39 protein-coding genes and 1 pseudogene are annotated in these 43,221 nt (G+C 66.1%); 17 read left to right on the plus strand and 23 right to left on the minus strand.

Going from position 1 to position 43,221, the window contains the following annotated elements; all coding sequences use genetic code 11:
- Positions 1-928: 928 nt before the first annotated feature.
- The 3 genes and pseudogenes from AC5Y46_RS23520 to istB all read right to left on the minus strand — a co-directional run bounded on the left by AC5Y46_RS23520 (position 929) and on the right by istB (position 2,631).
- Positions 929-1,203: pseudogene (locus AC5Y46_RS23520) on the minus strand (DUF3024 domain-containing protein).
- Between the two features lie 6 nt (positions 1,204-1,209).
- Positions 1,210-1,788, minus strand: coding sequence for a hypothetical protein (locus tag AC5Y46_RS23525; protein WP_499946498.1), 579 nt, complete (start codon positions 1,786-1,788; stop codon positions 1,210-1,212).
- 42 nt (positions 1,789-1,830) lie between these two features.
- Positions 1,831-2,631 carry an IS21-like element helper ATPase IstB gene (gene istB / locus AC5Y46_RS23530; RefSeq protein ID WP_499993385.1) on the minus strand — a complete coding sequence of 267 codons (801 nt, stop codon included), beginning with the start codon at positions 2,629-2,631 and terminating at the stop codon, positions 1,831-1,833.
- A gap of 157 nt (positions 2,632-2,788) precedes the next feature.
- Between istB and AC5Y46_RS23535 the strand changes: the two genes are divergently transcribed.
- The 4 genes from AC5Y46_RS23535 (at position 2,789) to AC5Y46_RS23550 (ending at position 5,715) form a co-directional block, all read left to right on the plus strand.
- Positions 2,789-3,202 carry a hypothetical protein gene (locus AC5Y46_RS23535; protein ID WP_499946496.1) on the plus strand — a complete coding sequence of 138 codons (414 nt, stop codon included), beginning with the start codon at positions 2,789-2,791 and terminating at the stop codon, positions 3,200-3,202.
- An 18-nt stretch (positions 3,203-3,220) separates the two neighbouring features.
- Positions 3,221-3,586 carry a hypothetical protein gene (locus AC5Y46_RS23540; RefSeq protein WP_499946495.1) on the plus strand — a complete coding sequence of 122 codons (366 nt, stop codon included), beginning with the start codon at positions 3,221-3,223 and terminating at the stop codon, positions 3,584-3,586.
- A gap of 413 nt (positions 3,587-3,999) precedes the next feature.
- A complete protein-coding gene (locus AC5Y46_RS23545; RefSeq protein ID WP_499993386.1) occupies positions 4,000-4,326 on the plus strand; it encodes a GlsB/YeaQ/YmgE family stress response membrane protein in 327 nt (108 codons plus the stop codon).
- 738 nt (positions 4,327-5,064) lie between these two features.
- A complete protein-coding gene (locus AC5Y46_RS23550) occupies positions 5,065-5,715 on the plus strand; it encodes a DUF732 domain-containing protein (RefSeq protein ID WP_499993388.1) in 651 nt (216 codons plus the stop codon).
- 41 nt (positions 5,716-5,756) lie between these two features.
- Here AC5Y46_RS23550 and AC5Y46_RS23555 read toward each other — a convergent pair whose 3' ends face one another.
- The 4 genes from AC5Y46_RS23555 to AC5Y46_RS23570 form a co-directional block, all read right to left on the minus strand.
- On the minus strand, positions 5,757-6,641 hold the full coding sequence (locus AC5Y46_RS23555) for an NmrA family NAD(P)-binding protein (protein ID WP_499993392.1): 885 nt from the start codon (positions 6,639-6,641) through the stop codon (positions 5,757-5,759).
- 49 nt (positions 6,642-6,690) lie between these two features.
- A complete protein-coding gene (locus tag AC5Y46_RS23560) occupies positions 6,691-7,494 on the minus strand; it encodes a DUF1906 domain-containing protein (protein WP_499993394.1) in 804 nt (267 codons plus the stop codon).
- 73 nt (positions 7,495-7,567) lie between these two features.
- On the minus strand, positions 7,568-8,032 hold the full coding sequence (gene rnhA, locus AC5Y46_RS23565) for a ribonuclease HI (RefSeq protein WP_499993396.1): 465 nt from the start codon (positions 8,030-8,032) through the stop codon (positions 7,568-7,570).
- Positions 8,033-8,036: 4 nt separating this feature from the next.
- Positions 8,037-8,225 carry a helix-hairpin-helix domain-containing protein gene (locus tag AC5Y46_RS23570; RefSeq protein WP_499993397.1) on the minus strand — a complete coding sequence of 63 codons (189 nt, stop codon included), beginning with the start codon at positions 8,223-8,225 and terminating at the stop codon, positions 8,037-8,039.
- A 113-nt stretch (positions 8,226-8,338) separates the two neighbouring features.
- On the opposite strand from AC5Y46_RS23570, the gene AC5Y46_RS23575 reads away from it, so the two are divergent.
- The gene (locus tag AC5Y46_RS23575; protein WP_499993399.1) at positions 8,339-10,312 is read left to right on the plus strand and encodes a flavin-containing monooxygenase; all 1,974 of its coding nucleotides are present in this window, start codon (positions 8,339-8,341) and stop codon (positions 10,310-10,312) included.
- Between the two features lie 22 nt (positions 10,313-10,334).
- On the opposite strand, the gene AC5Y46_RS23580 is transcribed toward AC5Y46_RS23575, so the two are convergent.
- Positions 10,335-10,928, minus strand: a complete 594-nt coding sequence (locus tag AC5Y46_RS23580) for a TetR/AcrR family transcriptional regulator (RefSeq protein WP_499993400.1) — start codon at positions 10,926-10,928, stop codon at positions 10,335-10,337.
- Positions 10,929-11,123: 195 nt separating this feature from the next.
- Between AC5Y46_RS23580 and AC5Y46_RS23585 the strand changes: the two genes are divergently transcribed.
- The gene (locus AC5Y46_RS23585; protein ID WP_499993401.1) at positions 11,124-12,338 is read left to right on the plus strand and encodes a cytochrome P450; all 1,215 of its coding nucleotides are present in this window, start codon (positions 11,124-11,126) and stop codon (positions 12,336-12,338) included.
- 2 nt (positions 12,339-12,340) lie between these two features.
- Here AC5Y46_RS23585 and AC5Y46_RS23590 read toward each other — a convergent pair whose 3' ends face one another.
- Both AC5Y46_RS23590 and AC5Y46_RS23595 read right to left on the minus strand, forming a co-directional pair.
- Positions 12,341-12,745: a DUF4377 domain-containing protein gene (locus AC5Y46_RS23590; protein WP_499993404.1), complete on the minus strand. Its 405-nt coding sequence runs from the start codon at positions 12,743-12,745 to the stop codon at positions 12,341-12,343.
- Positions 12,746-12,791: 46 nt separating this feature from the next.
- Positions 12,792-13,712, minus strand: a complete 921-nt coding sequence (locus tag AC5Y46_RS23595; protein WP_499993406.1) for an amidohydrolase family protein — start codon at positions 13,710-13,712, stop codon at positions 12,792-12,794.
- Between the two features lie 32 nt (positions 13,713-13,744).
- Here AC5Y46_RS23595 and AC5Y46_RS23600 point away from each other — a divergent pair, with 32 nt between their 5' ends.
- Both AC5Y46_RS23600 and AC5Y46_RS23605 read left to right on the plus strand, forming a co-directional pair.
- A complete protein-coding gene (locus AC5Y46_RS23600; RefSeq protein WP_499993407.1) occupies positions 13,745-15,694 on the plus strand; it encodes an aldehyde dehydrogenase family protein in 1,950 nt (649 codons plus the stop codon).
- Positions 15,691-16,299 (plus strand): TerD family protein, encoded by a 609-nt coding sequence (locus AC5Y46_RS23605; RefSeq protein WP_499993409.1) that lies wholly within the window; start codon positions 15,691-15,693, stop codon positions 16,297-16,299. Before AC5Y46_RS23600 ends, AC5Y46_RS23605 begins: the two co-directional genes overlap by 4 nt.
- 188 nt (positions 16,300-16,487) lie before the next feature.
- Here AC5Y46_RS23605 and grpE read toward each other — a convergent pair whose 3' ends face one another.
- The gene (gene grpE, locus AC5Y46_RS23610; protein ID WP_499946101.1) at positions 16,488-16,952 is read right to left on the minus strand and encodes a nucleotide exchange factor GrpE; all 465 of its coding nucleotides are present in this window, start codon (positions 16,950-16,952) and stop codon (positions 16,488-16,490) included.
- Between the two features lie 45 nt (positions 16,953-16,997).
- Between grpE and AC5Y46_RS23615 the strand changes: the two genes are divergently transcribed.
- Entirely contained in the window at positions 16,998-18,689 is a 1,692-nt protein-coding gene (locus tag AC5Y46_RS23615) for an Hsp70 family protein (protein WP_499946102.1), read from the plus strand.
- A gap of 5 nt (positions 18,690-18,694) precedes the next feature.
- The gene (locus AC5Y46_RS23620; RefSeq protein WP_499993412.1) at positions 18,695-20,785 is read left to right on the plus strand and encodes an Ig-like domain repeat protein; all 2,091 of its coding nucleotides are present in this window, start codon (positions 18,695-18,697) and stop codon (positions 20,783-20,785) included.
- 1 nt (position 20,786) lies between these two features.
- On the opposite strand, the gene AC5Y46_RS23625 is transcribed toward AC5Y46_RS23620, so the two are convergent.
- The gene (locus AC5Y46_RS23625) at positions 20,787-21,533 is read right to left on the minus strand and encodes an alpha/beta fold hydrolase (protein WP_499946104.1); all 747 of its coding nucleotides are present in this window, start codon (positions 21,531-21,533) and stop codon (positions 20,787-20,789) included.
- Positions 21,534-21,625: 92 nt separating this feature from the next.
- Between AC5Y46_RS23625 and AC5Y46_RS23630 the strand changes: the two genes are divergently transcribed.
- Both AC5Y46_RS23630 and AC5Y46_RS23635 read left to right on the plus strand, forming a co-directional pair.
- A complete protein-coding gene (locus tag AC5Y46_RS23630) occupies positions 21,626-22,510 on the plus strand; it encodes an HpcH/HpaI aldolase/citrate lyase family protein (protein ID WP_499946105.1) in 885 nt (294 codons plus the stop codon).
- A 111-nt stretch (positions 22,511-22,621) separates the two neighbouring features.
- Positions 22,622-22,852, plus strand: coding sequence for a long chain fatty acid-CoA synthetase Faa4p (locus AC5Y46_RS23635; protein ID WP_499946150.1), 231 nt, complete (start codon positions 22,622-22,624; stop codon positions 22,850-22,852).
- A 35-nt stretch (positions 22,853-22,887) separates the two neighbouring features.
- Here AC5Y46_RS23635 and AC5Y46_RS23640 read toward each other — a convergent pair whose 3' ends face one another.
- From AC5Y46_RS23640 to AC5Y46_RS23650, 3 genes are all read right to left on the minus strand, one after another.
- The gene (locus AC5Y46_RS23640) at positions 22,888-25,401 is read right to left on the minus strand and encodes a glycogen/starch/alpha-glucan phosphorylase (RefSeq protein ID WP_499946106.1); all 2,514 of its coding nucleotides are present in this window, start codon (positions 25,399-25,401) and stop codon (positions 22,888-22,890) included.
- A 129-nt stretch (positions 25,402-25,530) separates the two neighbouring features.
- The gene (helR, locus tag AC5Y46_RS23645) at positions 25,531-27,744 is read right to left on the minus strand and encodes an RNA polymerase recycling motor ATPase HelR (RefSeq protein ID WP_499946107.1); all 2,214 of its coding nucleotides are present in this window, start codon (positions 27,742-27,744) and stop codon (positions 25,531-25,533) included.
- A 209-nt stretch (positions 27,745-27,953) separates the two neighbouring features.
- Complete coding sequence (locus tag AC5Y46_RS23650; protein ID WP_499946108.1) at positions 27,954-28,280, minus strand: DMT family transporter; 327 nt, start codon at positions 28,278-28,280, stop codon at positions 27,954-27,956.
- Positions 28,281-28,318: 38 nt separating this feature from the next.
- Between AC5Y46_RS23650 and AC5Y46_RS23655 the strand changes: the two genes are divergently transcribed.
- Positions 28,319-28,753 (plus strand): DoxX family protein, encoded by a 435-nt coding sequence (locus tag AC5Y46_RS23655; protein ID WP_499946109.1) that lies wholly within the window; start codon positions 28,319-28,321, stop codon positions 28,751-28,753.
- Between the two features lie 9 nt (positions 28,754-28,762).
- Here AC5Y46_RS23655 and AC5Y46_RS23660 read toward each other — a convergent pair whose 3' ends face one another.
- Positions 28,763-29,593: an oxidoreductase gene (locus tag AC5Y46_RS23660; RefSeq protein WP_499946110.1), complete on the minus strand. Its 831-nt coding sequence runs from the start codon at positions 29,591-29,593 to the stop codon at positions 28,763-28,765.
- A 61-nt stretch (positions 29,594-29,654) separates the two neighbouring features.
- Positions 29,655-29,927: a hypothetical protein gene (locus AC5Y46_RS23665; protein WP_499946111.1), complete on the minus strand. Its 273-nt coding sequence runs from the start codon at positions 29,925-29,927 to the stop codon at positions 29,655-29,657.
- 189 nt (positions 29,928-30,116) lie between these two features.
- Here AC5Y46_RS23665 and AC5Y46_RS23670 point away from each other — a divergent pair, with 189 nt between their 5' ends.
- Positions 30,117-30,806: an MspA family porin gene (locus tag AC5Y46_RS23670; RefSeq protein ID WP_499946151.1), complete on the plus strand. Its 690-nt coding sequence runs from the start codon at positions 30,117-30,119 to the stop codon at positions 30,804-30,806.
- A gap of 1 nt (position 30,807) precedes the next feature.
- On the opposite strand, the gene lipL is transcribed toward AC5Y46_RS23670, so the two are convergent.
- The 6 genes from lipL to AC5Y46_RS23700 all read right to left on the minus strand — a co-directional run bounded on the left by lipL (position 30,808) and on the right by AC5Y46_RS23700 (position 39,330).
- Complete coding sequence (lipL, locus tag AC5Y46_RS23675) at positions 30,808-32,055, minus strand: esterase/beta-lactamase LipL (RefSeq protein WP_499946112.1); 1,248 nt, start codon at positions 32,053-32,055, stop codon at positions 30,808-30,810.
- A 171-nt stretch (positions 32,056-32,226) separates the two neighbouring features.
- Positions 32,227-33,105, minus strand: coding sequence for a polyphosphate kinase 2 (gene ppk2, locus AC5Y46_RS23680; protein ID WP_499946113.1), 879 nt, complete (start codon positions 33,103-33,105; stop codon positions 32,227-32,229).
- 43 nt (positions 33,106-33,148) lie between these two features.
- Positions 33,149-34,675: an Hsp70 family protein gene (locus AC5Y46_RS23685; RefSeq protein WP_499946114.1), complete on the minus strand. Its 1,527-nt coding sequence runs from the start codon at positions 34,673-34,675 to the stop codon at positions 33,149-33,151.
- A 36-nt stretch (positions 34,676-34,711) separates the two neighbouring features.
- Positions 34,712-36,964: a carbon starvation CstA family protein gene (locus AC5Y46_RS23690; protein WP_499946115.1), complete on the minus strand. Its 2,253-nt coding sequence runs from the start codon at positions 36,962-36,964 to the stop codon at positions 34,712-34,714.
- Positions 36,965-37,049: 85 nt separating this feature from the next.
- Entirely contained in the window at positions 37,050-38,573 is a 1,524-nt protein-coding gene (locus tag AC5Y46_RS23695; RefSeq protein ID WP_499946116.1) for an ATP-dependent DNA ligase, read from the minus strand.
- A gap of 49 nt (positions 38,574-38,622) precedes the next feature.
- On the minus strand, positions 38,623-39,330 hold the full coding sequence (locus AC5Y46_RS23700; protein ID WP_499946117.1) for a Crp/Fnr family transcriptional regulator: 708 nt from the start codon (positions 39,328-39,330) through the stop codon (positions 38,623-38,625).
- Between the two features lie 94 nt (positions 39,331-39,424).
- Here AC5Y46_RS23700 and AC5Y46_RS23705 point away from each other — a divergent pair, with 94 nt between their 5' ends.
- The 3 genes from AC5Y46_RS23705 (at position 39,425) to AC5Y46_RS23715 (ending at position 43,206) form a co-directional block, all read left to right on the plus strand.
- A complete protein-coding gene (locus AC5Y46_RS23705; protein ID WP_499946118.1) occupies positions 39,425-40,054 on the plus strand; it encodes a chemotaxis protein CheB in 630 nt (209 codons plus the stop codon).
- A 129-nt stretch (positions 40,055-40,183) separates the two neighbouring features.
- A complete protein-coding gene (locus tag AC5Y46_RS23710; protein WP_499946119.1) occupies positions 40,184-40,942 on the plus strand; it encodes an SDR family NAD(P)-dependent oxidoreductase in 759 nt (252 codons plus the stop codon).
- Positions 40,943-41,040: 98 nt separating this feature from the next.
- Entirely contained in the window at positions 41,041-43,206 is a 2,166-nt protein-coding gene (locus tag AC5Y46_RS23715; RefSeq protein ID WP_499946120.1) for an acyl-CoA dehydrogenase family protein, read from the plus strand.
- The last annotated feature ends 15 nt before the right edge of the window (positions 43,207-43,221 follow it).

Below are 43,221 nucleotides of genomic sequence, written 5' to 3' on the forward strand. Positions count from 1 at the left end.
GGAGGTCGCCTGAAACAAGCCGATCCACAGGTATTGACAATTCCTCGGTGTTGTGGGTCGCCTCGGCGTGGACATTTCTGGCGGATAGTCAAGCGGCTGTAGATCTAGGGAATGAGCGCCGCCCTGGTTGATCGCTGACACGCCGGGATACGGTTCGGACGCATTGCCATTAGAACGGTCTACTGCTGGTTGATTAGGGGAGTTCCCGTGTCATCGATGCCAAGCCCGGGGAATGGGGCCCATTCCCGAATTGCAGGGCCCAGCCGCCGGCGAAGGTAACCCCGAAGTTCGTCAGGCGTCCGCGGTGGGACGACGCCCTCGATACGCCTCGGTCGGGTCGTCAAAGACGGTGAGACGCTGGCTGAGTTTTCTCACGAAATGACGCATGCCAACAGCTGCCGCGGCGCGTAGTAGCGCCACGGTGCGCGAAAAGTATCGGTGAATGCTCGTGCTACTGAGCCGAGTTCGGAGGCGACATGACCGAAGGTCGTTCGCGCACCGCGCCGCTCAACGCACCGGTGGGTCGCCGCGAGCGTCCGCGCGACTGCTCGTCCGCGTATTCGGCGGGGCATTCTTGATTGTCCTTGGACTGCTGTGGGTCAATGCTCTGCCCGACTATCTCGGCGGGTCCGGCGGAAAGTCGGCGTCTGGCACGCCGGCTGGGAATCTCGCCTATGCCTTCCTGTGCTTTGTCATAGCTGCGTGGATGACCTTTTCGGTTTCGATTGGAAACAAGCAGGACGCTGCAACGTCTGAATCCGCCCGGGAAGGGTTCGTAGGCAACGCAAGTGAGAAGGATGACAATGTCAACTTGTACTGGCCCCGGTATGACGGTCGGATTTGGCCCCGGCCCGGTCCGGGTGGTTCAGCCCCAGAAGATGCCGGTGGGGTCTTTGTCGATTTCGGTGAGCAGGTCGGCGATGTGGGCTCAGGGGTTGAGTAGGTCGTAGCGGTGGAATCGCTGGTGGCGGTCGCGCCAGTAGAGAGTCCAGGTTTCGGTGGTGGCGGTGTAGCGCAGTCCGGCGATCGGGAAGCTAATCCAGTCTGGGCCGAAGTCTTCACGCCAGGTGGGCGGTGCTCGGTGATGGTCAGATGCCTGGATGTGACGTCGCATTCGACGCGCACTTCGTGGCGTGCCTCTTCGGGAACTCTTGCCGCGCACCAGCGTTGCACGCGTGCGACGTCGAGTTCAGGAACAGTCACGGCTGGTCACCAGCGGGGTTGGCCGGCGGCGGTGGTGAGGTGGTCGTAGGCGGTGTCGAGTTGTCGTTGGCGGCGCCGGCTGGGTTCGTGGTTGGCTGCGGCGGCCAGCGAGTCGATCAGGTCGTCGAGTTCGGTGTCGGTGACCGCGAGGTGAAGTTCATTGCCGCGGGCGCGGATCGCGAAAACTGCTCGGTGGCAGTCATGGTCGAGGAACGGCAGAGTGCGCAGCGCTGCGGCGGTGTCAGTATCGACAACAACGTCTCGGACGGGCTCTGCCGCGGTCAGCTGCTGGCGACGTAGGTCGTAGATCGAGGTTGCCCAGTTGCTGATGGTGCCGGCGTCATCGCAGTGACTGCAGCACCAGTTGATGGGGTGCTCGGGTTGGGTCCAGCTCACCACGATGCGGCCAGGGCAGGCGCGGTGGACCGGCCGGCGCCGGCACGGCAGGGCGGTTTCCCATCGGGTATGGGCGTCTCCGGCTGATGCGGCGGCGACGATGGCGCTCAGGTGCTCGGCGAGCTTGCGGGCCGGCCCCGGGGTGTCGGGTCCAACGTCGAGGAAGTGCTGCAGATCGGCGACCAACATGACTTGGTCACTGTAGCGGTCACGAGGTGGTGGTGGCGTGGGTCAGCTGCCGGCCAGTTCGGCCGCGGTGCTGTGTCGTGTGCGGGCATGGGCCAGCCGGTAGGAGGTGGTGCCGGTCTCGATGATCTGTCCGGCGAAGGTCAACCGGTCGACGATCGCCGCACACAACCGCGGGTCGGTGAATGTCTTGGTCCAGGCCGAGAACGGTTCGTTGGAGGCGATCGCCACCGCGGAGCGTTCTTCGCGTTCGGTGAGCACCTGGAACAACAACTCCGCACCACGGCGATCCAGCTGCAGGTAGCCCAGTTCATCGATCAGCAGCAGATCGACCTGGCCGTAGCGGTTGATCAGCTTGCTCAGCTGGGCGTCGTCGGCGGCTTCGATGAGTTCGTTGACCAGCTTGCTGGCCAGGGTGTAGCGGACCCGGTAGCCGGATTCGGCGGCTAGGGTCCCCAGGCCGATCAGCAGATGACTCTTGCCGGTTCCGGAGTCCCCGATCAAGCACAGTGGTTCACCGGCCCTGACCGATGCGCAGGTGCGCAAGGCGCCGATGAGCGCGGGGTTGATCGCCAGGTTGACCTCAAAGTTGAAATCCTCGAGCCTTTTTGGGCGGGGAAAGCTTGCGTCGTGCACGCGACGGGCGGCCCGGCGCCGATCCCGGTCGTCGCACTCGGCGATCACCAACTCCGATAAGAATCCCAGATAGGACTGCTGCTCGCGTTCGGCGGCTGCGGCGATCTCGGCGACGCGGTCACGCATCGTGGGCAGTCGCAGCATGCGGCAACCCTGCTCGATGGCCGCGACCGCGGCTTGCTCGGTGACGTTGCGCCGTGCACTACTCATGAGGTTTCCCGGCCCAGCAAGGTGTCGTACTGGTCGAGCGAGCTACACCCAGCATACGCCCGGCGCGATTGATTACAGTCTTCAAGACCGGATGCCGTTGCGGCTACAGGATGAAAGGGAACCAGAGTGTGACGATAGTTCGTCCGCAGGGGACCCGGTGACAACCGCCGTCGGCACGCTATGGGTTCGGAAATCTCGATGGTGGTTTGCCGTCTTTGCGATCTTGCTCAGCGTCGCGGCGGTGCCGCTAGGTATTGGCTGGTGGCGCAATCACGTGTGGGAACGAGAGGTTTTGCGACGGGATTGCATGCCGCCGCTGCCGCCGCACCCCGACACGGACATGCTTGGGGAGGCAGGCTTCGCCCTCGTTGCCATCGCGATGGGTTTCCTACTCGTCGGCCTAATACTTGTACTTTTCAGCCGTCACCGATGGTGGACCAAAGTCAGTGCCGCAGTGATCATCGCAGTCGTCTTGATATTGGAACTATGGCTTGTCCTGCTGCTCATCTTCGTGAAGGATTCATCGCACCCGAACGGGGAGACCTTGCCGTGCCAATGGCTGGTCGGTTGATCCCGGGAAGATTCGCAAATGACCGGTGACTTGGTTCAAATCGCGCCCGCCGAAGTCAAGAACGCTGGAAGCACCATCGAGACCGAGGCAGCTTCCGCGCGCGCCGCACTCGTCCCGCTATTTGACTCGGCGCAACCTGCGGCAAGCGGGAACCCTGGCTTCGTCACAGGGCCGAAGTTAGTGGTCTTGGCGGACGGACTCAAGCGCGAAATGGACTCCGTGATCACCAGATTGGCCGGAACGGGCAACGCCATAGTTTCGTCCGCGCAAGCCATGTACAACGCCGACAACACTCACGGCATGGACATCGACGCCGACAACGCGACCGGTCTCAGCCGTGTTGCCACCGCACTCAACGGTCTTGGACAGCCGCCAGCGCCATAATTCGCGGTAATGACGCGCACCAGCTACTCCTGCGACATCAGCGGACCCCACCCATTGTGTCCGGACGGAAAGCCTCTGCGCCGACGCGCTCCGTGTTAACAGCACCATGTGCTCACGTGAACGGCTTCGTGCCGGATGCCCGGACTCTGAACCGTTGGCGTGGTGGGTGCCTACGATGCCGCCGCCGCTATAGCTGAACGGGTGCGTTGGGTTCGGGGCGTGACGGTGTTCAAATACACCCCTAGGGGTGTAGTCGGACATCCCGAGGGAGGTGTTGCATGAAGTTAACGCCGTACGGGCCGACGCCACCATACATCCACTGATCTTCATTCAAATCTGTTGTCGCGCAGTGGATCACGCGTCCACTCGCGGATCGAGACTAACCGAGACCGTCATCAAAAGGGAGTACGCAAATGACTAGTACGTTTGCTGAGGAATTTCTGGCTCGCTCAAGCACCCTGACCAGCGTTGGCTGGATCGGGTACATAATTATCGGTGCACTTGCAGGCTGGATCGCCAGCCTCATCATGAAGACCAGAGAAGGCCTGTTACTCGATATCGTCATCGGCGTCGTAGGGGCACTCCTTGGCGGCTTCTTGCTCAGCTTCGTGGTTGACACCGCCAGCGGCGGATGGTGGTTCACGCTATTCACTGCAATCTTTGGCGCAGTCCTGCTGCTGGGTTTACTGCGGGTAGTGCGCGGGCGATCAGCCCAACCACACGGTCGACTGCACCGCTAACGCCGTTGTACGTGGTCCGAGCGACCAAATCTCCTGTGGCGCAGTCCCGATGGATTTTTGGGCGCGAAACCGACCTCAATTCGGTTCGGGCTAACGGGTTGCCGGTCGGGCATTCCTTTCCGGGTAGGTGAAGACGGAGCCCTCGATGTCGGGCGTGACGGTGCTGGGTGCTCAACACCGTTCACCTTCGAGGGTTCTGTCGATCCGGTAGCGACTGTGAGATATGAGTGCAGCACAGCGCCGAACCGCTCGCGGACGACGAGCTTTGGCCGAACATCAGTATCCGATTCTTGGCCGCGATCTCCGCGGCGTAGGGTTCTCAAGGCTGGCCACCAGAGACAGCGCCGGCAGTCCGACTCGACGACTCACCCACGGATTGCCGGCGAAGGCAACCCTCCGGTTCAACTCGAGTTCGCCACCGACACCCGAGTAGTGAACGCCATTCCGGCAGTCTGCGAGGCCAGCCCCGGTGACAGGATCTATTGGCCTGTAGCTGACCAGCCAAGCTCCAGCCCTCGACAATGGGGATGCTGTGCGGCCAAAGTTATGCGATTCGACTGATTCATCTAATGCTATTTGACCGATTCGCTCCACCAAAACCACCCGCGACATTTTCGTGCAGGCTGATTTTAAGGGTTAACTTCAGGTAAACTTCCGGCTAACTCCCGGTGCCCCGGGGGACCCGACGGCCGCGATATCGACATCCCGTCGGGGGGCCTAGCAGAACGGAGCCCTGCCATGTCCATTCGTGTCACCGCTTCTGCCGGATCCCTGTTAGCCGCGATTCTTGCGCTCACCGGTGCCGCAATCGTGGGTGCTGGTCCAGCATCGGCCGACCCGAGCCAAGACGACCACTTCCTGGCACTGCTCGACGAGAAAGGTGTCGCTGCCCTTTCGGGCGTGCCGAGCCTGATCGCCACAGCGCATGAGATCTGCGGCAAACTCGGTGCCGGGGTGCCGGCGGACACCTTGGTAGATGCATTGGTGGACAATGCAAATGCCATCACCCCCGGTGCCGATCCTGGCCGACTCGCGCGTACCGAATCTCGATTCCTGGCTGCCGCAGTCGAGGCTTACTGTCCGAACGAGCGGGGACGGGTAGCTTTCATCAATCCTGCGGGATGGAACACGCCCAAACTCCGGGTGGCGCTCGCTTCGTCGATGAAAGAGACAAACCCGGAGAACCCGACTCCGCCAGCGCCGGGAGGGGACGCCCAGAATCTGATGCCGCCGCAGGCAGTGGCCCCACCTCCGCCGACCAGGGTGGCACCTCCTGTGGTCGGTCCCCCGCCCGGGGGCGGCGGGGGAGCGGGGGGCACTGGCGGTGGTACCGGCGGAGGGGCGCCTTTACCGCCCATGGAACCAGGTATCATCACGTTGGCCCCGTAAGTTATCCGGTTGTCTGACAACATTTTTCGAGGTCGACCGGTTCACGTCCAGGCTTGCTCGCGCCAGCGCCAGGCGTTGTCGCGCAAGAACCGCTCGAGGGTGTGCGGCGGACGGTTCAACAACTGCTGCACCTCGTCAGTGAGCGGCTGATTGCGCCCGAGTTTCGTCAAGGTGTAGACCGCGGACATGAATCCGATTGTGTCCCAGCCGACCCCGCGACGGTGCAGCCGTGCGGCAAAGCGCACCAGACTCGGATTGGTGTAGCGCACCGGATATCCCAGCGCCGCGGACAACGCGACAGCGACCTCGTCCATGGTCAGCGCGGCCGGCCCGGTGAGGTGATAGACGGCGTTGCGATGATTGTCCGGTTGCAGCAATGCCATAGCGGCAACCTCGGCCGCATCGCGCGCATCGATGAAGCTGGTGAGACCGTGTCCGGCCGGAATGAACAATTCGCGGCGCTCGACAATGTCGGTGCCGTGCGTGGAGATAGCCCGGTGCAGGTTCTGCATGAAAAAGCTGCACCGCAAGAGCGACCAACTCATGGAACTGGTACGCAGCGCCGCCTCGACCTTGTAGTGCGGGATGAACCGGGCCCGGTCAGCACCGAATACCGACACGTACACCACATGGCGACATCCCACCTGCTGAGCCGCATTCACGAACGGAATCACCGCATGCCGCGCCGCACGATTGCCCGGCAACGGAAAGAGCAGAAACAGCACTTCGATCCCGTCCAACGCGGCAGACCAGGTGGACCGGTCGAAGAAATCGAATTTCAGCACCTGCGCCTGGTCTCCGACCCGGTCGCGGAGTAGGTCGGGATGGCGGCCGACGACGCGCCAACCGCTCGCCGGTGGGTTGGCGCGCAGCACTTCCACCAACTGCTCGCCCACATTGCCCGAGGGACCCGTGATCAGCAGCACGGCCGATGTTTACCACAGCACGGACGGACAAAGCGCCGGTGCCGCGGGTTCAGGGATGCAGGCTCCACTGCCCGTAATCCTGGGCAAGGACATCGTTGACGTCGACTTCTTGACCCCCGACCTTCGGGCCTGGATTCGACGCCGTACTGACCACCCGCTGGTAGAGAACCGCAGCGGGGTCGATTTTGCTGCCGGACCAGGCCTTGGTCTGCCAGGCCCACCGGTGACCGGGGGTACGCGAAGCACCGATCACGCCGTCGGCGGCGGCCCATTGGCACACATCGATACCGCCGTAGACGCCGGTGCGCTGCACGCCGAGCACCGAATTGATTCCGCGAAACCACTTCAGCGCCACGGTGTTCCAGGTGTCGCGGTTGATGTCCTCGTCGATGGTGAAGAAGATCGGGGCACTCTGCGCGCCACCGGCCGCGGTGTGCAGCTTCCAGGCGGTGCGGGCGTCGTCGACACCGCCGGCGAACCCGCGCTTGAAGTCCGATGGTGCCGACCCGCCCGGCTTGCCGTACTGGTAGTTGCTGACGATCATCAGTCCGGCTGCGGCCAGCTGCTCGGCGTAGGGCCGGGTGATCGGCTTGGCGCCGAAAGACGAGCCGGGGCGCGATAGCGAGACGTAATTGATGACCCCGGCATAGCCGGCCGCCCGGATCTGCTCCGCCGGAATCTGGTGCATGGCGAAGTCGATCAGTTTGGGCGGGGCGGCGGCTGCCGCGGGGACGGCGGCACCTGCCGCATACAACCCCGGCAGTGCGGACAAGGCTAGGGCGCAACGCAATACGTCACGCCGGGCGATAGGGCGCGATCGCCGAAGGTCTGAATTGACCGACAAGTCGGGCATCGCGCGATGTTAACAATGTGACCATTGCTAAAACGTGTCGTGAGCTAACCGATATCAAATCGGTCTGCGCGGTTCACAACCCGTCGCGGGTGGCGGAGATCGCCTCGCGCATACCTCTGGTCGCCAGTCGGTCGGCGAGCTCATTGTCGGCGACGCCGGCGTGCCCCTTCACCCAGAACCACTCGACCCGGTGCCGTGCACAGGCCGCTTGCAGCCGTTGCCAGAGGTCGACGTTCTTCACCGGTTGCTTCGCGGCCGTCTGCCAGCCGTTGCGCTCCCACCCCAGAACCCATTTGGTGATGCCGTTCCGGACGTAGGTGCTGTCGGTGTAGAGATGCACTGTCACGGCCCGGGTCAGTGCCTCCAGCGCCATGATCGGCGCCATCAGTTCCATCCGGTTGTTGCTGGTCTTGTGAGACTCGCCGCCGCACATCTCGCGGACGTGCTGACGTTGGCGCAGCACCGCTCCCCAGCCGCCGGGCCCGGGATTGGGTCGGCACCCACCGTCGGTGTGGATGACCACCACGTCGTCGTCCATCCGCTCAGTCCGCCCGTGCCTCGCGGAGTAGCCGCACGGCCTTGGGGCCGACGCCGTGGAGGGCGAGCAGATCGTCGAGATTTGTTGGCAGGGAGCCGATGGTGCGGAAGCCGGCATCCCGGAGCGCGCCGGTCGCCGGGCGACCGATCCGGACACCGTCGAAGAGGGGACCGCGATCCTCGGTGTCAGCCATGCGCCGAGGATAGGCATGCATGCCCGCAGTTGGCGTCGCGACGCGCTATCTGCTCGCGGATTTGGCAACGCCGATCTTGACCATACGTCCAAGAGCGATTGTATGGTGAGTGGATGAGTCGCTCGACCGTAGGCGCTCGAAGCGCGACCACCCGTGACGCCGATCCGCTACTCGGTCTGCCGTTCGATGATTCCGACGACGTGATCCGTGCCGCCGTCGCGGAAGCCAGTGTGCCCGCATTGTTGATGTCGATGGTGCACATGACCGGTGACCTCGGACTGCTCGACGAGCTGCCACGGCCGTTCATGCTCATCGCGATGGATCTGCAAGGCGGGATGAGCGAACCCGACAAACAGATCGTGCGCGAGCGTGCCTTGGATGTGATCCGCTTGTACCGCGACCGCGGCTGCCCGCCGCCGTTCGTCCCGAACGACGAACAAATGCGGGTGATGCTCGACGTGATGTCCGCCGGCACGGTCACCGAACAATTCGTCGACTACGTCGCGGCGGACCTGCGGTTCAGCGACGCCGATCAGTGCGGCCCGGTGCTGGCCTCGAGTGAGGAACAGCGCGCCGAGTTCCCCGTCGTGGTCATCGGATGCGGCGAAGCCGGCCTGCTGGCCGGCATCAAACTCAAAGCGGCGGGCCTGCCGTTCACGATCGTGGAAAAGCAATCTGCGGTCGGCGGAACATGGCTGGCGAACCGGTATCCCGGGTGCCGCGTCGACATCGCCAACCAGTACTACGCCTACTCGTTCGAGCCGACGGACCACTGGACGCACTACTACTCCGAGCAGCCCGAGATCCTGCAATACCTGCAAGACGTCGCTGCCCGGCACGGCATCGAGCCGCACGTGCGTTTCAACACCGCCGTGACCAGCGCGGTCTGGGACGACGCGACGGCGACGTGGCAAGTAACCATCCGGTCCGCCGAGGGTGGCACCGAGACGCTGACCTCCCGGGCCCTGATCTGTGCCGTCGGCCAGTTCAGCAACCCCGTCATCCCGGACATCAAAGGCGCCAACGACTTTCGTGGCCCGTCATTCCACACCGCAGACTGGCGTGACGACGTCGAATTGACGGGCAAGCGGGTGGCGGTGATCGGCGCCGGCGCCAGCGGATTCCAGCTCGTGCCCGCGATCGCGGACAGGACCGAACAGGTGGACGTCTACCAGCGCACCCCACAGTGGATGGCACCCAATCCGCTGTATCACGACGCCATCCCCGACGGTGCCAGGTGGGTGATCCGTCATCTGCCCTATTACGGGAGATGGTTGCGGTTCGTGTCGTGGTGGCCCATTGCGGACGCGCTCGACGAGCAAGTGATGATCGACCCGCAGTGGAACAACGACGGGTTGTCCTGCAACGCATCGAACCACGCGATTCGGGAGATGTTCATCGCGTGGATGCGGGTCTTCTGCAAGGACGAAGAGCTACTCGAGAAAGTGACGCCGAAGTATCCCCCGATGGGCAAGCGGACGTTGCAGGACAACGGAACCTGGCTCACGACGCTGCAGCGCGACGATGTCGAACTCGTCACCGATCCCATCGCCGAAATCACCGCCGACGGGGTGAGGACGGTCGATGGCAGGCACCGTCCGGCCGATGTGCTGGTCTGGGCTACCGGATTCGACGTCAACCACCAGCTCGGCCCCATCAACGTCCGCGGCCTCGACGGGATCGAACTCAATTCGGTGTGGGGCGACTCCGCCTACGCCTACCTCGGGGTCACCGTGCCGGGTTTCCCGAATTTCTTCTGCATGTACGGACCCGGCACCAACGCCGTCAACGGTGCCAGCATCATCTACAACTCCGAGTGCCAAATGCGTTACGTCATGGGGTGTATCGACATGGTGATCGCCGGCGGTCAGGGTTCGGCGACGGTCCGAAAAGACGTCTGCGACGACTACAACCGGCGCGCGCAGGCGCGGTTGAAGGAGATGGTGTACAGCCATCCGGCGGTGACCAGCAGCTACTACAAGAACGCCGCGGGTGGCCTGCCCACTCTCTACGGTTTCCGCATCTTCGACTATTGGCGGTGGACGAACCGGGTGAACCCGCAAGACTACGAACTGCGCTCCAGGTAATCGCGACCTGGCCATACAGGTTTCAGCAGGATGTACCGCGGCCCGGATGGCTGTGACGTTCCGCAACGTTAGAGCTGAACGACGTGGCGAAAAACCGCCTCAACAAATCTGATTCGGCTTTGGAGTCTTTCAGCGGCCAAACCCAGAGGGCCAAAAACACGCGGATGAGCCACTGCTCGGCCAGTGGGTCCCGAACTTCGTCGCCCAACATCTCCGCAGCGAACTCTCGGACGGCGGGCGAATCGGTGAGCCAGTCGCTGCTCGAGTTCATGTCCACTGACCGGAAGAGTTGCGTCAACGGGTGCGACTGCACATGCTGGAGCGCGACGAGGGTCGCGGTCAGGACTCGCTCGGAACCGCGGAGGCCTTTGATGCTTTCCCTGAGATCGTCGATGATTTGCGTTGCCTGGATCTTGACGACCGCGTCGCGAATCGTTGCTTTGCCGCCGGCATGTCGATAAATCGTGGCGGGTGAGCAATGGACCCTGGCGGCCAATGCCTCGATGGAGAAGCCTTCGTAGCCCACGTCGGAAATCAGCTCGACGGCCGCCGCGTAGATCCGATCCGCAGCCTCGCTGTGACGATCTCGTCCCACCAGCCAGTCAGAGGACGACATAGGTCGATGTTCTACCCTGCCTGACCCCGGTTGCAAGTTGTTTCGCACGCTGAGACAGATTGACCACCATTTCTCATGTCGGTGCGCAGGTCAAGCCGTGCAACCGATTTCGGGGAAGGCTCCGAAGTGTATGGCAGGTTATCAACTTCGTCCGCAACCGTTGACGTGACTGGACAACGCGCTCAACCTGATTGGGTGGCGGTATTGGATGACCCGGCAAACTTCTTCGGCACCGCCGCATTGCAGGATCCATATCCGCTCTACGAGCGCATGCGTGCGGAGGCCCCCGTGCACCGCATCGGCGATTCGGTGTTTTACGCGGTCTGCGGCTGGGATGCGGTGATCGACGCGGTCAATCGGGTCGACGACTTTTCGTCGAATTTGAGTGCGACCATGGTCTACCGCGAGGACGGAACCGTTGTCCCGTTCGAGATGATGGAGGCAGGCAGCCCCAGCCACGCACTGGCCACCGCCGACGATCCGATCCACGCCGTGCACCGCAAAATCCTCCTGCCACACCTGTCTGCCAAGCGTGTCCGGGTCATCGAAGAATTCGCCGGGCAAGTCGCCGAACGGCTCTGGACGGAGAACCTGCACAGCGGCCGCATCGAGTGGATGGGTGCGCTGGCCAATCGTCTGCCGATGATGGTGGTCGCCAAGTTGCTCGGGCTGCCCGAGACCGACGTCGACAGGCTCATCCGGCTCGGCTTCGCGACCACCACCCTGCTCGACGGCGTGGTCACCCAGGCTCAACTTGAGGCTGCGGGTCGTGCCGCATTCGAGCTGTCGAGCTACGTCATGGAGCATTTCGAAAAGGCAACTCACTCAGCTGAATCCGGCCTGATCTCGGACCTGGCCTCCCGTTTCGCGTCAGGAGAAGTCGATCAGACTGTCGCGATGGGCATCATGCTGACACTTTTCAGCGCTGCGGGTGAATCGACGGCATCGCTGCTGGGTAGCGCGGCCTGGATCCTCGCCGAACGCCCGGACATCCAACGGCGGTTGCGGGATTCGCCCGAACTGCTCAATGCGTTCATCGAAGAGGCCCTCCGATACGAGCCACCGTTCCGCGGCCATTACCGCCACGTGTGGCGCGACACGACCCTGGGCGGGGTGGCGGTGCCGGCCAACGCGCATCTATTGCTGATGTGGGGCGCCGCTAATCGCGATCCGGGACACTTCGAGGCGCCCGACGAGTTCCGACTCGACCGCACCTCCGCGAGAGGCCATGTGTCGTTCGGCAAGGGCGTGCACTTCTGCATCGGCGCCGCACTGGCACGGTTGGAGGCCCAGATCGTCTTTCGGATGCTGCTGGAACGCACCACGTGGATCGACGCGGTCGACGTCGGAGAATGGTTGCCCAGCATCCTCGTTCGCCGCTTGAGCCGACTCGAGTTGGCCGTCCGGTAGTCCTAATCAACCGGTTTCTGCTCAACGACTTCGACGAGCCGCAACTTGTATTGCGGCGCATCCGGGGGAGGGTACGGCAACGGCGTCTTCTCGACACGTAAGTGATAGATATAGCCCGGTCGGTACTGAAAGCCCGCAATCGAGGACGTGTCGTTCCAGCTGAGTTCCCACGGTTTGTTCGGATCCCAGCGCAGTTGCAGGCAGTCTCGCGGTTTGGGGCCGACGCGGCAGGGCTGTGTCTGATCGGCGACGTAGAGGTCGAGCACTTGTGGTTCGGCGGGTCTGTTCGACGGCGTGGTTGCCGCGCTCGAGCTTGTCGTCGTGGCCGGTTGCTCGCTGTGGCCGCACCCTGCCGCCGTCAACGCCAGCAGTGCGGTCGCAAGAGATATGTAGATCGGTGAGGGCACAGTCAAGACCTTAAGCGCGGGCAGCGATCAGCGCGCACTGCCGAGGTCAGGATTCGAACAAGCGCGCCGCATTGTCGTTGGTTGCCGACCCTAACGGCCCGCGGCAATTCTCCCGATTCCGGTCGATGAAACCCGCTGGCGCGAAAGGGAAATCACTGCCATACAGCAGCCGGTTGGACCCGATGACATCGGCGGCCAGACGCAGGGCGGCAGGGTCGGCGGACAACGCGATGTCGTAATAGCACCGCCGCAACTGATCCCGTACCTGCTCTCGGCGACCCCCGCCGGCCGACGGAAACTCGTCGAGCATGGACAGCCGCCAGGCCACCCACGGCAGCGTGCCGCCCAGATGCGACAACACCAGCTTCATTCGTGGATAGCGTTGCAGCGATTCGGCGAGGATCATTTCGGCGACCATCCGCGTGGTGTCGAAGGTGAACTCCAATACCGGTGCGGGCAAGAACAATTGGGCACCCGTCATCGGTGGCGGCAGATTCGGATGCACATGCACTACCGCGCCGTACCGGTCGAGTTCCTCCAGCACCGGCGCGAACGACGGGTCGCCGAGATAGCGGCCGCCGTAATTGGTCAGCACCGCAACGCCGTTCAGCTTCAGCTCGTCCAGGGCGCGCCGAACTTCCTTCACCGACGCCGTCACATCGGGCATCGGCAGGACCGCGAAGCCGCCAACCACATCAGGATTGCGCGCCGCGAGATCGGCGATGGTGTCGTTGCATTGACGGGCCAGCGCGTGACGTTCACCGTCGGGAATCGGGTCAAGCGCGGGGGCCGAGATCGACACGATCGCGCGACCCAGGCGGAGGCTGTCGATGCGGTCGAGCATCCCTTGTTCGGACCACGCCGGTTGCGGTATGCCGCCGACGGTGCCGTCGGTGACGGCGTCGATCGCAGCGCGGTAGCAGTCCGGGACCACATGGTGATGTACGTCGACCAAGCCGCTGCCCATCGGCCAACCATACCTCTTGGTATGTTCGTGGCATGGCGGAAGTGGCCGACGCTTTCATCGGTGGCGAAGCAGTGCAGACCGATCGGCGCCCCGTCTACAACCCGGCTCATTCCGACCAGATCGTGGGTCTTGCCGGACACAGTGATGCCGCTGTCGTAGATCGTGCCGTGCGGTCGGCGCACGCTGCGGCAGCAGAGTGGGCGGCAAGCGCGCCGCGGGAGCGAAAGCGCTTGATGAGAGCGGCCGCCGTGGCTGCCACGGTTGACTTCGAATCGCTTACGACTTTGCTGACCCGCGAGCAGGGCAAGGTGTTGTGGGAGTCCGTCATCGACCTCGCGGGTGCGCCCTACCTGTTACACGAATGTTCGAAATTGATCGATCGGGTCGTCGCCGAAGACGTCACCGACGACGAGCGCGGCCGGTTCGTCGTCCGGCGACGACCGGTGGGCGTCGTGGGCGTCATCGTCCCGTGGAACTATCCGGTGTTGTTGGCCTTCAACGGGATTGCGGCGGCATTGGCGGCGGGAAACACGGTGGTGGTGAAACCCCCGGAGTTGGCGCCGCTGGCCTTGACCAAGATTGTCGCGGCGGTTGCGGCCGCCCTGCCGACGGGTGTGCTCAATGTGGTGCCGGGCGACGGAGTCCAGACCGGCGGCGCACTGGCCGCCGATCCGCTGGTCCGTCGAATCCTGTTCACCGGCGGCATCACCAGCGGTCGCGAGGTCATGCGTTCGGCGGCGCAGAACATCACCGGCGTCGGGTTGGAACTCGGCGGCAACGATCCCGCCCTCGTCCTGGCGTCGGCGGTGGTCGACGACGAACTGGTGAAAGCGTTGCGTCACTCGGCGTTCACCTGCTCAGGACAGATTTGCTTTGCAATCAAACGAATTTACGTGCACCGCAGTCACTATGCCGCTCTGGTCGATGCGCTGGCCGACGCAGTAAACGAGATCGCCGTCGGGGACGGGCTCGATCCGCAAAGCACGATCGGGCCTTTGATCACCCGGGCCGCCCGCAGCAGAGTGCAGGGTCTGATCGAGGCCGCGACTTGCTCAGGTGCGACCGTTCGTCGGCTGGGCCGCAAAGTCGACCCCGCGACCTGGGACGGGGGTCATTTCCTGTTGCCCCACTTGGTGACTGACATCGCGCACGACAGCGGGCTGGTCGCCGCGGAGCAGTTCGGGCCGGCGCTACCCGTCGTCGCGTTCGATTCCGAAGACGAGGCGATCCGGATGGCCAATGACTCCGAGTTCGGTCTGGCGGCCTCGGTGTGGGCCCGGGATGACGACCACGCATTCGAGGTGGCCCGAAAGATCGATGCGGGAACGGTATTCGTCAACGTGCATCGCGCCGGGGCATCGGATCACACCACGCCGTTCGGTGGCGTCAAGCAAAGTGGGATCGGCCGGATCAACGGGTGGGCGTCGATCGAAGAAGTCACCGATGTCCAGACCCTCATCCGTCGCGACGATGCGGAATCGCTGCCGGGCGCACTGAACACGTCGCCGGAACGAGTCAGGTCCCGTCGACATGGGATTTTTCGACTCGAGTGGTGGTCGGCTGCACCGGCTCGCTATAGCCTCGGGGAGGGGGCTTGCTACCGGCGACCCCTACGCGACGTGCACGGTCGACAGTGGAGGGATCATCCGGCATGGCCATTGACTACAACAAGCCGAAGAAACAACCGCCGCCATCCTCGCCGCCACCCCCACCTCCGCCGCAGCCCTATCAGTCGCCACAGCCGTATCAATCGCCGCCACCGCCTTACCAGCCGCCGCCACCGCCTTACCAGCCGCCGCCACCGCCGCCGTCGTACCCGCCGCCTCCGGCGCCGCCGTCGTCGTACCCGCCGCCGCCGTCGTCGTACCCGCCGCCTCCGCCGCCGCCGTCGTCGTACCCGCCACCCCCGCCGCCGCCACCGCAACACCCGCCCTACCAGCAGGCACCGCCGAGTCAACCCGGCGTCAGTCTGTCCAAAGTGACCCTCACCAAGCAGGCGCCGACGGTCTCGTTGAGCAAGGGCGGCGGCGCGTCCGGCGTCATCCGGGCCAACCTGAACTGGACCCAAAGGCAAAGTGGCGGTGGGTTTTTCAAGCGCCTGGCGGCAAGCGGGGGAGACGTCGACCTGGACCTGGGCTGCCTGTTCGAGTTCGTCGACGGCGACAAAGGTGTGGTGCAGGCGCTCGGCAACCAGTTCGAGGTGAGCCCGCTCTCGGGTGGCCGGAAGATCATCTGGCTGTCCGGTGACGACCGCTCCGGCGCCAGCCAGGGCGGTGAGGACCTGTTCATCGACCTGTCGCAGGCCAGCCACATCCGCCGAATCCTCATCTTCGCCTACATCTACGAAGGCACCCCGAACTGGGCCGCCGCCAACGCGGTGGTGACGGTCTTTCCGCAGGCCGGGCCGCAGATCGAGGTGCGACTCGACGAGCACGACCCGGGCTCGCGGATGTGCGCCATCGCGATGCTGACCAACAACAACGGCGATATCACCGTCAACCGCGAGGTCCGCTACATCCGTGGCGGCCAGTCGTTGTTGGACCGCACCTACGGGTGGGGCATGGATTGGACCCCCGGCCGTAAGTGACCGTTGAGCTTCAACGCTGGACTTTCATTGTGAATCCTGGACTTTGCGCGGGATGCCTGGGCGGGATCCCACCGCTTCACACCCAAAGCCGCGGAACCGCGGTCTCGGTCCCACGAGTGTCCGCAAATGTACGGCCGGGCACCGATTTTCTGGCATTTTGGGGACCCTCGTGCACAGAACGGCCTCACCTAGGCCCGCTGCCGGTACACCGCAACCCGCGCGGGCCGTACCGTGCGTCCGACGGCCGTGACCCGTAGCCCCGGTGTGAGAACCTCGACGACCAGCCGGTCCTGGGACGCCGAATCGGTCGCCCGGACCTCGACCGCATCCATCGTCGCGGGATCGAAATCCGCCCCCACTGCAGGCATCAGGATTTCGCCGCCGCGCCCGACGATCAGCCGCTCCAGGCCCGCCCCGATGGCGTGGAACGCCGAGCGCTCCCGATTGGTACGTGACGTCGCCGCGCACGCGGTTGCATCGGAGTACAACGCGAACAGCTCCACCAACAGCGGGACGTCCGCCCCGGTGCTGTCCTTCGCTAGGCGGCGCGTTTCCTCGGCGACGCGGTCGATGCTGGCGGACTGCCGCCGCACCGCGCGACCCAGGTCGTCGAGGCGCTCGACTATCGCGGCTTGCACGTCATCCTCGGCCACGGCCATTGATAGTACTGAGACGACGTCCTCGCTACGCTTCCGATCGTGACGATTCACGGGATCGACCTCGGGACAACGAACTCCGCGATCGCCCGGACGGGCCGCGACGGGGCGCCGGAAGTCTTGAGCGGTTTCACCGGTGATCTCACCACGCCCTCGGTCGTCCTGTTCGCCTCCCACGACGAGTACCTCGTCGGCGAAGGGGCCCGTCGCCAGGCCCGCCTCGACCCCGAGCGCGTGTGCACGTTGGTCAAGCGCAGGATGGGCGACGCCGACTGGCGGTTCGTCGCGCACGGCAACGCGTGGTCCGCGCCGGCTGTCTCGGCCCTGATCCTGCGCAGCCTCATCGCCGATGCCGAGTACGCCACCGGCGAGCCCGTGCGCAAAGCCGTCATCACGGTGCCCGCCTACTTCGGTGACGAGGAACGCCGCGCAACGGTGCTCGCCGGCACACACGCCGGGATCGACGTCGCCGGCGTGCTGTCCGAGCCCATCGCGGCGGCACTGTCCTACGGGTTCGGGCGCCTGGACGGCCAGCCCAACATGACCAAGGACGGCCCCCGGGAGACGGTGCTGGTCTACGACCTGGGCGGGGGCACCTTCGACGCGACCGTCATCGAGCTCGCCGACCGCCGGATCACCGTCCTGGCGGTCGAAGGCGACCACCAGCTCGGCGGCGCCGACTGGGACGAGCGGCTCGCACTGCACCTGTCCCGGCGGTTCTGCGACGCCAACCCCAACGCCGAAGACCCGCTGGACGACTCCGCCGGCAGCCAGGAACTCGTGCTGGCGGCCGAGCGCGCCAAACAAGAACTCTCCGACCGCGACGCAACCCAGGTCATCGTGGCCCACGACGGCGCCCGCGCGGTCGTCGACGTCACCCGCAAAGACCTCGAGGACATGACCTCGACCCTGCTGCGTCGCACCCTGGACCTCACCCGCGACTGTCTGGCCGCTGCCCGGCGCCGCGGCGCCGACGCCGTCGACCGCATCCTGTTGGTCGGTGGCTCGTCCCGGATGCCCGCCGTCGCCGCGGCGTTGCGCGCCGAGTTCGGGCTGCGACCGGAACTGTCCGACCCGGAGCTGTCGGTGGTGCGGGGCGCCGCCCTGTACGGCGAAAAACTCGAGATGGAACGCATGGTCGCCGACGACCTGGTCACCCGCGGCCGGTTGGCGCCGGGTGCGCTGCCGGAGGACGCCAGGCCCAGTGACCTCAACGACGCGTGCGGGCGGGTCGCCGACGCCTACGACCTGCCGCTGGCGCAGGTCCGCAGGGCGGTGCTGATCCGGGTGGACACCGTGGTTTCCCGCGGCTTCGGCGTTCTGGCGCTCAGCGACCAGAGCATGTCGCTGGAGGCGACCTGGCTGGTGCTGCGCAACGACCCGCTGCCGATCCGCGTACACCGCAGCTTCGGAACGGTCCGTGACGACCAGGACGCGATCCGCCTCGTCGTGGTCGAGCAACAGGGCCAGGTGGCGTCGTCGCGGCCGGAGGACGCGAAGGTGCTGATCGGCGGCATGATCGAAGGCATCCCGCCCGGCTTCGGCGAAGGCAGCGAGGTGCGCATCACCTTCGAGATGGGCTTCGACGGCGTCCTGCAGGTGACGGCCCGCCACGTCGAAGCCGACATGCCGCTGGTGTTGACCGCGGAGACCGGCGCGACGATGTCAGCGGCGGAGGTCGAGCGGGAGCGGCAGCAGGTTCAGCGTTCGCGGCGGCGGGACGTCGGACGGTGATCTGAGTGACAGCAAGCCTGCCTCCATTCGAATCGAACGCCTACCGCAAGCGGGTGCTGGCCGCGGTCGAGGCGCGCGGCGGCCCGCAGGCCTCAGACCCCTTCGAGCTCTACGACCTCCCGCTGGAGAGCGTCGAACAGCTGACCAATGCCGACGTCGCCGAACGCGTGGCTGAAGTCTGGGCGTTCTGGCAGCGCCAGCGCGACCACCCCAAGTACCGGGTGCTGGTCGCCGCGCTGCTGGCCGCGCACGACGCCAACAGTGCGGTACTGCTCGACGCGCAATCCCGGGCCGGGCTGGTCGGCCGGGTGCGACAGCAGCGCGAAGGGCAGGACGCCGCCCGCTACGAACTCTTCGACGCCGCGGTGTCCGCGCTCGTCGCCCGGCATGGTGGCATACCGCACGAAAAGCTCAGCCAGCTGGAAAAAGTGGGCTCCGACGCGGGCCTGACCGAAACCGAAGTCGCCGCCCGTCTGCGCCGGCACCGCGTCGTCGGCGCGCCCGAAACTGCGGCGACGCCCACCCACGAACTCGTTCCCGAACACCGGCGCCGCCAGATCCGCGTACTGCTGGACGAACTGGGCCGCATCTGGGAGTCCCCGCCGCCGGTGACCCTGTTCGCGTTGCTGGGATGCGGGCCGGATGTCGACGGCACCGAACTCGCCGCCCGGGCAGCCGCGTGGCGGGCGCGGGCGCGCGAGCTGCCTTCCGACCGGTTGCGCACGGTCATCGACGAGCTTCTCGTGCACATCGGTGACCTGCTGGAATCCGATCCCGCGCTGCGCGAGGCATACCTGGATGGCGTGGCTTGGGACTCGATGGACAAATTGCGTCCCCGGGTACGCGCGGCCGTCCTGGTCGAGGACCGGCTGACCGTGGACGACCACGCCCACCTGGTGACCGAGGCCGTCGACCTGGGTTTGGACGCCGGGCGGGCCTCGCGGGTGCTTTCGGCGCTGGCGGCCGAGTTCGGCGTGCCAGTCGACACGGCGCCACCGGCCGCGCGGCGTGACGAGCCGGCACCGCGCCCCCGGCAGCATGACCCGCCCTGGTCAGCACCCTTGCGTGCCGCGCGCAAAGCACTGCGGTCGGGCCGGCCGGTACAGGCTCAATCCCTGGCCGAGGAGGCCCGACGACACGCGTTGCCGGAGCGGCAGCCCTCTATCACCGCGGTGGTCGACGAGATCGAATCCGTTCTTGCCGATGCGCGTCTGCGCTGGCGGGCGGCCTCGGCGGCGCTGCAGGCGCGCAGGTATGCCGAGGTGGCCGACCACCTCGAGCACCTGACCCGGGTCGCCGCCGACCTGCCGGATCCCGGCGGCGCCGTCGACGCCGAGCGGGCACTGGCCGACGCCCGCGCCGCCGTCGCCGAAGCCGACCGGCTCGTCGATGCCGCAAGCGCAGGACCGGAGGCATCGCGCACGGCCCAGCTGGCGGCCGCGCTCGACGCATGCCCCGCGCACCCGGGCGCTCTGGCGGCGATGGCCACGTTGCCGTTGGGCGGTCCCGCCCGCGTTGCCGCGCAACGCAGCGCCGGTGGCGACGTCACGGTCAGCTGGGTACCGTCGCCGGACCCCGGCGTCACCTATAAAGTCACCCGGCTCGATCCCGGCGACATCTGGCGCACGGTCGGGCGGACGGTCGCCACCTCGATCACCGACGGCGGTGCGCCGCCCGGTCCGGGCATCCCGGTATACGCCGTCGTCGCGCTGCACACCGGGCGGAGCTCGGCGCAGGCTCGCTCCGACGCTGCTGTGCCGCACCGGGATCGGTCGGGACGGCCGGTGGTGACGCCGCCGTCTGAAACGGCGCCGCCCCAGCCGGACGGCCCGCCCGTGCCGCGCGATGTCCGTGCACATCGCGGCACCGACGGGAGCGTGCTGGTCTCCTGGTCGGCGCCGGAGAGTCCCGGCGAGGTCGAATACCAGGTCGCGCGGCGCGCCGCGGACGGACACTGGCGAGTCGTCGGCCGCACGCGGGCCACCTCGATCGAGGACGGCGGCGCACCCGACGGCCCGTTACCTCTTTACGGCGTGGCGGCACGCGGCCGCGACGGCACCTCGGAGCGAGCGGTGTCGACGCCGTCGGCGAGCTAGTTCAGCGCAGGTCTTCCCAGAACCCGCTCAGGGCGGCGGCGGCGCGGGCCGGGTCCTCCAGCATCCACCAATGTCCAAGTCCGGCAAGCACTTCCGTACGGGCTCCGGCGCGGTCCGCGGCGCGCCGGCGGATCTGTTCGGAGCCGACGTAGGTGTCTTCGGTCGCCAGTATCGACAGTCCGGGACGCACTGCCGCATTCTCGAGGTCACGTCCGGCCTCGGCTACCGCCGGTTGAGCGGCCGAACGGTAGAGCAACAGAATGGCCCGACCCATCTCCGGGCCTTGTGCCTGGGCAAGCGCCGTGGCGATGTCTGGGGTGATGCCGAGCCCGGCCAGCTGGGCGGCCCGTTCCTCGACGGTTCCGGCCATCATCGTCTCGACGAGTTGTTCGCCGGCCTCCGGTGTCTGCCACACCTGCGCAAGGTCGTGCCAGACGTAGTCGGCGTCGAACACACCGAGGATGTCGCTGACCCAGCTGCGTACCAGTTCGGGTCGGTGCATCACCAGATTCAGCACATGGCCGCCGCCCCAGTCGTGACCGACGAGATCGACCGGTTCGCCGATCCGATCCAGCTCTCCTTCCAGCCAGTCGCGGTAGGCCAGGAAGGTCGCCGGGAAATCGTCCGGCAGCGGTGCGCCGAACCCCGGTGGGGAGAGCAACACCACGTCCTCGCGCCCGAGCGCCTCGACCAGCGGCCCCCAGATCGCCTTGGTCTCGGGATTGCCATGTACGAAGACGACTGTCATCGGCCTACTCCTCATGCGCGCGGGATGTGGTCTTACAGCTTGCCTTACGCTACTGATGCCCCCCGCTATGACGACAGAAAGCGATTGAACTCATGGCGCCGACGCTGCGCCCGCGCCGATCCGCCCTCTACCTGCCCGGCAACAACGCCCGGGCGCTGGAGAAAGGCAAGTCGCTTCCGGCCGACGTCCTGATCTTCGACCTCGAGGACGCCGTCGGGCCCGACGCGAAAGCCGACTCACGGCGCAAGGTCTGCACCGCCGTGGCGTCCAAGCAGTACCGGCCCCGTGAAGTCGTGGTGCGCGTCAACGGCCTCGAGACCGACTGGCACGACGACGATTTCGTCGCCGTTGCCGAGTCAGGCGCCGACGGGGTGTTGGTGCCGAAAGTCGAGACAGGCCAACAGGTCCGAGGTTTGGCCGCCCGCCTGGACGAGTTGGGTGCACCGAAATCCTTGCAGCTGTGGGTGATGGTGGAGACCCCCCGGGCTTTTCTGCGGATGGAGGAGGTCGCCTCGGCCAGCGAGCGCCTGACTGCCCTGGTGGTCGGCACCAACGACCTGGTCAACGAGCTGCACGGTCTGCATGTGGCCGGGCGCACCCCCGTGCTGCCCGCATTGACCATGGCCGTGCTGGGCGCGCGTGCCGGCGGAAAAGTCGTGCTGGACGGCGTGTTCAACGCCATCAAGGACGAAGAAGGATTCAAGGCCGAGGCGCGGCAGGGCCGCGAGCTGGGATTCGACGGTAAGACCCTGATCCACCCGTCGCAGGTCGGTCCCGCCAACGAGATTTTCGGACCCTCAGACGCCGAAGTGGCCGACGCCCACAAGATCGTCGAGGCCTATGAGCAGGCGCAGGCCGCCGGTGAGAGCGTCATCACCGTCGACGGCCGGATGATCGAGAGCCTGCACGTGCGCGACGCCCAGCGCATCCTGGCCCTGGCCGATCGCATCGCCGAATTGGAGTCGCAGACCGGGTAGGGCGGTTCGATTAGGTATTGCCGGCGAATCGGATTACTCTTGCGCGCGGTCCGTCATCGACTCAGGAACACACCCATGCCTCTTCAGCCCACTCTGCGGCGCCCGCATTCGGTGCGCAGGGTTCGTGCCTCGCGTACGAATTGCGTAACGGTCGGTCAGTGCTTCGACATCGAGATCATCCGTGAAGCAGACGGATGGACGATCCGGATACCGGAGGTCGGCGGGGTCGCCTACGCCGCCCACCGCACCGCGGTGGAATTGGCGGCACGCAGGTGCATCGCCAGCCGGACCGGCATCCCGATCGGCTACGTGTCGGTATTCGTCACACACGAGATCGGCTGAAGTGCTTCTGCGCTAACGGTTTTCGGCGCGCCGCGTCAGATCTTCACCGTCAGCGGCCAGACCTTCCAGATGTCGTCGCAGTACTCGGCGATCGCGCGGTCGGACGAGAACTTGCCGCTGCGTGCGGTATTGAGGATCGACATCTTCGTCCACGCGTCCCGGTCCTGCCAGGCCGCGCTGACACGCTCCTGGCACTCCACGTACGACGCGAAATCGGCGCACACCAGGAAAGAGTCGTGGTAACGCAGGTTGTCCACCAGCGGGCGGAACACCTCGGGGTCGCCGTGTGAGAACATCCCGCTGTCGATGAGATCCAGCACCGCGCTGAGTTCTTCGTTGCTGTCGATGTAATCCGCCGGCCGGTAGCCGCCGGCCTTGAGCGCCTCGACCTCCTGCACGGTCAGACCGAACAGGAAGAAGTTCTCCGCACCGGCCTCCTCGCGGATCTCGACGTTGGCCCCGTCGAGCGTGCCGACGGTCAGGGCGCCGTTGATCATGAACTTCATGTTCCCGGTGCCCGAGGCCTCCTTGCCGGCCGTGGAGATCTGCTCGGACACATTGGCGGCCGGATAGATCAAGTGCGCGTTCTGAACGTTGAAGTTCGGGATGAACGCCACCTTGAGGAACTTGTTGACCTCCGGGTCGTTGTTGATCGTCTCGGCGACGGCGTTGATCAGCTTGATGATCCGTTTGGCCAGGAAGTATCCCGGAGCCGCCTTGCCGCCGAAGATGAACGCCCGCGGCGGAATCGCGAGTCCAGGGTTCTGCTTGAGCCGGTAATAGAGCGCGATGATGTGCAGGACGTTGAGATGCTGGCGCTTGTACTCGTGGATGCGCTTGACCTGGATGTCGAATATCCACTCCGGGTTGAGCTCCACGCCGGTCGCTGACCGGATGAACGCGGCGAGACGAGCCTTGTTGGCGCGCTTGATGTCCCGCCACTGTTCCCGGAACGCGGGTTTGTCGGCGAACTGTTCCAACCCGCGCAACTGGTCGAGGTCCTTGAGCCAGCCCTCGCCGATGGTGCGGTCCAGCAGTTCTCGCAGCCCGGGGTTGGCCAGCGCCAGGAAGCGGCGCGGTGTCACGCCGTTGGTCTTGTTGCTGAACCGCTCCGGCCACATCTCGTAGAAGTCTTTGAGCACACTGTCTTTCAGTAGTTCCGAGTGCAGCGCGGCGACGCCGTTGACGGCGTGGCTGCCCACGGTGGCGAGGTGGGCCATCCGGACGTGCTTGCCGTGATTTTCACCGATGATCGACATCCTGCGCACCCGGTCCGCGTCGCCGAGGAACTTGATGCGTACCTCGTCGAGGAACCGGCGGTTGATCTCGTAGATGATCTCCAGGTGGCGGGGCAACGACTGGCCGAAGATCTCCAGCGGCCAGGTCTCCAGCGCCTCCGGCAACAGGGTGTGGTTGGTGTAGGCGAAGGTCGCGACGGTGATCTGCCACGCCTCCTCCCATTCCAGTTGGCGCTCGTCGATCAGTAGCCGCATCAATTCTGCGACGCCGATCGACGGGTGAGTATCGTTGAGCTGCAAGGCAAATCGTTGCGGTAACTCACGGACGGAGACGTCGGCCAGATCGTCCATGATGTGCAAGACGTGTTGCAGCGAGCAGGACACGAAGAAGTGCTGCTGCAGCAGGCGTAGCCGTTTGCCGGCCTCCGGCTCGTCGTTGGGGTACAGCACCTTGGTGACCGTCTCGGAGGTGACTTCGTCCTCGACCGCCTTGTAGTAATCGCCGGTGTTGAAGGCATCCAACGCAAACGACTTGACCGCACGCGCGCTCCACAAGGTCAGCACGTTGCAGGTGTTGACGCCGTAGCCCTGGATGGGCGTGTCGTATGCGACGCCTTTAAGCAGCAGGCCCGGCACCCAGCGGGCGTGGTCGCGGCCGGTGTCGTCGGTGTAGTGCTCGACGTGACCGGCCCACTTGACCAGGTAGTTGACGTCGGGTTTGGCTATCTCCCAAGGGTTTCCGCTGTCCAGCCAGTTGTCGGTCTGCTCCACCTGCCAGCCGTCGTGGATCTCCTGGTCGAAGATGCCGAACTCGTAGCGGATGCCGTAGCCGATCGCCGGACGCTCGAGGGTGGCCAGCGAGTCCAGGTAGCAGGCGGCCAGGCGGCCCAGGCCGCCGTTGCCCAGGCCGGGCTCCTCCTCGCACGCCAGCACCTCGTCGTAGTTCTGGCCCATCGCCGACAGCGCGGACTTGGCCGCCCGCTCCATGCGCAGATTCAGCAGATTGTTACCCAGTTGCGGCCCCATCAGGAACTCCGCCGACAGATAACAGGTGACCTTGCGGCCGAGGTCGAGCGAGACCTGCGTGGAAGCCACCCGACGGTCCTGCATGCGGTCGCGTACGGCCAAAGCGAGTGCGCGGTAGTAGTGCTCGGGCCGCAGAGCGGCGGCGGGGCGGCCGATCGAATAACGCAGGTGGTCGGCGATGGCGCGCTGCAGCGCCGCCGCGCCCATACCGGTGCGCGAGTACTCGATCAACTCTGAGCGCGCGGCGGGCACCTCGTCGGAGGGTCTGCGGTCGAGATCGGTCATTTCGAGTCCCTTCGCTCGAGAAAATCAGCGCACCCACCTACCCGGCGCCGGGCAGAAAGTCAGCCTGGCAGCGATGTTTGCACAACCGGCGGGTTATTGCCGTCCGAAACGTGAACGCCACATCACGTCTTATGACGCGTCCGCTGCTGCGACCAGCCCGCGCAGGGCCCGCGGCAACGGGTCCTGATGCACGATCCCCAGACGCTGAGTGGCGCGGGTGAGGGCGACGTAGAGTTCGGCCGCCCCCCGCGGACCCTCGGCGAGAATTCGCTGCGGGTCCACCACGAGAACGGCGTCGAATTCCAGACCCTTCGACGCCGACGGGATCACCGCGCCCGGCACGCCGGGCGGACCGATCACCACGCTGGTGCCGTCGCGGTCCGCCTCGCTCCGGACGAAATCGTCGACGGCAGAAGCTAGTTCGTCCTCCCTGACCTGCCTGGACCAGGGTGGTATGCCGCAAGAGCGGACCGACTCCGGCGGCGCGATGTCGGGTGCGAACTGTGCGAGCAGTGCGGCGGCGACGGTCATGATCTCTGCTGGAGTCCGGTAGTTCATCGACAGCGACCGGTACACCCACCGGCCGGGTACGTAAGGGTCCAGCATTTGTGTCCACGATGTCGCGCCGGCAGCGGAGCGGCGCTGCGCCAGATCGCCGACCACGGTGAACGACCGCGCCGGGCAGCGTCGCATCAGCACCCGCCAATCCATTTCGGACAACTCTTGGGCTTCGTCGACCACGACGTGCCGGTAGGTCCAATTACGGTCCGCCGCAGCGCGTTCGGCCAGTTCACGCAGGTCGCGTTCGACGAACCGTTCGGCCAGATCCTCCCCGTAAAGCAGGTCCTGGGCCAGCAGCTGGTCCTCGTCGTCCATCAGATCCTCGCGGCTGACCATCAGATCGAGTACCCCGGCGGCGTACGCGGCCTCCTCGCGCTGCTCCTGTTCGGCGACCCGTCGAGCGCGCTCGGCAGCCACCTTGTCGATGCCCAACAGGTCGGTCAGTTCGTCGAGCAGCGGCACGTCCGACACCGTCCAGGCGTCGCCGACATCACGCAACAACGCCGCATCGGCACCCGCTGCGCGCAGCATGTCGGGGGATTCCAGCAACGACGCCAACAGTTCTTCGGGTGTCAGGATCGGCCAGAGCTCGTCGAGCGCGGCGGCGAACGCGGCGCTGTCGGCGAGTTCCTCGATCAGGTCCTCCCGCAACGCTTCCCACGCACCGGTGTCCGACCGGGACAACCAGCCGCGGCCGATCTTGGCGATCGCCCGCTCGGTCAACACCCAGGTGATCACATCGGTGAACGCCGCGCGGGCCTCGTTGTGCGGCAGTTTGGTTGCACGCGCCTCCTCCCGGGCCCACTGCGCCGTCTCGGCGTCGATGCGCACCGTGACGTCGGACAGCTTGATCGGCAACGGTTCCTGCGGCAGACCCTGCCGCTGGGAAATCGCGGTGGCGAGCACGTCGAGGATCTGTAGCGAGCCCTTCAGGCGCCCGGCGTCCGGGGAGTCCTCAGCGGTCACCCGCAGACCGGGCACCAGGTCGCCGGCGGTCATGAACACCACCGTGGACTCGCCGAGCGACGGCAGCACCTGACTGACGTGGTCCAGGAAGGCCGGGCTGGGCCCGATCACCAGCACACCGTGACGCTCCATCCGTTCCCGCTGCGTGTACAGCAGGTAGGCAACGCGGTGCAGTGCCACCACCGTCTTGCCGGTGCCCGGACCACCCTCGATGACCAGGACGCCGGAGTGGTCGAGTCGGATGATCTCGTCCTGCTCGGCTTGGATCGTGGCCACGATGTCGCGCATCCCGGCGCCGCGCGGTGCGTTGATGGCCGCGAGTAATGCTGCGTCGCTTGAGGTTCCGCGCGCACCGTCGACTGTTGGCGATCCGGGCCGGCCGAGTACCTCGTCGGTGTAATCGACCACCCGGCGGCCGCGGGTGCGGAACTGACGACGCAGCCGCATGCCCTCCGGATTCGCCGCGGTGGCGGTGTAGAACGCTCGCGCCGCCGGAGCGCGCCAGTCGAGCAACAACGGTTCGTATTCGTCGTTCTCGTCGAACAGGCCGATGCGACCGACGTAGGAGCGCTTCCCCGAGACGTCGTCCAACCTCCCGAAACAGAGGCCGTCGTCGGCGACGTCGAGTCGCTTGGTCCGCTTGGCCAGCGCGCGCAACTCGACATCACGGTCCATGGGCTCGCCCTCGGCTCCCAGCGCGGCACTGTATCTGGCCCTGGCGCGCGCACGTTCGTCGTCCAGCCGTGCATACAAGCTGTCGACGTAGGTCTGCTCCGACCGCAGTTCGTCTCGGTATGTCGTCTCCCGGTCCTGCAATGCGCGTCCCCTCGTCGATGGCTCGGCCAGCGATTGTGCGGCATCACCCCGGCCTTGTCGCAAGCCCCCGGTCCCGGGTTATGGTGGAACGGGAGCCCCCACAACGTCGCCGAGTCTGATTCGTGGGCGGCAGATCGGCCCGAAAACCGCCCTGTGTTCAGTTTCGGCGATGCGCCGATCAGCTGCGGAAGGCACGGTGCCACGTCGGGTCAATGAGCGCCCGACACGTTCAGCGTGATCACACCGGCGACGATCAACACGACGCCCGCCACCTTCGCCACCGAGATCGGTGAACCCAGAAACATCACCGCGATCAGCACGATGGCCGCAGTGCCGATCGCCGACCACAGCGCATAGGCGACATCGGTCTGCATACCCCGCGAAATCGAAAGCGACAGCAGCGCAAACGAAATCGCGTAGCCCACCAGGCAGGCCAGGGTCGGCCACAGACGGGTGAAACCGTCGGTGCTCTTGAGCAGACTGGTCGCCCCGACCTCGGCGAAGATGGCGACGAACAGAAAGAGATAGGCGAGCATGAATCCCTATCTACACGACGGACTCGTACCGTAGGTGCATGACGAAGAACCTGACTCACCGCGTGGTCGGCTATTCGCCGGCAGTGCTGAGCCTGTTTCGGCTGGTGTACGGCCTGCTGTTCGCCGGCTTCGGCTCGATGATCCTGTTCGGCTGGCCCGTCTCTTCCGGACATCACACGGATGTGGGCGACTGGCCGGTGTGGTATGCCGGACTGATCGAGTTCGTGACGGGTCTGTTGGTCGCCGCCGGCCTGTTCACCCGCCTCGCCGCGTTCTTCGCCTCCGGCACGATGGCGGTGGCGTATTTCTGGATGCACCAACCCCGTTCGCTGTGGCCGCTCGGTGACCCGCCGGGCGGCAACGGCGGGACCCCGTCGATCCTGTTCTGCTTCGGGTTCTTCCTGCTGGTCTTCATGGGCCCGGGTCGTTACTCGGTCGACGCGCTGCTTTCCGCGAAAAGGCAACGCCGGTAACGAGTTCGGTCAAGCGTCGAGGTCGGTGCTGGTGGTGGTTTGTTCCCACGTCGAGATCTCTTTCGCGCGCCGGTCGGCGATGAAGCGATACGAGAACAGCGCGTCCTGGCCCAGCAGCAGGAACGCCGGCGGTTCGTCGGCTTCGACCGCCGCCACGATCGCCGCGCCGGCCTTGACCGGGTCGCCGACCTGGGCGCCGTGCATGGTGTCGTTCTCCTTGCGCCTACGTCCCGCGGTGTCGGCGTAATCCTCGATGACCGTGGACGTCTGCATTAGCGAGCGGCCGGCGAAATCGGTGCGGAAAGCGCCGGGTTCGATGACGGTGACCGAAATGCCGAGTGGTGCAACCTCGGCGTGCAGCGCTCCGCTCATCCCTTCGACGGCGGCTTTGGCCGCGCAGTAGTAGCCCGAGCCGACCGGCGTCAACTGCACGCCGATCGAGGAGATGTTCACGATCGCGCCGGAGCGGCGCTCCCGCATGCCGGGCAACACAGCCTTGATCATGGCGACGGTGCCGAAGAAGTGTGTTTCGAACAGGGCGCGCACCGCGTCGTCCTCGCCCTCTTCGACCGCGGAGCGGTACCCGTAGCCGGCGTTGTTGACCAGCACGTCGACGCTGTCGAAGCGCTCCTCAGCCTGCTGCAGGGCCGCGGCGATCTGCTCGGGTTCGGTGACGTCCAAAGCCAGCGCCAATACCCGGTCGGGCGTGGCGTCGGCAAGCTCGGTGATGCTGTCTACGTCGCGGGCAGTGACGACGGTGTTGTGGCCGGCGTCGATAACCGCCTCGGCAAGCGCGCGGCCGAGTCCCGTCGAGCAGCCCGTGATCAGCCAGGTGGACAAATCGATGTCCTCTCGAAACTACGAAAAGTGTTGCCCGCCAACCGATAGCCCGGACGCGGCCCTAGAAGCCCATCTTCTGGCACTTCACGGTGCGATTCTGGCAAAACATTCCGCTACCGGTCCAGTCCTTGGCGCCGGGTACGCCGAAGTTGTTGGGCGTATCCGTGGCACGGAAGTCTTGAGTCAGGCCCGGATTGATGATGATCAAATAGTCTTCGACCAACGGTGGGGTCGTATCCTCTGGATCGGCACTGGCGACACCGCTGCCACCGACCAGGGCGGCAACTGTCATCAGGCCGGCGGCGAGTCCCGCAGCAAATTTTCGGAGGCTCATTAGTCGCCCTCTCTGCTTTCTGGCGCGAATCATGGGCCGTGGTCCAGCGTACCCGCCAACGGACGTGCGATCCGAGCTTGCCGAGTCTGCGTCGCAAACCGGCTACAAACGCGCAACAACTCCGCTCGAGTCAACCGGCGGGCGGTTTGGTTGACCGGCGAGGTGCATACCGTGTAGCCCGTGGGGACGATGTCCGCGGTCATTCGTCGTGCTGCGGTTCTCGCTGCCTGTCTCACGCTGTCGACGACGCCACCGCTGGCGACTGCCGATCCCGAGTCGCAGCCGGTTGGCGCCGTGACGTCAGCCGACGGCGCGGTGCCGCCGGGCACGCCCGCCCGAGTGACCACCCCTGACGGTTGGATTCTGGCGCTCGGCGCCAGAGACGAAAGACACGTTCCGGTAGCGCCGCTGACCACCGCGGCGTCGTCTCGCGAATACCTGTCCAGCGGAATCTTCGTCGCATCCCTGGCCGGACCGGAAACTCCGCATGGCGTTCTCGAAGTGGGGTATGAGATCGGCTGCGGAATCGACATGAGCACAGCCAACGGCGTCACGACGGCCAACGGCGGCGGTGGCGGTCCTTCGCTCGGCGCGGTGGTACCGTTCGGCCCCGGTGAGCCGTTTCAACTTCTCCCGTTGGTGAGCGCGCAGTACAACGGCGTGGTCAGCGTCGGTCTCAAACCCGGATTCGTCGTGGTAGTGCCCGTCGTCCGCAAAGAATTCCGAAGCGCCAACCCGTGGATCATGATCAACGAATTCCACATGAAGATCGACGGATGCGTCGGGCAGTCATTCGTCCGCTCGTATTCGACCCTGACCCGCATCACCGACGAATCCGACGTGGTGCTGTCCTACGTCGGTTCCACGAGGGCCGTGTGAGCTACGTGTAGGACGCGCCCAGGTGCGCAACCGGGGTGAACCCGTCGTTGTGCGCGGCCGCCGCGGCGCGCCGAATCGGCAGGATGAGCGGTACGAACAGGATCTGATCCAGCAGGATCGGCGTGATCAACCGGTTGTGCACGAAAGCGAACGAACTCTTGGTGACCGGGTCGGCCCAACCGATGGTGCCGCCGAGGCCGGCGTGTCCATAGCCGCGCAGTAGCCCGGGCACCGGGGAACCGTGGTAGCCGAGGTGAAACGACATCGGTACCACCAGATTCAGATCCGGTCGCAAACTGGTCTTACCCAACAGATCGCGCGCCAATTCCGTTGACAGGAGCTCTGTTTCGTCGATGCGGCCGTCGTTGGCCAGCGCCCCGTACATCCTGGCCAGGCCGCGCGCGGTGACCACAGCGTTCACCGACGGGATCTCGCCGTCGAGCAGGGGAGTGTCACCCTGAATCAGCGACGTGATGCCCGGAACGTAGATCGCGCCCAGGCCGCCGGCCACCGGGAGCTCCGACAACCATGGCGCCAGCCGGTCGAACAAGGGATTGGCGCGGGTCGTCTGCGGAAACATGATCTGCGCGGCCTTGGTGGGTGCGTCGGCGGGCGGCCGCCCCAGGTGCAGACCGTCGGTGTCCAGGGTCTGCGCGATCTCGCTACGGAACAGCTCGCGCATGCTCTTGCCGGTGATGGCGCGGGCCAGGCCCGAGGTCAACCAGCCGTAGGTGAACGCGTGATACGCGGCGCGTCCGGCGTGGCGGTCCACGGGCGCGGCCGCGAGGCGCTCCTCCATCAGCTGGTGGTCGAGCAGTTGTTCCTTGCTCACGCCCTTGAGGTGAGACAGACCGGATCTGTGCCCCAACATGTCGCGGACGGTGATCTGGGATTTGCCGTTGGCGCCGAACTCCGGCCAGTACTGAGCGACCGGCTTGTCGTAGGCCAACTGCCCGCGGTCGACCAGCCGGTGCAGCACGGTGGCGGCGACGCCTTTGCTTGCCGAGAAGACCATCGCGCCGGTATCGGCGGTCCAGGGGACTTCGCCCTCGCGGTCCGACCAGCCCGTCCAGATGTCGACGACCGGCTCGCCGTCGACGTAGACAGCCAGTGATCCGCCGCCGAAGCGTGGATCGCCGTTGAACAACTTGGCGAAGGTGTGAACCGCGCAGGAGAAGCGGGGATCGGCAGCACCATGCACGTGCTCCGGCAGTTCGGTGCCGACGTCGATAACAGTTGGCTGTGTCATGGCAGAACTCCCTCCGTGAGAACGCTATTACCCAATTCGGGGAATTCTATTCTTCTGCGTTAGTGCGTGTCTGCCGCCTGGCGCCTCCACGAGAGTCCGCAAAATGCCAGAAAAGTGGCGCTGCGCCGTACATTTTGGGGCCCCTCACGGGACTGCAACGTGACAGCCGCGTTAGTCCGCCAGGGCTCGGCCGACGATCAGCGGATCGGGCTCGCCGACCAGGTCGTGGTCTTTGTCCTCGTAGTCGAACTTGGCCAGGAAATGACGCATCGCGTTGATGCGGGCGCGTTTCTTGTCGTTGCTCTTGACCACCACCCACGGGGCGAAGTCGGTGTCGGTCGCGTCGAACATCTCCTCTTTGGCCGCGGTGTACTGCTCCCATCGGCGGACGGCTTCGATGTCCATCGGCGAGAACTTCCACTGCTTGACCGGGTCGGCGAGCCGGATTGCGAACCGGGTGCGTTGCTCGGCCGGGGACACCGAGAACCACAGCTTGGTCAGGCTGATCCCGTCGTCGACCAGCATCTGCTCGAACGGCGGTGCCTGCTTCATGAATTCGGCGTGCTGCTCGGCGGTGCAGAAGCCCATCACCTTCTCGACGCCGGCGCGGTTGTACCAGGACCGGTCGAACAGGACGATTTCGCCGGCTGCCGGCAAGTGGGTGACGTAGCGCTGGAAGTACCACTGGGTTTTTTCCCGCTCGCTCGGTTTCTCCAGCGCGACGACCCGGGCGGTCCGCGGGTTGAGATGCTCCATGAACCGCTGGATGGTGCCGCCCTTGCCGGCCGCGTCCCGCCCTTCGAACAAGATGAGGTGCCGGTCGCCGGTTCGCCGGCTGTGGTTCTGCAGCTTCAGCAGTTCGATCTGCAGGCGTCGCTTGAGCCACTCGTACTCGTCACGTGACATGCGCTCGTCGTACGGATAGCGCTCCCGCCAGGTGCTGACCGGATTCCCGTCGCGGTCCAGCAGTACCGGGTCGTCGTCCTCGTCGCCGTCGACGGTGTAGCCGTGTTCGGGAGTGGAAAGGTCCTCCAGGTCGATGTCCACCATCTTTCTGAAACTACCCAGCGGCGTACCGACTCAGCGGGAGGGTTCACAGCCTGGCCGCGGCCCGCCTTTCCAGCCGGAAGGTCCGCCTGTAGCCGGTCGGCCGGGTGGTGACGGTCACCTCGACGGCTCCGCTGGGAGCGACGACGTAACGCTCCTCGACGTCGGGTCCGTCGCTCCAGCGGTCGACCGGCTGGTGCCCGAGGTTGTCCCGGTCGTGCAGCGCGGGATCGAACGGGAAGAAGACGGGATCATACGGCGTGACGTCGCCGTCCGGACGGCCGTCGACCAGACGGCTGCACTCGACGAACCGGAAATGCCCGATGTTGTGCGCCGCGCGATAGCTGCGGTTGACCACCAAGGGCGAGTGGCCGTCGGCCGGAAGCGGGGCGTCCTTGGGCACGATCGGGTCGAACACGACGTCGGCACCGGCCCGGGCCTCCCGGAACACACCGAAGTGCCGCGAAAAGCGCTCGGACAGAACGAAACCGGAATCGGTATCCAGAAAGACCGCGAGGCCGATCGCGGTTGCCGCGAACGGGTGGGGCGACCGCTTGACCCGTTTGTCGCCGAAATTGCTACGCAGCATGCGAGCGACGAGAGGGAAGCTGCCCGCCCCGCCCACCACATAGATGCCGGCCACCTCCGACCACGGCACGTCCCAGCCGTCGCCGGCCGGATCGAGCAGGACCCGCGAGAGCAGGTCGGCGGTCTCGGCCACGAGTGGTGCACACGCCGCGTAGACGTCGTCGATCCCGCAGGAGAACGGCGGCCGGTCGACTCCGTCGACGGCGAGGTCGACCAGGAACCGGCGGGTCTGCGGGCCGACGGCCTCCTTGCGCGCGGCGCACTCCTCCAGCAACAGCTCATAGGCGGCGCCGTCCAGGGGTGGCAGCTTCGATCCGGCCAGGACGAGTTGCGCGATCGCCTCATCGAAGTCGTCACCGCCGAGTCGCTGGATGCCCTCACTGACGACGACCTCGTTGACGTGGCCGGCCATCTTCAGCAGCGAGGCGTCGAAGGTGCCGCCGCCGAGGTCGTAGATGAGCACGTATTCGCGTTTGGCGGTGATGCTGGAGCGGTAGCGGTGAGCGTATTCCAGACCCGCGGCCGACGGCTCGTTCAACAACGCGACGACGTGAAAACCGGCCGCCACGAACGCATCCAGGGTGAGGAAGCGCTGGGCGCTGCTGGCATTGGCGGGCACGCTGATCGCGGCCTCGACGGTGTCGTCGCCCTCGAAGCCGGCGTTGGAGCGGCGCAGCAGGTCGTGTTTGAGCTGGGCCAGGAAACCGGTGAGCAACTCGACCAACGGGTAGCTGCGGCCGGCCAGGCTGACCTGGGTCTGCGGGCCCGCGTCGTTGAGTAGCCGTTTGAACGAGCGCAGCACTTCCCAGTCGGGTTCGTGCCGGACTGCCGCGGCGTCCAGCCCGAACCGCAGTTCTCCGGCGGTGTTGGCGGCGATCAGGGACGGCCAGGTATCGACGCCGTCGAAGGCGACGACCGGGTAATTTCCACGGTCGACGATCGCGGCGACGGTGTGCGTGGTTCCGAAGTCGATACCGACTCTCATCCCGCCCGAGTTTAGAGCCTCGGCGGATTCTCGCGGCTACTTCGGCACAGCATCCGGCGCGTCACGGGCCGCGGGCTGTGCATCCCATTGCCGTTGCACGGCCCGTTCTGCCGCGGTCGCGATCAAGCTTGCGGGTGCGAATCGCTTCGAACTCACCGGTTCGTCTTCGCTCAGTGGCCTGCCGGAACCCCGAATTGCGTTGAAAGACACCGCGACTCCGGCGAAGAAAATCACTATGACCACGGTCGCGAAGACGATCGACAGGGTGCCCTGGATGAAGGTGTTCCTGATGACGGCGTCGAGCTGGTGGGGATCGGACGCCGACCCGAACGCCGACTTGCCGGCCTGTTTTGCGGCGGAGTACTGCGCATGCTGGGTCCAGTAGCCGACGGCAGGATCGGACGAGAAGATCTTCTGCCAGGACGCGGTCAGCGTGACGGCGAGATCCCACAGCAGCGGAATCCCCGGTATCCACACCCATTTCGATCGGCCCGTCTTGACGACGACGACGGTGATCAGCGTGAGCGCGATGGCCGCGAGCAGCTGGTTGGCGATACCGAACAGCGGAAAGAGCGTGTTGATGCCGCCGAGCGGGTCGGTGACACCGAGCAGCAGGATCCCGCCCCAGGCCGCGACCACCACTAGGCTGCAGATCCACGCGCCGGGACGCCAGCTCGCATCACGCATCCGCCGCAGCGGACCTCCGAGATTAGCCAGACCGTCCGAAACGATGAAGCGTGCGACGCGGGTGCCGGCGTCGAGAGTGGTCAGGATGAACAGCGCCTCGAACATGATCGCGAAGTGGTACCAGAACGCCTTGAGACCGCTACCGCCGAACACCCGGTGCAGCATCTCCGACATTCCGAACGCCAGCGTGGGGGCTCCGCCGGTGCGCGAGACGATGGACTGCTCGCCGACGCTGTGTGCCGCCTGGTCGATCTGCGCCGCGGTGGCCGGGCTGCCTGACAGGCCGAGACTGTTGACGTAGCGCGCGGCCCCGGCGGCGGTGTCGTGGGTCTGAGCCGAGGGCGCATTGAGCGTGAAATACAGGTGCTGGTCCAGGATCACCGCGGTGAGCAGCGCCATCACCGCGACGAAGGATTCGGTCATCATGCCGCCGTAGCCGATGAGCCGCATCTGGCCTTCCTTCTCCAGCATCTTCGGCGTGGTGCCCGAGGAGATCAGCGCGTGAAAGCCGGACAGCGCTCCGCAGGCGACGGTGATGAAGAGGAACGGAAACAGGGAACCGGCGAACACCGGACCGTTGCCGCGGGTCGCGAAATGCGAGACCGCCGGCGCGGCGATCGTCGGGTGGGCGATGCAGATGCCCAGCGCCAGCAACGCGACCGTACCGACCTTCATGAACGTCGACAGGTAGTCGCGTGGGGCCAGCAGCAGCCACACCGGCAGCACCGAAGCGGCGAATCCGTAACCGATCAGCAGCCAGCACAGGGTGACCGGCGACAGCGTGAACCATGCCGAGCCCCACTCGGTGTTGGCGACCCAATCGCCGGCTATTACCGCCGTCAGCAACAGGCCGGCGCCGATCGCAGACACCTCGCCGACTCGCCCCGGGCGCAGGAAACGCAGGTAGCAGCCCATGAAGACGGCGATCGGGATGGTCATGGCGATGGAGAACACACCCCACGGGCTCTTGGCAAGCGCTCGCACCACCACCAGAGCCAGCACCGCGATCAGGATCGTGACGATGATCGGCACCCCGACCAGCGCGGCCGTCCCGGCGGTTGCTCCCAGCTCGTCGCGCACCATCTGTCCCAGCGACCTTCCGCGGCGCCGGGTGGAAATCCACAACACCAGATAGTCCTGCACGCAGCCGGCCAGCACCGCACCCAGCACGATCCAGATCGCGCTGGGCAGGTAACCCATCTGCGCGGCCAGCACCGGACCGACCAGCGGACCGGCGCCGGCGATCGCGGCGAAGTGGTGTCCGAACACCACGCGGCGGTCGGTCGGGACGTAATCTGTTCCGTCGTCGAAGATTTCGGCCGGGGTGGCATGGTCGTCGCGCGGGCACACGATCTTCATCTCGACCAGCCGCGCGTAGAAGCGGTAGCCGATCACATAGGTGCACAGCGCCGCCACCACCAACCACACCGCGTTCACGGTCTCGCCCCGCGCGAACGCGACGACGGCCCAGGCTCCGGCCCCGATCAGCGCGACGACGCCGAAAAAGATCTTGTGCCCCAACGTGATCGGGGAGCGGTCAACGATCGCGACGGGCGGTAGGCCGGGCTCGGTGCGGACGTAGCTGATCTGCTGGTCCGCCACGGCGAACTCCTCCCGGAAGGTCTCGCGACTGTGAATCTACCGACGTCCGATCGGCGTGTCCCGTCGTGATCTTCACACTCGGTAGTCAATACAGCGCGCGGACGGCGTCGATGGTGTCGGCCTCGTCGGGGCGTTTGTCGTCGCGGTAGCGCAGCACCCGCGCGAACCGCAGCGCCGCCCCACCGGGGTAGCGGGTTGACCCCTGTACCCCGTCCAGAGCGATCTCGACCACCTGCTCGGGCCTGAGTTGCACGACGTACCCGTCGGTGCCGTCGACGGCGAGCTCGGTGAATCGGGTTGTCTGCCAGTCCAACATGGCATCGGTCATGCCCTTGAAGGTTTTTCCGACCATGACGAATCCGCCGGTGGTCGGGTCCAGCGCGCCCAGATGGATGTTGGACAGCTTCCCGCGGCGGCGCCCCGAGCCCCACTCCACCGCCAGCACCACCAGGTCGAGGGTGTGCACCGGTTTGACCTTCAACCAGCCGGCGCCGCGCCGCCCGGCCTGGTACGGCGCGCCCGGGGCCTTGGCCATCACGCCTTCGTGTCCGGCGGCCAGCGTCGCCTCCAGGAACGCCGTCGCGGCCGCGGGATCGGACGTGGCCAGCCGGTCGACTCGCTGCGAGGCGGGCACCAGCGCGTCCAGCGCCGTCAGCCGGTCGGTGGTCGGCGCGTCGAGCAGGTCCTCGCCGTCGCGGTGCAGGATGTCGAAGAAGAACACCGACAGCGGCTGCTTGGCGCGGGCCGCTTCGACGTCGACGGACCGCCCGAAGCGTGACGCGGTGACCTGGAAGCGGTGCGGACGGTTGTCCGGACGCAGCGCGATCGCCTCCCCGTCGGCGATCAGGTCGTTCACCGGCAGGGCCAGGGTGGCTTCGACCACCTCGGGCAGCCGGGCGGTGACGTCGTCGAGGCTGCGGGTGTAGACGGTGACGGTCGCTCCGGATCTGTGGATCTGCACGCGGGCACCGTCGAGTTTGGCTTCGAAAATGGCTGTGCCACCGTGCTTTTCGAGTGCATCGTCGACGCCGGTGGCGGTTTGGGCCAGCATCGGCCCGACCGGGCGTCCCACCCGCAAGGTGAACGCCTCCAACGAGCCGCCGCTCAGCGCCGCGGCGGCGACCGCCGCCAGCTCCCCACCCAGCATCGCCGCCCGCTGCACCGTGGCGGCCGGCATCGCCGCCGCCTTGGCCACGGCATCGGTCATGATCCCGACCAGCGCGCCCTGGCGCAGTTCGCCGCCCAGCAGTCGCAGCAGGAAGGTCTGTTCGGTCTCGGTGGCGGCGGCGAACAAGCCGGCGATCAGCGCCGCGCGGCGTGCCTGGGACCCCTTGCCCGACACCGCGCCGATCTCGGTGAAAGTGGCATCGACTTCGCCGACGGTCAGCACCGGCTCCGTAGCCGGCGGCGGCAGGGAGCGCAACGACGCCCAGCCGACGCCGATCTGACGCTGCCGTAGTTCACCGGACAGCCATGACACGACGGTGGTGACCAGTTCGGCGTCCGGCGCGGCCCGTCGCAGCAGGTCCGCGATGTGGGCGACCTTCGTCAACCGGGACGAGGTGCCGCCCACGTTGAGCGATGTGCTTGCTACGTCCAGAAGGAGCACGGTGCCGAGCTTGGCACGATGCACCGACAGAGGGCGGCACCGGCTGGGCTCAGTTGAAATGAGTAATGGCGTCGAACTCCGCCTTGACGATGCCGTAACACTCACAAGCAATTCGCCCGAGTTGCTCTGGGTCCTCGATGGAGAGCGACCCGCGGCTGTAACGGATCAACCCCGCCTCTTGGAGGCGTTGCGCGGTCTCGGAGACGGTGGGTCGGTGCACTCCCAGCATCTGGGCGAGGAATTCCTGGGTCAGGAAGAACTTCTCGCTGGCGACCCGGTCGCGAGTGGTCAGCAGCCAGCGCGCCATGCGGGCTCCGGTGTCGTGCGAGCGATTGCAGACCACGTTCTGCGCGATCTGGACCATGGTGGCCTGTGTGAAGCGGTTCAGCAGCGCATGCAGCGCGCCGTCGCGCGCCAGTACTTGGCCGAAGTCGGCAACACTGAGACGTGCAGTGTCGCCTGCGATCTGGCAGAACGCGGATTGTGGACTGCTGGAAGCGCCCAGGAATACCGGAAGCCCGACCATGCCTTCGTAACCGACGGTCGCCACCTCGAGGGCGCCTCGGCCGTCGACCACCGCGATCAGCGAATAGACCGACGACAACGGGAAGTAGATCTCGGCGATGGGTTCGTCCGGCCGGTAGGCCTCCCGTCTGATCTCCGAATGCTCGAATCGCAACCGCTTCTCGATTCGCTCATATTCGTCGTCGGGCAGTTGCGCCAGGATGGCGTTGCGGCGGAAACCGTCTTGACTCATTGGTCTCACTCCTTGTCGCCCGGGATTCCCGGGGGACTACCCGTGTTGCCGCGACTTATGTCAGCCAGCGGACAGAAGGTCTAGGCTTTCCGGTATGTCCGCCACCCGACACACCACCTCGGGGTTCTCGTTCGTGGTGCTTGCCGCCTCGTTGGGCGGCATGGATGCCTTCGGCACGGTGCTGGCCGGTCTGCCGAAGTGGTATCCGGTGCCGATTCTGGCGGCGCAGCATCGTCCGCAACTAACGACGAACGATCCGCTCGCGGCGGTGCTCGCCCGCAAGACAGACTTGCCGGTGCAGGTCGCCAAGGACGGGGCACCCGTCCACCGCCCGGGTGTGACCGTGGTGCCGGGAGCCACCGCCGCCGGCATGGACGCGGACGGGCGATGGGTGCTGCGGCCGGCAACGAAGGCCGGCACCGTCGACGCGCTGTTGACCAGTGCGGCCGGCGCCGGCCCGACGGTCGCGGTGATCCTGACCGGGTATCAGGCCGACGGCAGCCAGGGCTGCCGGGCGGTCAAAGCCAACGGGGGCCGGGTGCTGGTTCAGGAACCGTCCGAGGCCAAGGCGCCCGGGATGCCGGCCAACGCAATCGCCACCGGTTGCGCCGACTTCGTGCTTCCTTTGCACCGCATTCCGACTGCGCTGCTGGCCCTGAGCGCGCCGGGCGGAGCGGAGTTGTTGTCCGTGCCGCTGCCCCCGTGGGCTCGATTGACCTCCTGACCGCCTTCGGGTCGCTGATCGCCCGAACCGGTGCCGTGCTCGAGACCCCGGCGGACGGACCCGCTAGCGTGCCTCGTAACGTTACAAATTCGAGGGATTCTGACAACCCTAGAGAACACGGAGGTCTGGATGGAGATCAGCGGAAAGAAGGTCGTCGTCATCGGCGGCGCTTCGGGCATGGGGCGGGCCAGTGCCGAGCTGCTGCACGAACGGGGAGCGCAGGTCGCGGTGTTCGACCGCGAGGGTTCGGACGGCAAAGAGGTCGCCGAGGGGATCGGCGGCAAGTTCTACCCCGTCGATGTCACCGACTTCGCCGGCACCGAGCAGACGCTGCAGGCCGCGGTCGACGACCTCGGCGGCCTGCACGTCACGGTCACCACGGCCGGTGGCGGCATCGCCAAGCGGACCATGACCAAGACCGGACCGCACGACCTCGAGTCCTTCCAATCCGTGGTGGATCTCAACCTGATCGGCACCTTCAACATCAGTCGGTTGGCCGCGGCGCACATGAGCAAGAACGAGCCCGAGGACGACGAGCGCGGAGTCATCATCAACACCGCATCCATCGCCGCCTTCGAGGGCCAGATCGGGCAGGTCGCCTACACCGCGGCCAAGGCGGGCATCGCGGGCATGTGCCTGACCATGGCACGCGACCTGGGTTCGCTGGGGATCCGGGTGCTGGCCATCGCGCCGAGCCTGTTCGCGACCGGCCTCACCAAGGGCATTCCCGACGAGTTCGCGACAGCCCTGACCAAGGACGCCGCCTTCCCCAAGCGACTGGGTCGACCCGAGGAATACGCCAAGCTGGTCGCGGCCATCGTCGACAACCCGATGCTCAACGGACAGTGCCTGCGCCTCGACGCCGGGCAGCGGTTCGCACCGAAGTAGCGACCCGTCGGCCCTCCTCGGGCGGTGAGTAGTCTCTTCAACTAATTCCAGGAGTCCGCGACGGGGCGGGCTCCTGCCGTGCCGCGAGGAGGGCCCGCATGGGTATCGCACTGACCGACGACCACCGCGAACTCGCCGAGGTGACCCGCGGGTTCCTCACCTCGCAGAAGGCCCGCGCGGCTGCGCGTTCGCTGCTGGACGCGCCGGAGGAGGCACGGCCGGCGTTCTGGCAGGGCATCGTCGAACTCGGTTGGCTCGGCCTGCATATCCCCGAGGAGCACGGTGGTTCCGGCTACGGCCTGCCCGAACTCGTCGTGGTGATCGAGGAACTCGGCCGCGCGGTGGCGCCCGGTCCGTTCGTGCCCACGGTCATCGCCTCGGCGGTGATCGCCAATGACGGTAGCGCCGAACAGAAGTCGCGACTGTTGCCCGGCCTCCTCGACGGATGTGTCACCGCGGCAATCGGATTGGGCGGCAGCGTGCGGTTGTCCGACGGTGTCGCCGACGGCGACGCCGGCATCGTGCTGGGGGCCGGACTGGCGGAGCTGTTGCTGGTCACCGCCGGTGACGACGTCCTGGTGCTGGAGCGCGACCGCGACGGGGTGTCGGTGCAAGTACCGGAGAACCTCGACCCGACCCGCCGGTCCGGGCGCGTGCGGCTCGACAATGTCAAGGTGAGCGCCGACGACGTCCTGTCCGGCGCCGCGGCGTCGACGCTGGCCCGGGCCAGGACCTTGCTGGCCGCCGAAGCAGTGGGCGGGGCGACCGACTGCGTCGAGTCCGCCGTGGAATATGCCAAGGTGCGCAAGCAGTTCGGCCGCACCATCGCCACTTTCCAAGCGGTGAAGCATCATTGCGCGAACATGTTGGTGTCGGCCGAGTCGGCGCTGGCAGCGGTGTGGGACGCCGCGCGCGCGGAATCCGAAGACGAGCAACAATTCCGGCTCGTCGCCGCCGTCGCCGCCACTCTGGCGTTCCCCGCCTACGCCCGCAACGCCGAACTCAACATCCAGGTGCACGGCGGCATCGGCTTCACCTGGGAGCACGACGCGCATCTGCATCTGCGCCGGGCGCTGGTGACTTCCGCGGTGCTCGGTGGTGACGGGCCGGCTCAGGATGTGTTCGATCTGACGGCGGCCGGGGTCGCGCGGGACAACAGCCTGGACCTGCCGCCCGAGGCCGAAGAACTGCGTACCCAAATCCGTGCCGACGCAACCGAACTCGCCGGCCTGGACAAGGAGGCGCAACGCGACAAGCTGATCGCGACCGGGTACGTGATGCCGCACTGGCCCAAGCCGTGGGGCCGCGCCGCGGACGCGGTGGAGCAGTTGGTGACCGAGGAGGAGTTCCGCGCCGCCGGTATCAAACGCCCCGACTACGGCATCACCGGTTGGGTCATCCTGACGCTGATTCAGCACGGAACCGATTGGCAGATCGAGAGATTCGTCGAGAAGGCGCTACGCAAGGACGAGATCTGGTGCCAGTTGTTCTCCGAGCCGGACGCCGGTTCTGACGCTGCGGCCGTCAAGACCCGGGCCACCCGCGTGGATGGTGGCTGGAAGATCAACGGCCAGAAGGTGTGGACCAGCGGGGCCCACTATTGCGCACGTGGTCTGGCAACCGTGCGCACCGATCCCGAGGCTCCCAAGCACGCCGGCATCACCGCGGTGATCGTCGACATGAATGCCCCCGAGGTCGAGGTGCGGCCGCTGCGCCAGATCACCGGCGGTTCGGACTTCAACGAGGTGTTCTTCAACGACCTGTTCGTGCCCGACGAGGATGTGGTCGGGGCGCCCAACTCCGGTTGGACCGTCGCGCGCGCGACGCTGGGCAACGAACGCGTCAGCATCGGCGGCAGCGGCTCGTTCTACGAGGCGTTGGCGCCGGAGTTGGTGAAGCTTGCTCGGCAGCGCTCAGATGAGTTGGCAGGCATAGTTCTTCGCGTGGGTCGCTACCTGGCCGAGGAGAATGCCTTGCGGTTGCTGAATCTGCGTCGCGCCGCCCGCAGCGTGGAAGGCGCGGGGCCGGGACCCGAAGGCAATGTCACCAAGCTGAAGTTGGCCGATCACATGATCGAGGGTGCGGCCATCTCCACGACATTGGCCGGCCCCGAGACCGTGCTGCTGGACGGCGCGGGCGCGCTGGCCGGCCGGATGGTGATGGGTGCACGCGGCATGGCGATCGCCGGCGGCACCTCGGAGGTGACCCGCAACCAGATCGCCGAGCGGATCCTGGGCATGCCCCGCGACCCGCTGATCAACTAGGCTCCGGCCGAGCAG

It is taken from the genome of Mycobacterium sp. NGS59 (assembly GCF_059812345.1).

What these genes read in the sequence shown, in the direction of transcription:
- AC5Y46_RS23525 (WP_499946498.1), bottom strand. Translation starts at nt 1,788, where the DNA reads ATGTTGGTCGCCGATCTGCAGCACTTCCTCGACGTTGGACCCGACACC.
- istB (WP_499993385.1), bottom strand. Translation starts at nt 2,631, where the DNA reads ATGAGTAGTGCACGGCGCAACGTCACCGAGCAAGCCGCGGTCGCGGCC.
- AC5Y46_RS23540 (WP_499946495.1), top strand. Translation starts at nt 3,221, where the DNA reads ATGACCGGTGACTTGGTTCAAATCGCGCCCGCCGAAGTCAAGAACGCT.
- AC5Y46_RS23545 (WP_499993386.1), top strand. Translation starts at nt 4,000, where the DNA reads ATGACTAGTACGTTTGCTGAGGAATTTCTGGCTCGCTCAAGCACCCTG.
- AC5Y46_RS23550 (WP_499993388.1), top strand. Translation starts at nt 5,065, where the DNA reads ATGTCCATTCGTGTCACCGCTTCTGCCGGATCCCTGTTAGCCGCGATT.
- AC5Y46_RS23560 (WP_499993394.1), bottom strand. Translation starts at nt 7,494, where the DNA reads ATGCCCGACTTGTCGGTCAATTCAGACCTTCGGCGATCGCGCCCTATC.
- rnhA (WP_499993396.1), bottom strand. Translation starts at nt 8,032, where the DNA reads ATGGACGACGACGTGGTGGTCATCCACACCGACGGTGGGTGCCGACCC.
- AC5Y46_RS23570 (WP_499993397.1), bottom strand. Translation starts at nt 8,225, where the DNA reads ATGGCTGACACCGAGGATCGCGGTCCCCTCTTCGACGGTGTCCGGATC.
- AC5Y46_RS23575 (WP_499993399.1), top strand. Translation starts at nt 8,339, where the DNA reads ATGAGTCGCTCGACCGTAGGCGCTCGAAGCGCGACCACCCGTGACGCC.
- AC5Y46_RS23580 (WP_499993400.1), bottom strand. Translation starts at nt 10,928, where the DNA reads ATGTCGTCCTCTGACTGGCTGGTGGGACGAGATCGTCACAGCGAGGCT.
- AC5Y46_RS23595 (WP_499993406.1), bottom strand. Translation starts at nt 13,712, where the DNA reads ATGGGCAGCGGCTTGGTCGACGTACATCACCATGTGGTCCCGGACTGC.
- AC5Y46_RS23600 (WP_499993407.1), top strand. Translation starts at nt 13,745, where the DNA reads ATGGCGGAAGTGGCCGACGCTTTCATCGGTGGCGAAGCAGTGCAGACC.
- AC5Y46_RS23625 (WP_499946104.1), bottom strand. Translation starts at nt 21,533, where the DNA reads ATGACAGTCGTCTTCGTACATGGCAATCCCGAGACCAAGGCGATCTGG.
- AC5Y46_RS23630 (WP_499946105.1), top strand. Translation starts at nt 21,626, where the DNA reads ATGGCGCCGACGCTGCGCCCGCGCCGATCCGCCCTCTACCTGCCCGGC.
- AC5Y46_RS23640 (WP_499946106.1), bottom strand. Translation starts at nt 25,401, where the DNA reads ATGACCGATCTCGACCGCAGACCCTCCGACGAGGTGCCCGCCGCGCGC.
- AC5Y46_RS23650 (WP_499946108.1), bottom strand. Translation starts at nt 28,280, where the DNA reads ATGCTCGCCTATCTCTTTCTGTTCGTCGCCATCTTCGCCGAGGTCGGG.
- AC5Y46_RS23655 (WP_499946109.1), top strand. Translation starts at nt 28,319, where the DNA reads ATGACGAAGAACCTGACTCACCGCGTGGTCGGCTATTCGCCGGCAGTG.
- AC5Y46_RS23665 (WP_499946111.1), bottom strand. Translation starts at nt 29,927, where the DNA reads ATGAGCCTCCGAAAATTTGCTGCGGGACTCGCCGCCGGCCTGATGACA.
- AC5Y46_RS23670 (WP_499946151.1), top strand. Translation starts at nt 30,117, where the DNA reads ATGTCCGCGGTCATTCGTCGTGCTGCGGTTCTCGCTGCCTGTCTCACG.
- lipL (WP_499946112.1), bottom strand. Translation starts at nt 32,055, where the DNA reads ATGACACAGCCAACTGTTATCGACGTCGGCACCGAACTGCCGGAGCAC.
- ppk2 (WP_499946113.1), bottom strand. Translation starts at nt 33,105, where the DNA reads ATGGTGGACATCGACCTGGAGGACCTTTCCACTCCCGAACACGGCTAC.
- AC5Y46_RS23685 (WP_499946114.1), bottom strand. Translation starts at nt 34,675, where the DNA reads ATGAGAGTCGGTATCGACTTCGGAACCACGCACACCGTCGCCGCGATC.
- AC5Y46_RS23700 (WP_499946117.1), bottom strand. Translation starts at nt 39,330, where the DNA reads ATGAGTCAAGACGGTTTCCGCCGCAACGCCATCCTGGCGCAACTGCCC.
- AC5Y46_RS23705 (WP_499946118.1), top strand. Translation starts at nt 39,425, where the DNA reads ATGTCCGCCACCCGACACACCACCTCGGGGTTCTCGTTCGTGGTGCTT.
- AC5Y46_RS23710 (WP_499946119.1), top strand. Translation starts at nt 40,184, where the DNA reads ATGGAGATCAGCGGAAAGAAGGTCGTCGTCATCGGCGGCGCTTCGGGC.
- AC5Y46_RS23715 (WP_499946120.1), top strand. Translation starts at nt 41,041, where the DNA reads ATGGGTATCGCACTGACCGACGACCACCGCGAACTCGCCGAGGTGACC.